Here is a 55,706-nt window from a genome sequence, read left to right as displayed (position 1 = left end):
GCGCCTTCGGCCTCGGCATAGCGGCCGGTATGCAGCTCGATCACGGTGGCGCCGGCCTTCGCGGCGGCCGCGATCTGGGCTTCGTCGGCGTCGATGAAGAGCGAGACGCGGATGCCCTCGCCTTTCAGCTGCTTGACGGCGGCTTCGACCTCGTCGAAGTAGCGGATCACGTCCAGCCCGCCTTCGGTCGTCACTTCCTCGCGCCGCTCGGGCACCAGGCAGACGTCCTGGGGTTTCACCAGGCAGGCGAAGTCGATCATCTCCTTCGTGACCGCCGCTTCCAGGTTCATGCGCGTGGCCAGTTGCGGGCGGATCGCCAGCACGTCGGCATCCTTGATGTGGCGGCGGTCCTCGCGCAGGTGCAGCGTGATCAGGTCGGCGCCGGCCTGCTCGGCCAGCAGCGCGGCGCGCAGCGGGTCGGGGTAGACGGTGCCGCGCGCATTGCGCACGGTGGCGACGTGGTCGATGTTCACGCCCAGGTCGATGACGGGGCCGACGGGTTCGAGGAAGCTCATGAGTGCCCTTTTCTTATAACTGCATCAAATCAATCAAAATCTGCCGGGTATTCAGCGGCGCGCCGCCCAAGTGGTGGGCCAGCAGGAAACGCATCAACTGCTTGCTCTGGGCCTGGGTTGCCGGATCGGCATAATCCTCGCGCTCCATGTCGAGCAGGGTCTTGCCGGATACCACCGGCCAGACATCGGATACCCGCGCCTCGCGCGCGCCCCGTTCCGGGTCGACCACGTAGCTGGCATCGGCCGCGACCGGTTCGCGCGTGGTGGTCGAGCGGGCGAGATCGGCTGCGACGCCCGTTTCCTTAAGTAAGGCCCTTTCGAATTTTCGCAAGACGATTTGTGCAGGTTCGTCGTGCGCCAGTTCGTTGAGCGTGGAAACGTAGTGGTCGAACAGGACGCGGTGGGCGTCGTCGCGGGCGAGCAGCTTGACCAATAATTCGTTCAGGTAGAAGCCGCACAGCAGGGCCGTGCGCTCCAGCGGCAGCATGCCGCCGACCCATTCGGCGTCGATCAGGGTGCGCAATTCGGACTTGCCGCTCCACGATACCGACAGCGGCTGGAAGGTCTGCAGCACCCCGCGCAGCTTCGACAGCGGCCGTTTCGCGCCCTTGGCCACGACCGCGATGCGGCCATGGTCGCGCGTGAACAGGTCGACGATGAGGCTGGTTTCCTTGTAGGGATAGCTGTGCAGCACGAAGGCGGGCTGGCCGCTGACGCGGGTTTCGCGTACGGGAGTGCGGCTGCGGCGCGGTGCCGCAGGTGCGGGCGGCACTGGCGCCGGCGCGGGCACCACGGGTGTGGGCGCCACAGCCACCGGGGCAGCATACGGCGCGCCGGCCTCCGCCACCTGCGGCGCCGGCGGATCGGCCGCCAGGATCGGGGCTTCCTGCATGTCGGTCAGCCTGACCTCGGCTTCCGGCAGCGCTGCGGGGTCGGGATGGGGCTGGTCGTGGCGCGTCATGCGTGGTGGGCGAACCGGCGGCGCTTACTCGTAGCCGTAGGCGCGCAGGCCCGCTTCGTTGTCGGCCCAGCCGGACTTGACCTTGACCCAGATCTCCAGGTAGACGGGGCCGCCAAAGAGCTTTTCCATGTCCAGGCGCGACTGGGTCGAGATTTCCTTCAGGCGCGCCCCCTTGTTACCGATGATCATCGATTTGTGGGTGTCGCGCTCGACCAGGATGGCGGCGAAGATGCGGCGCAGGTTGCCTTCCTGCTGGAATTGCTCGATCAGCACGGTACTGGTGTAGGGCAGTTCGTCGCCCAGCAGGCGGAACACTTTCTCGCGCACGATCTCGGCGGCAAGGAATTTCTCGCTGCGGTCGGTGATGTCGTCCGGCCCGAAGACCGGCGGGTTTTCCGGCAAGTGGTTGCGGATCTCGCGCTCGAGGGCGTCGACCTGGAAGCGCAGCTTGGCCGAGACCGGCACGATGGCCGTGAAGTCGCGCAAGGACGCCACCTTCTGCGCGAACGGCATCAGGGTCGCCTTGTCTTTCATGCGGTCCGACTTGTTGATCACCAGGATCACCGGCACGTTCTTCGGCAGCAGGTCGAGCACCTGCTGGTCGGCCGGGCCGAAAGTGCCGGCCTCGACCAGGAAGAGGACGACGTCGGACGCGGTCAGCGTGTTCGAGACCGTCTTGTTCAGGGTCTTGTTCAGCGCGTTCGCATGACGGGTCTGGAAGCCCGGCGTATCGACGTAGATGTACTGGGCGTCGTCGTGGGTCTGGATGCCGGTGATGCGGTGGCGCGTGGTCTGGGCCTTGCGCGAGGTGATCGAGACCTTGGCGCCGATCAGCACGTTCATCAGCGTCGACTTGCCGACGTTCGGGCGGCCGACAATCGCGATGTAGCCGCAGCGGAAGTTCTCGGGAGTGCCGCCGGTGCTGCCGGTGGCGTCGCTATCGTGGTGATCGTCGTGTGGGAGTTCGGTGTTCATGCTGATTGCTTAGGCTTGTTTGGAGGGGGCGCCGTCGTCGGCGCCCTCGCCCTGGATGGTGGCGATGCCGGCCAGTTTCAACTGGGCGGCACGCGGCTTGGGTTTGCGGCCGGCGGCCGGCGTCTTGCGCAGCGCCTGCTCGGCCATGTCGAGCGCGGCGCGCGCGGCGGCCTGCTCGCCGGCGCGGCGGCTGCCGCCGCGGCCGAACACCTGGATGCCGAGTTTCGGCACCAGGCACTCGATCTCGAACTCCTGGCTGTGGGCGGCGCCATGGGTGGCGATCACGTTATAGGTCGGCAGGGAGATCTTGCGGCTTTGCAGGAATTCCTGCAGCAGGGTCTTGGCGTCCTTGCCCAGCGTGCGCGGGTCGACCGTGTCCAGCAGCGGAATGTAGAAGGCGCGGATCACGTCGCGCGCGGCGTCGAAGCCGGTGTCGAGGAAGATCGCGCCCAGCAGGGCCTCGAGGGTGTCGGCCAGGATCGATGGGCGGCGGAAACCGCCCGACTTCAGTTCGCCCTCCCCCAGGCGCAGGAATTGCGACAGCTCCAGCTTCTGGGCGATCTCGTACAGCGATTGCTGTTTCACCAGGTTGGCGCGCAGGCGCGACAGGTCGCCCTCGTCGAGGTTGTTGAAACGCTCGTAGAGGATGGAGGCGACCACGCAGTTGAGGATCGAATCGCCCAGGAATTCGAGGCGCTCGTTATGCAAGCTGCTGTGGCTACGATGGGTCAGGGCCTGCTGCAACAGGCCACTGTCCCGAAACGTGTAACCTAGGCGAGTTTGCAATAACTGAAGATTCATTGTCGTTGTTTTCGTAGTACGGGTCGGCGGATGTGTCAAAAAAAAGCCTGAAGCCGGAACGACGCCACGGCGGCATTCCGGCTTCCATCCCTGCGCATTCCCGAGGTTGTCCGCCCGGGGCTGTCCAGCCCCGTTCGGCATCGTGCTCAGTCGGCGCTGGCGGCCACCACGCCGCTCGGGTCGGTGGTGCCGTCGTAGTCGATCACAATGCTGGCATTGTCGGTCAGCGCTATGCGTTTCTGGTAGGCGAAGCTGATTTCAGGCTCGCCGCCGTCCTTGCTGATGATGAGGTCGCGTCCACGCAGGGACGTGACGTTGTTGATGTCGGCAAACCGGTCGAACGCTTTCTGCATCTCGGCCACGCTGCCGCCCTCTTCCTTCACTCGGCCGATGCCGTCCTTGATCGAGCGGTATTCCAGCCACGACGGAATCACCTTGATGGCGAGCACCGCGGCCAGTCCGACGACGACCAGTCCCAGGATCAGGCCGGTGAGCGACATGCCCGCTTGCCTGCCAAACGTAAGGTATTTCCGGTGCTGCATCCTGCTTCCTCCGAGCTTGCGGTCCAGGCAGGCCTTACTTGATGCCGCCGATCCGCTTCGGATCACCGAAGTTCATCCACACCAGGAAAGCCTTGCCGACGATATTCTTGTCCGGCACAAAACCCCAGTAGCGGCTGTCCGCGCTGTTGTCGCGGTTGTCGCCCATCATGAAGTAGTTGCCTTCTGGTACGATACAGGTAAATTTGTCGTACGAATAGTCGCAGGCCTCGCGCTGCGGGAAGTTCTCCACGTTCTCCAGGTTGAACGAGCGTGCCGGATCGCTGTTCAGGATACGGTGCTCGCTGCCCGGCAGCTTTTCGATGAACTGCTTGTGGTAGACCGGCCGCTCGTCGTCGAGGTAATCGTCGAGCGGGGTGTACTCCACCGGCTTGCCGTTCACCGTCAGGCGCTTGTTCTCGTAGGTGATTTTATCACCGGGCACACCAATGACGCGCTTGATGTAGTCCTGGCTCATGTCCTTCGGGTACTTGAACACCATGACGTCGCCGCGCTGCGGGTCGTTCAGCTCGATGATCTTCTTGTTGATGATCGGCAGCCGGATGCCGTAGGTGTACTTGTTCACTAGGATCAGGTCGCCCACCAGCAGGGTCGGCACCATCGAGCTCGACGGGATCTTGAACGGTTCCCACAGGAAGGAACGCAGGACGAACACCAAGGCGATCACCGGGAAGAAGCTGCCCGAGTACTCGACCCAGGTCGGCTGGCGCAAATGGGCCTGCTCGATCGCGGCGCGGTTGCCGTTGCTGTCGACCTTGATGCCTTCCGCCTGCAGCTTGGCGTTGCGGGCGTCGTACTCGGCCAGGGCGGCGTCGGCCGCGGCGCGGCGCTTCTTGGCGAGGACGAAGGTGTCCAGGCACCAGATGATGCCCGTGACCACCATGAGCACGAACAGGATGAGCGCGAAATTCCCCAGGATCGGTTGCAGGTTCATTTATCTTCCACTTGAAGGATGGCGAGGAAGGCTTCCTGTGGAATCTCCACCGAGCCGACCTGTTTCATGCGTTTCTTACCAGCTTTTTGTTTCTCAAGCAGTTTCTTCTTCCGGCTGATGTCGCCGCCGTAGCACTTCGCCAGCACGTTCTTGCGCATCGCCTTGACGTTCTCGCGCGAGATGATGGTCGCGCCGATCGCGGCCTGGATCGCCACGTCGAACATCTGGCGCGGGATCAGTTCGCGCATCTTGGCCGCGACCTGGCGCCCGCGGTAAGGCGCGTTGGCGCGGTGCACGATGATCGCCAGCGCATCGACCTTCTCGCTGTTGATCAGCATGTCGACCTTGACCACGTCGGCGGCGCGGTTTTCCTTGAACTCGTAGTCCATCGAGGCGTAGCCGCGCGAGGTCGACTTCAGGCGATCGAAGAAGTCGAGCACGATCTCGGCCATCGGGATCTCGTAGACCAGCTTGACCTGGCGGCCATGGTAGGCCATGTCCATCTGCACGCCGCGCTTGCCGTTACACAGCGTCATCACCGAGCCGACGTATTCCTGCGGCATGTAGAGATTCACGGTGACGATCGGCTCGCGGATCTCGTTGATCTTCGACGGTTCCGGCATCTTCGACGGGTTGTCGACGCGGATCTGGGTGCCGTCGCGCATCTCGACCTCGTACACCACGGTCGGCGCCGTGGTGATCAGGTCCATGTCGAATTCGCGTTCCAGGCGTTCCTGCACGATCTCCATGTGCAGGAGGCCGAGGAAGCCGCAGCGGAAGCCGAAGCCCAGCGCCTGCGACACTTCCGGCTCGTACATCAGGGCGGCGTCGTTCAGCTTCAGCTTTTCCAGCGAGTCGCGCAGGGCGTCGTACTGGTTGGCCTCGACCGGGAACAGGCCGGCGAACACCTGCGGCTGGACTTCCTTGAAGCCCGGCAGCGGCGCGGGGGCCGGCTTGTTGGCCAGGGTCACGGTATCGCCCACCTTGGCGGCGGTCAGCTCCTTGATGCCGGCGATGATGAAGCCCACCTGGCCCGCCGACAGTTCCGGCAGCGAGACCGAACGCGGCGTGAAGATGCCGATGTTCTCGACCAGCTGCTGGGAGCCGGTTGCCATCAGCAGGATCTTGTCCTTCGGGCGCAGGGTGCCGTTCACCACGCGCACCAGCATGACGACGCCGACATACGGGTCGTACCAGGAGTCGACGATCAGCGCCTGCAGCGGCGCTTCCGGGTCGCCCTTGGGCGGCGGCACGCGCTTGATCAGGTCTTCCAGCACGTCCTCCACGCCCAGGCCGGTCTTGGCCGAGCAGGTCGTCGCTTCCGACGCGTCGATGCCGATCACGTCCTCGATTTCCTTCTTGGCGTTGTCCGGGTCGGCGTGCGGCAGGTCGATCTTGTTCAGGATCGGCACCACTTCCACGCCCAGGTCGAGCGCGGTATAGCAGTTGGCGACGGTCTGGGCTTCCACGCCCTGGGAGGCGTCGACCACCAGCAGCGCGCCTTCGCAGGCCGACAGCGAGCGCGAGACTTCATAGCTGAAGTCGACGTGGCCCGGGGTGTCGATCAGGTTCAGGTTGTAGGTCTGGCCGTCGCGCGCCTTGTACTGCAGGGCGGCGGTCTGCGCCTTGATGGTAATGCCGCGCTCGCGCTCCAGGTCCATCGAGTCGAGCACCTGCGCGTCCATTTCGCGGTCCGACAGGCCACCGCACAACTGGATGATGCGGTCGGCCAGGGTCGATTTGCCGTGGTCGATGTGGGCGATGATGGAGAAGTTACGTATGTTGTTCATTAACAATGCTCAAAACCAAAAAAGGCGAGGCAGGCGGCCACGCGGCGACCGGCGCCGCAAGATGCCAGCGCAATACAAAAAAAGCGCCCCATGCGGACTGGTCCGTCCCCAGGCGAGCGCCTTATCGCAAGGTGGGAAGCTGATGTGCGATTGACAGAAGCTTTTCCAAACCAGGCATTTTACCGGATTTCAGGGTAGAAAGCCCGGTTTCTGTAGGGTGGGCACTCCGTGCCCACGCGTGACGCTCGCATTTCCACGGCGCCTTTCAGGGATCGGCCGCCTGGATAGTGCAAATCGTCGGGTGGGCACCCCGTGTCCACGCGGAAGCTGGCGGTTTGTTGGCGCGATAAACGCCTGACCGGAAGCGTGCTTGCGACGGCGTTTCGGGCCTGGCCGCGAGCTCCCGTTCGATTTGCAGCCGCATCCGGCCGCGCTCCAGCGCTGAATCTGCGCCGGCGTTCGCGTGGGCACGGGGCGCCCACCCTACGGTCCCGGCTGCGTGAAATTGTATGCAACCGCCTGGATGGATGCGGACCTTACGCCCCCATGGCGATCGGCTGGTAGCGCTCGACGTAACGCCGCACCGCCGCCTCGTCGAGGAAGTAGTGGCACAACTCCGGCTCGGCCAGGTCGCCGAACAGCACCGGCACCAGCTCGTCGAAGCGGGCGACCAGCGCCGGGTCGGCATCGACGTCGATCACGTCGACCTCGAAGGGCCGCCCCGGCGCCTCCAGCCTGCGCAGCGCCGCCAGCATGTCTTCGCACAAGTGGCACCAGCTGCGCGAGTACAGCGTGAAAGGAATCACTTGGTCGCCGCCGGCTTGATGACGAGGTATTGCGTGATGGTCTCGCGCCGCACCAGCACCGCCACGCTCTTCTTCGGATCGAGCTTGCCGGCCAGGGCGTTGAACTGGGCCGCGTCCTTGATCTCGACGTTGTTCATCTGCAGGATCAGGTCGCCCGCGCGCACGCCGGCCATGGCCGCCCTGCCCTCGCTCGCGTCGACCAGCACGCCGCCCTCGATGCGCAGCTCGCGGCGCTGCTCGGGCGTCAGGTTCGACACGTGCAGGCCGAGCGCGTTCGGCGCCGGGCCCGGGGCGGGCTTGTTCGACTGCGGCTTGTTGGCGGCCGCCTTCTCGTCTTCCAGCTCGACGATGGTGACCGGCACGTCGAGCTGGGCGCCGCGGCGCCAGACGGTGACGGCGGCCTTGGTGCCGACCTTGCTGGCGCCCACCAGGCGCGGCAGGTCGCGCGTGGTTTCGATCGGCTGGCCGTTGTAGCGCAGGATGATGTCGCCGACCTTGATGCCGCCCTTCTCGGCCGGGCCGCCCGGCTCGACCATCGAGACCTCGGCGCCGCGCGCCTTGCCCAGGCCGAGCGACTCGGCCACATCCTTCGTGACTTCGCTGATCTGCACGCCCAGGCGCCCGCGCGTGACGCGGCCGGTCTTCTTGAGCTGGTCGGCGACGCGCATCACTTCGTCGATCGGCACCGCGAACGAGATGCCGTTGTAGGCGCCCGAGAGCGTGGCGATCTGCGAGTTGATGCCGATGACTTCGCCGCGCATGTTGATCAGGGGGCCGCCCGAGTTGCCCGGGTTGACCGCGACGTCGCTCTGGATCAGCGGCAGGAAATCGCCGGTGTCGCGCGACTTGGCCGAGATGATGCCGGCGGTCACGGTATTGTCGAGGTTGAAGGGCGAACCGATCGCGATCACCCATTCGCCGACGCGGATCTTGCTCGAGTCCCCGGTGCGCAGGTAAGGCAGGTTGGTGGCGCCCACCTTCAGCAGGGCGACGTCGGAGCGGCGGTCGGCGCCCAGCACCTTGGCCTTGAATTCGCGGCGGTCGGTCAGGGTGACGGTGACTTCGTCGGCGCCTTCGACCACGTGGGCATTGGTCAGCACGTAACCGTCGTCCGAGATGATGAAGCCGGACCCGACTCCGCGCTCGACCTCTTCTTCCTGGGGCTGCTGCGGCGCGCGCCGGCGCGGGATCGGCTGGCCGAAGAAGCGGCGCAGGAATTCCTGCATCTCTTCCTCGCCCGGACCGCCCTGCCCCAGGCGCACGCGTTCGGTGGTGCGGATGTTGACCACCGCCGGCCCGGCCTTGTCGACCAGGTCGGTAAAATCGGGCAGGCCGGTCACGACCGGGGTCGGGACGGGGGCGGCCGCATGGGCTGCGCCGGGCAGGGACAGACCGGCAGAGGCAACCAGCAGGGCCGACAGGACGACGCTCACAGTTTTGCTTGTCATGGGAATGAAGGGTCAGGTCAGGAATTGACGTTATGGTAAGCCAAAACCCGGCGCCTTGTCGCGCAGCCGCTGCGCGCACCGCGGGACGCGGAAAAGGGCGTCGCGCTCGTGGGCAAGCGAAGCCCGCGCTGACGCATCGGTCCGGCAAGAAGGCCGGAACGGGAGGGGAACAGCCTGGGTCAGGTGGACGGCGAGGACGCGGCCAGCGCCATCGGCTTGGCCAGCTCGCCCTCGTTCGCCGTGCCGCGGCGCGGGTGCATCGGCTCGGCCGCGAGGCGGGCGGCGAGCCTGGCCGAAAAACCGCCCGACAGCGGCGGCGTTCCAGCCGTGCGCAGCATATCGCCGATGAGGTGATACACTTCCCACGCGTAGCTACCGTCCGCCGTGCGCAGGGCCGCGCCGGCCAGCTCCAGGTCATCCTTCGGCAAGGCGTCGTCGCATAAAGCGGAGATGTGTTCGCGGTTTTTTTTGTGGGTATCCATCGGTAGTTCCATCACGGTAGCCGTGTGATCAAAAAATTGTGCAAGGTGTTGGTGCGATCATCGCTACCTACCGACGTTTATCACCCGGAAAATCAAGCAGCGGCTTCAATTTTTCGGCGATGACTTCGCGCGCCCGGAATATCCGACTGCGCACCGTGCCGATCGGGCAGGCCATCACTTCGGAGATTTCCTCGTAGCTCAAACCCTCAATTTCGCGCAGGACAATCGCCGTCCGCAATTCCAGCGGTAGCGCCTCCATCGCGGCATTGACCGTATAAGCGATCTGTTTGCTCGCCAACACCGATTCCGGGGTATTAATGTCGCGCAAACTGTCCGCATCGTCAAACGCTTCAGCACGTTCCGTGTCCGCTTCCGTCGAAGTCGGCGCGCGCCTGCCCTGTGTGACGAGAAAATTCTTTGCCGTGTTGATGCCGATTCGGTACAGCCAGGTATAAAACGCCGACTCGCCCCGAAAATGGCGCAATGCGCGAAACGCCTTGATAAACGTTTCCTGCACCACGTCTTCGGCTTCGGCGGGGTCGTGCACAAGGCGCGACACCAGCCGCATCAGCCGGCGCTGATACTTCGCCACCAACAAGTCGAACGCCTGCCGGTCACCGGCCTGGACGCGTTCGACCAGCAGTTGATCACCCTCGCGTTCTGTCGTCACTGACCGTGCCCCATAAACCGCGGCAACCCGAGGAATCGCAATAGACCTACTGCGCGTCGAATTGCCGATCTGCGGTGCTCGCTGTACGTGCGTACAACTGCGCTCCTCGATCAGCACTTCTTCCGCTCGCTACGGTTTCTTGCGATTCCTCCCATCTTAAGAGTTGGCCGCTTGCAATAAGTTCAAAGTATTTCGGAGACGCTTTCCGGTGTAACAGTTCGCCCGTATAAGGTGCCGAACGCTACCCGCAAAGCGCGGAATTCGTCGGGGGCCAGGCTGTCGCGCAATACCGGCACGACCCAGCATCGGCCGCGCGCGTCACCCAGCCGTAACAGCATCAGTTGCGGCCATAACAGGCTCCCGGGCAGCAGCGTGACGGCGGTGGCGGCGTCGATCGCAGTGCCGGCTCCCACCTTCTGTTGTACCGTCAGGCGCACCGCACCGGTTCCAGATACATCAATCCGGTGCGTCTTTGTCAGGGTGGCGCATCCGTACAGCAAGGACATCGCTGCGAGCAGGAAAAACAGTGCGCAAGGGAAGGCAAAAACCAGGTCTTCCGACAACACGCCGGCGAGGCGGAGCGCGGCGCCGAGATGGACGAGCGCGGTCACGCCGAGGCCTAGCCGCAGGCGGCGCGAAGGTGCAACGAACGCACTGATGGCGATCGCGGTCATGAGGGGAAGTGAAATACGGAACGCCTGCCGCGCGCGGGGTGCGGCAGGGTCAGGCGCCCGGCCCTGTTAGACAGGACCGGGCGGAGCAGGTTCAGACTTTACCGAAGACCAGGGTACCGTTGGTACCGCCGAATCCGAAGTTGTTCTTCACGGCATAGTTGATCGTCATATCGCGCGCGGTGTTGGCGACGAAGTCGAGATCGCAGGCCGGATCCTGGTTGAAGAGGTTGATGGTCGGCGGCGAGACCTGGTTGTGGATCGCCAGCACCGTGAACACCGACTCGAGGCCGCCGGCGCCGCCCAGCAGGTGGCCGGTCATCGACTTGGTCGAGTTGACCACCAGCTTCTTCGCGTGGTCGCCGAAGGTGCGCTTGATGCCCTGCACTTCGGCCAGGTCGCCCAGCGGCGTCGAGGTGCCGTGCGCGTTGATGTAATCCACCTGGTCGGCGTTCAGGCCGGCGTTGGCCAGCGCCGAGACCATGCAGCGGCTGGCGCCGCTGCCGTCTTCGACCGGCGCGGTGATGTGGTTCGCATCCGCGCTCATGCCGAAGCCCAGCAGCTCGGCGTAGATCTTCGCGCCGCGCGCCTTGGCGTGCTCGTATTCTTCCAGCACCAGGACGCCTGCGCCCTCGCCCAGCACGAAGCCGTCGCGGTCGCGGTCCCAGGGACGCGAAGCCGTGGCCGGATCGTCGTTGCGCGACGACAGCGCGCGTGCCGAGGCGAAACCGCCCAGGCCCAGCGGCGAGATGGTCGACTCGGCGCCGCCGGCGATCATCACGTCGGCGTCGCCATACTCGATCAGGCGGCCCGCCGCGCCGATGCAGTGCAGGCCGGTGGTGCAGGCGGTCACGATGGCCAGGTTCGGCCCGCGCAACCCGAATTTGATCGAGAGGTCGCCCGAGATCATGTTGATGATCGATGCCGGCACGAAGAACGGCGAGATGCGGCGCGGACCGCGGCCGTCATACTCTTCCTTGGTCGCTTCGATCATCGGCAGGCCGCCGATGCCCGAGCCGACGATGGCGCCGATGCGGTCGGCGTTCTCGTCGGTGACCTGGAGGCCCGAATCCTGCAAGGCCTGGATGCCGGCGGCCATGCCGTAATGGATAAAGGTATCCATGTGACGGCCTTCCTTGCCCGGCAGGTAGTCTTCGACGTTGAAGTTCTTCACCTCACCCGCAAAACGGGTCGAAAACGGCTCGGCATTGAACTTGGTAATGTTGGCAATGCCCGACTTGCCAGCCAGCGCCGCGCTCCACGCTTCGGCAACGGTGTTGCCGATAGGTGAAACGCAGCCCAGGCCGGTAATGACGACGCGGCGGTTGCGTGAACGACTCAAGCGATTCTCCCGAAAAACTTAAAACAGCTTAGGCCTTGACGTGCGCGGTTGCGTAGTCGATAGCTTGCTTGACGGTGGTGATCTTCTCAGCCTGCTCGTCAGGGATTTCCATTTCGAACTCGTCTTCCAGGGCCATCACCAGTTCAACGGTGTCCAGGGAATCAGCGCCGAGGTCGTCAACGAACGAGGACTCGATTTTGATGTCGGCTTCTGCAACACCCAGTTGCTCAGCGACGATTTTTTTAACGCGTTGTTCGATATCCGACATGTTATGGCTCCATTAGGTATGTGTTGCGGAAAGTGCGCGCATTTTATCAGGTTTGCGCGCCGAAAAACTATTTTCGGCGTCTGACGTTATTTCAGCCGAAACTTCTGCTAAAAGATGAGAATTCGCCGGGATTCGAACAGGCCCAACCGCGATGAAAGCCCTGCCTGGCGCATTTCCGCATCAATTCATGTACATGCCGCCGTTCACGTGCAGTTCGGTGCCGGTGATGTAGGCGGCGGTCGGGCCCGCGAGGAAGGCCACCGCGTGGGCGATGTCTTCCGGCTGGCCGAGGCGGCCCAGCGGGATCTGGGTCAGCAGCGCTTCGTGCTGGCCTTCGCCCAGCGCCTTGGTCATGTCGGTGTCGATGAAGCCCGGCGCCACGCAGTTGACGGTGATGTTGCGGCTGCCGATCTCGCGCGCCAGGGCGCGGGTCATGCCGGCCACGCCGGCCTTGGCGGCGGCGTAGTTCATCTGGCCCGGGTTGCCCGAGGCGCCCACCACCGAAGTGATGTTGATGATGCGGCCGTGCCTGGCCTTCATCATGCCGCGCAGGACCAGGCGCGACAGGCGGCCGACCGCGGTCAGGTTGGTCGTGATGACGCTGTCCCACTCCTCGTCCTTCATGCGCATGGCCAGGTTGTCCTGGGTGATGCCGGCATTGTTCACGAGAATCGACAGGCTGCCGAAGGTCTTTTGCACTTCGTCGACGACGGCGGCGCAGCGCTCGGCGTCGGTGACGTTCAGCACCACGCCCTTGCCGCCGAATTCGGCCAGGTAGGCGCCGATCGCTTCGGCGCCGGCTTCGCTGGTGGCGGTGCCGACGACTTTCGCGCCCTGGCGGGCCAGCTCGAGGGCGATGGCCTTGCCGATGCCGCGCGACGCGCCGGTAACGAGGGCAACTTGGTTCTGCAGATTCATCTGATTCTTGTCCTTATCTAGTGCAAATGTGTTTCAGGCTGCCTTGATGGAAGCGAGCACGCGCTCGAGCGCGGCCTGGTCGACCAGGGCTTCGCCGGCCAGCACCGGGTCGATGCGCTTGGCCATGCCGATCAGGGTCTTGCTCGGGGCGCATTCGACGACCTGGGTGATGCCGTCGGCGGCCATCTTCTGCATGGTCTCGACCCAGCGCACGGGACCGGCGGCCTGGCGCACCAGGGCGTCCTTGATCGCTTCCGGATCGTTCAGGATAGCGACATCGACGTTGTTGATCAAATCGATACGCGGCGCATTGAAAGTCAGCTTGGCCATGTAGTCGCGCAGGCGGTCCGACGCCGGCTTGAGCAGCGAGGAATGGAACGGCGCCGACACCGCCAGCTTCATGGCGCGCTTGGCGCCCTTGGCCTTGGCGATCTCGCAGGCGCGGTCGATCGCGGCCGTGTGGCCGGCGATCACGATCTGGGTCGGCTCGTTGAAGTTGACGGCTTCGACGACCTCGCCCTGGGCTGCTTCCGCGCAGACAGCGCGCACGTCGTCGGCATTCAGGCCCAGCACGACGGCCATGCCGCCCTGCCCGACCGGCACCGCTTCCTGCATCGATTGGGCGCGGAAGCGCACCAGCGGCACCGCGTCCTTGAAGTCGATCACGCCGGCGGCGACCAGGGCCGAGTATTCACCCAGGCTGTGGCCGGCCACGACGGCGGGCGCCGGACCGCCGGCGGCGATCCAGGCGCGGTAGACGGCGACCGCGGCGGTCAGCATCACCGGCTGGGTATTCGTGGTGAGGTCGAGTTCTTCCTTCGGGCCTTCGGCGATCAGCTTGCCGATGTCCATGCCCAGGGCATCGGAGGCTTCGGCGACGGTTTGCTCGACGACCGGGTTGCCGGTGAAGCCGTTCAGCATGCCGACCGCTTGCGCGCCCTGGCCGGTAAACAGGAATGCGAATTTGCTCATCTTCTTCTAGTCCTTACTTGATTACTTGAGGAATCGGCACGGCGTTACATACGGGCCAGGATTGCGCCCCAGGTAAAGCCGCCGCCCACGCCTTCCATCAGGATGTTGTCGCCCGGCTTTATGCGGCCGTCGCGCACGGCGATGTCGAGCGCCAGCGGGATCGAGGCGGCCGAGGTGTTGCCGTGCTCGTCGACGGTGACGACCATGCGCTCGATCGGCAGGCCGAGTTTCTTGGCGGTGCTCTTCATGATGCGGATGTTGGCCTGGTGCGGGATCAGCCAGTCGACGTCCGAAGGCTGCATGCGCGCCGCGTCCAGCACTTCGGTGGCGACTTCTTCCAGCACGGTGACGGCCAGCTTGAACACGGCCTGGCCGTCCATGTGCAGGAAACCGCCGTTGGCCGCCGTCGGGCCGCCCTCGGGGACGCCCTTGACCGCCAGGATGTCGGAATGGGTGCCGTCGGCGTGCAGGCGGGCGGCCAGGATGCCCGGTTCGCTCGACGCCTCGACCACCACCGCGCCGGCGCCGTCGCCGAACAGCACGCAGGTGGTGCGGTCCTCGAAATTCAGGATGCGCGAGAACACTTCGGCGCCGACCACCAGCACGGTCTTGTGCATGCCGGACTTGATGAAGGCGTCGGCGGTCGAGAGCGCATAGACGAAGCCGCTGCAGACGGCCTGCACGTCGAAGGCCGCGCTGTGGTTGCCCATGCCGAGCTTGCGCTGGACGATGCAGGCGGTGCTCGGGAAGCTGCCCGGGAAATCCGGGGTGGAGCTGGCCACGATCACCATGTCGATGTCCGTCGGGGTCTTGCCGGCCATTTCGAGCGCGCGCAGGGCCGCCTCGACCGCCAGGTCGGAGGCTTTCTGCTCGGGCTCGGCGTAGTGGCGCGCGGAGATGCCGCTGCGCGAACTGATCCACTCGTCCGAGGTCTCGATGCCCTTGGCGGCCAGTTGCGCCGCCAGCTCGTCGTTGCTGACCCTGCGCGCCGGCAGGTAGCTGCCGGTACCGATGATTTTGCTGTAGACAGTCATTACGTCTCCACCCTTGTTCCGTGAAATCAGACCTGGCGCGAGGCGTCAGGCGTATCTGGCATCAGTTCGGCTATCATCGCCGACAATTGCTCTTGTACATTATATTTCGCCGCATCGAAGGCGCGTTTGATCGCCCACTCGAAGGCGTAGGCATTCGCGCCGCCGTGGCTTTTGAACACCAGGCCCTTCAGGCCGAGCAGGCTGGCGCCGTTATAGCGCTCAGGGTTGAGCTTCTTCAATGCGCCGCGGGCGAGTACCGCGCCCATCATCGACAGCACGTTCTGCTTGAAGACCGATTTCACGAAGCGCGACAGGCCTTCGACCGCCTTCAGGGTGACGTTGCCGACGAAACCGTCGCAGACCACGACGTTGGTCGTGCCCTTGAAGATGTCGTTGCCTTCGACGTTGCCGTAGAAGTTGAGCGAACCGCGCTCGTGGTCGGCGCGCAGCAGGGTGGCGGTGTTCTTGACGACCTCGTTGCCCTTGATCTCTTCGGTGCCCACGTTGAGCAGGCCGATGGTCGGGCGCTGGACGCCTTCCATGGCCGAGAACAGGACCGAGCCCATGATAGCGAACTGGTGCAGGTGGTGCGGCTCGCAGTCGACGTTGGCGCCGAGGTCGAGCATGTAGGTCGGGCCGTTCTTCTGGTTCGGCAGGATCGAGCAGATCGCCGGACGGTCGACGCCGGCCATGGTCTTCAGGATATAGCGCGAGACGGCCATCAGGGCGCCGGTGTTGCCGGCCGAGACGCAGGCGTTCGCCGTGCCGTCCTTCACCAGCTCGACCGCGACGCGCATCGAGGAATCCTTCTTGCGGCGCAGGGCCACCTCGACCGGATCGTCCATCGCCACCACTTCGGAGGCGTGCTTCACGGTCAGGCGCGGGTTCGCGTCGGCGTTGTGTTTCTTCAGTTCCGCGCGCAGCACGTCTTCGAGGCCAACCAAGATCAGTTCGGCTTCGGGCTGCTGTTTCAGGAACGACAGGGCTGCAGGGATCGTAACGGAGGGACCGTGGTCTCCGCCCATACAGTCGATGGAAATTTTAATTGTCATTTTGGAGGTACGAACCGCGGCTCACAGGGGGCGGGCGGCTGGATGCATGCGCTCGCCGGCAGGACGCCAGCCCGAGACGGCAACCGTGGAAATGACGGTGCGGATGGTGCGGCCGGGGATAAAGAAAAAGCGGCGCCACGCACTTGAGATACGTTGCACCGCTTTCATGGTACAGAAAAGCAAGACGGCGATTACTCGTCGTTCTTGGTCTTCAGGACTTTGCGACCACGGTAGAAGCCGTTCGGGCTGATGTGGTGACGCAGGTGGGTTTCACCGGTGGTCGGCTCGACTGCCAGGTTAGGGGCAACCAGGAAATCGTGCGAACGGTGCATACCGCGCTTCGATGGGGACTTCTTATTCTGCTGAACTGCCATGATGACTCCTAATACTAAAGTTCTAAAATTCTAACACATTCGATTTGCAAAAAACATGCGCATCGAGTATCCCACCGGCAATCCTTCGATTGCCGACTCTGTATGAAACGCTGCCCTGACATACTCGACTGTGCACGCGTTTGACACGTTCTGTACAACAACTACAACTACTTGATTCTTTATTCGGATTTCAGGTTCTTCAAGCCGGCGAAGGGCGAGACCTTTTCGGACTTCAGCGACTCCAACAGGCTGGTGTCGGGGCACTGCTCGTGCTTCGGCGCCTGCGGCAGGGCCAGCAGGGCTTCGTCTTCCAGCAGCTGGCGAATGTCGCATTCGCGGCTGCCGACGATCACGTCGATACTTTCGTCGTCGAGGATTTCCTCGATCTGGTCGGCTTCCTCGTCGTCGCGGCCCAGCACCAGCTGGGTGGACGAATCGATGCGGTAGCCGAACGGGGTCAGGCAACGCTGGCACACCAGCTGGACGGGACCCGAGACCGACAGGGTCATCGTCGGGTAGCCCTGCGGGGTGCTGCCGCCCTGGATGGACCAGGCGATCTCGCCACTGTTGTCGGCGCAATCGGCGACCAGGCGCGTCATTTCCGCAACCGGCGTCACTCCTTCGCGATAGCCATTGTTGCGGCAAAATTCAAAGGCGTCGATGACAAATGCGCTCATTGCAGAAAACGTCCCCGGAAAACCTGCGATAATAACAGGCTTGTCCCCGCACAGTCAAAGACTTACGCGATTTTTTGGCGCGCCGCGCCCTCGCCTGTTGCCGATGCGCCCGCCCGCCCGAGCGGGCGCGCCATGATTTATAAGCTTGGCTTGCCGGGACGCGTTATCTATCTGTTTTACTTATGAATCCTCGACCCAGGCCGCCATGATACCAAGTTCCGTCCCGCCGCGCCTCATCCTCGCGTCCAGCTCCGCCTACCGCCGCGACCTGCTCTCGCGCCTGCACCTGCATTTCGAGGCGATCGCGCCCCACGTCGACGAAACACCGCTGCCCGGCGAGGCGCCCGAGGCAACCGCGCTGCGCCTGGCGCGCGCCAAGGCCCAGGCCGTCTCCACCCTGCAGCCGGGCGCCCTCGTCATCGGCTCGGACCAGGTCGCCACGCTCGACGGCGAGCAGATCGGCAAGCCCGGCAATCATGCGAACGCCCTGGCCCAGCTGCAAAAGATGCGCGGGCGCGAGGTCGTGTTCCATACGGCGCTGTGCCTGTGGGACGGCCGCGTCGCCGACCCGGCCGCTGCGGCGCAAGTCGAGAACGTGCAAGTCTTCGTACGGTTCCGCGATTTGCCCGACGCCGAGCTCGACGCCTACCTGCGCATCGAGCAGCCCTATGACTGCGCCGGCAGCGCCAAGAACGAGGGCCTGGGCATCGCCTTGCTCGAACGGATCGGCTCGACCGACCCGACCGCCCTCACCGGCCTGCCCCTGATCGCCCTGACCGGCATGCTGCGCCGCGCCGGCATGCCCTTCTTCGGCGTTTGATCCATCCACGTTTCCTTCCTATGCCCGGTACCCTCTTCCTGATCCCGAACACCCTCGGCCCCACCGACGCCCAGCCCGGCGCCCTGAACCACGTCCTGCCCGGCCAGGTCCAGGCGATCACCGCGCAACTCGGCTATTTCGTGGCCGAGAACGCCAAGACCGCGCGCGCCTTCCTGAAACTGGTCGCGATCGACCATCCGCTGGCGCGCCCGCTGCAGGAAATCCGCATTGCCGAGCTGAACGTGAACACGCCGCCCGCCGCCCTCTCCGCCCTGCTCGAACCCTTGCTGGCGGGCGAGGATGCCGGCCTGGTCTCGGAAGCCGGCGTGCCGGCCGTGGCCGATCCGGGCGCCGACCTCGTGCGCCTGGCGCACCAGCACGGCATCGCAGTGCGTCCGCTGGTCGGGCCGTCCTCCCTGCTGCTGGCCGTGATGGCGAGCGGCCTGAACGGCCAGAGCTTCGCCTTCAACGGCTACCTGCCGACCGACGCCGCCGCGCGCGCCAAGCGCATCCGCGAACTCGAAGCGCGCTCGCGCGCGGAAAAGCAGACGCAACTGCTGATCGAGACGCCCTACCGCAACGGCCAGATGCTGGAAGCGCTGGCCGCCACCCTGCAGCCGGGCACCCTGGTCTGCGTGGCGACCGACCTGTCGCTGGCCAGCGAGTCGGTGCGCACCCTGACGGCGGCGAAATGGAAGGCGCAACTGGCGGCCGGCAAGGCCCCGGACTTCCACAAGAAGCCGACGGTGTTCCTGTTCCTGGGGCAATAACAAACCGGGTCTCGTAGGGTGGGCACCTGTGCCCACGCAGTGATCGTTAGCGACGTCGATATCGCGACGGAAGCCCCAGCCGCGGGTTTGCAGGGTGGGTTCTCGAACCCACGCGGGGTCGCGGCCAGCGCAGTTTGTAGGGTGGGTTCTCGAACCCACGCGGGGTCACCGCCAGCCCAAAGGCGGCGTCCACGAAGTCGTCGACGGAAGCAATTCATTGATGCGTTCGCGGCGTACAAACGCCGTACTGCGTGGGTACAAGTACCCACCCTACGAAAAGCGGCAACGCGGTCGCAGTCGCGGTCGCGAACGCGATGCCGCGCGGCCGCAGGCCCGCCGGCGCTCAGGCCGCTTCGTAGGCCAGCTCGCGCACCCAGTCGAAGGCCTCCAGCTCGATATCCCTGACCTGCTTCGACGTCAAGCCCAGCCTGCGCAGCGCGGCCGTGAACTGGCGGCCGGTGTCGGCCTTCTCGAGCCGCTCGACCACGACCAGCATCGTCCCGAAGGTGCCCTCGCGGTGCAGCAAGGCGGCGCGCACGTCGTCGGCCAGTTCGACGTTGTCGAGGATGTCGGCCATCGGCATCGAGAACAGCGCGTCGGCCAGCGACATGATGCCGACCGTGAAGGCGCGCTCGGCGCAGACCACATTGTCCGGATGCACGTACAGCGACATCAGTTCGAGCAGCTTGCCGCGCGTGGTGGCCAGTTGCAGCAGCGGCGCATTCAGTTCCACCGGCGCACCGGGCGTGTTGTAGAGCAGTATCTGCAGCCAGCGCCGCAATTGCTTGCGGCCCAGCCTGGCGATCGCCTCGGACACGGATTCGATGCGCCGGCCGCTGCCGGCCGCGCGGCCGTTCACCAGGCGCAGCAGGTTCAGGCTGGTGAGCGCGTCGCGCTTGACCGCGCTCTCGATGGCGGCGTCCTCGGCGTCGGCATTGAGCAGCTCCAGCAGGCGCAGGATGGTCAGCTTGGAGGGCGCGATCTTGCGGCCGCTCAGGATCACCGGACGGGCAAAATAATAGCCCTGGAAGAATTCGAAGCCCAGTTCCAGGCAGAGCTGGAATTCCTCGACCGTTTCGACCTTTTCCGCCAGCAGTTTCTTGTCGACGGCGCGCAGCGAGGCCGCCAGCGGACGCAGCGCCTTGCGGTGCACGCCCTTGAGGTCGATCTTGACCACGTCGACCAGGCCGAGCAGCTTGTCGACTTCCGCGGTATGGTCGACCACGTCGTCGAGCGCGAACTTGAAGCCGAGCGCTTTCAGTTCTGCCACGCGGGCCAGCAACTGCTCGGTCGGCTTGACGGTTTCGAGGATTTCGAGGATAACTTTACGCGGTGGCAGGAATCGGACGAAGTCGCTCATCAGGACCACCTCGTCGACATTGACGAACGCTAATTGTTCGCCAACCACCTGCTCCAGGCCCAGTTGGGACGCGTGCGAAATCACGGCCGCGGTAGCGGCGGCGCCGTCGGTCAGGCGAGCATCCTCGTGCTCGCCCGCGGCGCGAAACAGCAGCTCGAAGGCAACCAGATGCTGGTCGCGCCCAAGGATGGGCTGGCGCGCCAGGAAGAATTCGTCGGACGGCATGGATGATACTGCCGTTGCTTCGGCATGCATGTAACACTCCTGGAAACTTTTGCGGCGCGGCAGGCGCGGCAAAGGTGCGCACATGCGCATACCCTTGGCGAATATACACCATTCCGCTAGTCTTTACATTTTTACATCGAAACGCGCGCGACGCCGCGCCGCGCGGCTCCAGCTGTCGTGGACGACGCGAACCTCAGCCCCGGTTTCCGCCCCGGGTGCGCCCCGGCGCCGGCTTGCCCGGACGCTGTCCCTGGCCCTGGCCGCCCGCGCCAGCCTCGCGGCGCGGACCGGACGGACGGCGCTGGTCTGCATACCGCGGCTGGTTCTCGCCGCGCGCCGGATCGAAGCGCTCGTCGGGACGCTCGCCGCCACGCGGCGCGGTGTCGCGCGAACGCGACACCGGACGCCCCGGCTCGCCTTCGCCCTGCGGACGCGAGAAGCGCTTGGCGCGGTTCTGCGCGCCCGCCTTGCTGCCCGGCGCAGCGTCGGCGCCGCCCTGGGCGGTCTCGGTGCGCTGCGGCATGGCTTGCCCCGGCAGGCGCAGGCTGCCGCTGCCCGACAGCGGGCTGGCGCGGCGCGCGTTACCGACCGGCATGCGTGCGCCGCCGGCGTTGCTGGTGCGCGCCGCCGCCGCACCAGTCACCTGGGTGCCGCGCTCGATCAGGAAACTGGCGCCGGCGTCCTTGCCCAGCACCTGCACCAGCCAGGGCATGGTTTCGCGCAGCAGGGGTTCCAGCGTGTACGGCGGATTCAGGATGAACATGCCGCTGCTGTGCAGGCCGAAGCCGTCCGGGCCGGGGGTCGACACGGTCAGGGTCACGTGCAGCCACTCCTTGGCCGGCAGGCGCTTGAGCCTGTCGGCGAACTGGCGCGACTCCATGCGCTGCAGCACCGGGTACCAGACCGCGTAGATGCCGCTAGGGAAGCGGCCGAGGGCCTCGTCCAGCGCGTCGCGCACCTTGCGGTAGTCGTCCTTGACCTCGTAGGGCGGGTCGATCAGCACCAGCGCGCGGCGCGACGGCGGCGGCAGGAGGGCTTTCAGGCTGCCGAAGCCGTCGCCGCGCTCGATGATGACGCGGCGGCCGCGCGCGCGTTCGCCCTGCTCGGCACGGTGCGCCTCGGCCTTGCGGAAGTTGTCCGCCAAAATCTTGCTGTCGGCCGGGTGCAGTTCGAACAGGCGCAGGCGGTCTTCCAGCCGCGTCATCTGGTCGGCGACGTAGGGCGAGCCCGGGTAGTAGCGCATCTTGCCGCTCGGGTTCATGGCCTTCACCAAATCCAGGTAGGGAGCCAGGGGCGCCGGCACGTCCGTGCGGTTCCACAGCGGGCCGATGCCGGTGTCGAATTCGGCGTTCTTGGTGGCCTGGGTACTGTCGAGCGCATACACGCCGGCTCCCGAGTGGGTGTCGATATAGGTATAGGCCGTGTCCTTCTGGTTCATGTACAGGTGCAGTTGCACCTGGACGAAATGCTTGAGGACATCGGCATGGTTACCCGCGTGGAAGGCGTGGCGGTAGCTCAACATAAGCTGGAATTCCTGAGAAGAGAGTGGTGAGGCGTGCGCATGCCGGTCGGCAATGGGCGGCGCTGCAATAGCCGCCATTATCCACTACAACGCCGTCCGGCAGTGAGGGAAGCTGCCGCAAGCCGCGCCAGGCGATGAACGGCGGGCGGCGTCAGGCGCCCGCGGCGGTCCGCGCCTGCGTGGCCATGGCCAGCTGGGCGGCGCCGCGCGCCACCAGGTCCTCGACCTCGTGCAGGGCGTGCACTGCGCAGGCGGCCAGCATGGGGCCGATCGCCTGCGCGCGCAGCACGGCCTGCGCCTGCGCCCAGTAGCCGGGCAGGCGCAGCGCACCGCCGCCGACCGCCAGGCGGCGCGGATTGAGCAGGTTGACGACGCCCGCCAGGGCGCCGCCGAGCGCCTGTCCGCCGGCAGCGATGACCTCGAGCACCGTTGGATCTCCGGCGCCGGCGCGCATCGCCAGTGTCGGCCCGTCGATGCCGAGGCGCGCCGCCATGTAGCCGCCGCCGGCCAGTTCGTCCAGCCGCGTCCATGCTCCGGCGCCGTCGCGCACCGGCCAGTAGCCGAGCTCGCCGGCCCAGCCGGACGCGCCGCGCAGCACGCCCTCCCCGGCGACGATGCCGCAGCCGATCGCGGTGCCGGCCATGACCGTGACGGCAACGGCGCCGGCCGCCAGGTCCGCGTTCGCCGCCTGCAGCGCCGCCTTGGCGTCGTTCGCGAGCGCCCAGGCGCGGACGCGCCCGCCGAGGGCTTCCCGGACGTCCCAGCCCGCCAGGCGCGGCAGCACGTCGCAGGCCGCGACGACCGCGCCGTCGACCAGGCCCGGCACGGCGATCCCGAGCGCGGCCGGCGGGCAAGCGCACTCGTCGAGGAAGCGGCGCAATACCGCGGTCAGTTCGGGAGCGCCGAAGCCGGGCCCGGTCGCGTGCCGCAGCCAGCGGCCGCGATAGCGCAGCAGCAACTTGCTGCCGCCGAGATCGACGCCGGCCGCCGTATCGAACACGCCATCGTCCAGGTTCATGTCGCCTTCCTCCTTCGCGCCGCCAGGCCGCCCGCAGGGTGCGCGGCGGCCGGGACGCCATCCCGGCACGGTACGGCAGCGCACCCCTGTCCGTCAAATCCGTGCGCGCCACGAAAAAAAGCCGCAGGCCCGGCTGGGCGCTGCGGCAACTCTGGAGGCGGGTCGAAGACGGGGCTTACGCGACTTTCTTTTCGTCGAAGAACTGTTCGTCTTCGGTCGAGCCGTGCAGCGCCGTGGTCGAGCTCTGGTTCTGCTGGATGGTCTGGGTCACGGCGTCAAAGTAGCCGGTGCCGACTTCGCGCTGGTGCTTGACCGCGGTGAAGCCCTTCTCGGCGGCGGCGAATTCGGCTTCCTGCAGTTCCACGAAGGCCGACATCTGGCGGCGCGCATAGCCGTGGGCCAGGTTGAACATGCCGTAGTTCAGGGCGTGGAAGCCGGCCAGGGTGATGAACTGGAACTTGTAGCCCATCGCGCCCAGCTCTTCCTGGAACTTGGCGATGGTCGCGTCGTCCAGGTTCTTCTTCCAGTTGAACGACGGCGAGCAGTTATAGGCCAGCAGCTTGCCCGGGAACTTGGCGTGGATGGCTTCGGCGAACTTGCGCGCGAATTCCAGGTCCGGCTTGCCGGTTTCGCACCAGACCAGGTCGGCGAACGGCGCATAGGCCAGGCCGCGCGAGATCGCCTGCTCGATGCCCGGACGGGTCTTGTAGAAGCCTTCGACGGTGCGCTCGCCGGTGCAGAACGCCTTGTCGTTGTCGTCGACGTCCGAGGTCAGGAGGTCGGCCGCCTCGGCGTCGGTGCGGGCCACGACCAGGGTCGAGGTGCCCATCACGTCGGCCGCCAGGCGCGCGGCGGTCAGCTTCTCGACCGCTTCGCGGGTCGGCACCAGCACCTTGCCGCCCATGTGGCCGCACTTCTTCACGGAAGCGAGCTGGTCTTCGAAGTGGACGCCGGCGGCGCCCGCCTCGATCATCGACTTCATCAGCTCGAAGGCGTTCAGCACGCCGCCGAAGCCGGCTTCGGCGTCGGCCACGATCGGGGCGAAGTAATCGATGTCGTCCTTGCCTTCGGACCACTGGATCTGGTCGGCGCGCATGAAGGTGTTGTTGATGCGGCGCACGACCATCGGCACCGAGTTGGCCGGGTACAGCGACTGGTCCGGATACATTTCGCCGGCCAGGTTGGCGTCGCCTGCGACCTGCCAGCCCGACAGGTAAATGGCTTTCAGGCCGGCCTTCACCTGCTGCATCGCCTGGTTGCCGGTCAGGGCGCCCAGGGCGTTGACGAAGGGTTCGTTGTTGACGAGACCCCACAGCTTCTCGGCGCCACGCTTGGCGAGCGTATGCTCGACCTGGATCGAACCGCGCAGGCGCACCACGTCGGCGGCGGTGTAATTGCGCACCACACCTTTCCAACGCGGGTTGCTGTCCCAGTCATTTTGCAGGGCGGTGATCTGCTGTTCACGAGTAGCCATGTTGTTTCTCCTGATTAGATAAAAGCTGCGTTGCGAAGTGAAATCCGTTAGAGAAATGATAGACCCATTGGTGCACAGCACAACAACTCTTATATAAGACAGCAAAAGATTTTTTTATCCCATTAATTCAATCACTTGAGACACTGTTTTCATGATGCGGAAAGGAATTTCTTAAAATGGAAGGGAAAGGCCGTGCGCGCGCAGCAGAAGATTTCACCTTATGAAGCCATCTTTTCGCATGGTGAAATTTGAGGCGGTCCAGGCGAACTGATCACCATACTTGCTGATCGGCTGGAAATGCTTGCGCGAGCGCATATATTGTTGCAAAAAGGAATATTGTATTGACACTAAGAACACTTATCGTCAGCATGGCGGCCTGTTCATTCGACAAGCCCGGACTGGCGAGCGCCAGCCCTCTCACCAGGAAGCCATCTTGACAACCTTGCTTCGCCAGTCCAGCCTTGCGCTGGCCCTCGCCATCGGCGCCCTTCCCGTGCAGGCGGGCGTGCTCACGTTCCAGGACGTCGTCTTCACCACCAGCTGGACCGACAACGTCCTGACCCTGGAAATCGACGCCGCCAAGCACTCGGGCGACTGGACGCGGGCGGTCAGCCTGTCGGCCCTGAGCCTGAAGGACATCGGCACCTATAAAAACGTGAGCGTGAGCGCGGCGCCGAATGGCGCGAGCGACTGGACCCTGAACGCGCGCGAGCTCAACGCCAACGGTTGCGGCGGCGGCGGGACCGCGAAGCGCAACAACCGCGCCCTGTGCCTCAGCGGCGACGCCATCGCCCTGGGCGACAACATGGTGTTCACCTTCACCTTCAGCGGCGGGACTCCCTCGCTGGATGCGCCTCACCTGAAGGTCAACTTCCTAGATGCGGCCGGCAACAAGGCCGGCGACCTGCTGTCGCAGACCATCACGCTGGCTGCCGCGGTGACGCCGCAGCCGCAGCCAGACCCCGCGCCCGCGCCCGCACCGGCGCCGGCGCCGACGCCCGCGCAGCCCTCCGCCCCCGAGGTCGTCGCCACGCCGCCCGACCCGGCGCTGGTGCCCGGCAGCGGCAGCGCGCCGGTGCTGGTCGACGTCTCGGCGCCCACCCTACCGGCCACCGACACCCGCTCCGAGGTGCCCGAGCCGATGAGCATCGCCCTGGTGCTCGGCGGCCTGGCGCTGATGTCGCTGACGCGCAGGAAGCGCAAATAAAGCAAGACAGACCAGACGCGCGCACCGAGGTGCGCGTTTTTTATCCTTCGAATCGAATTGCCGCTGGTCGCCTCAGGCCTTTTGCGGCACGCTGGCGCGCGCGTTGCCGGCGCCGATCGCGGTGGCGATCGCCAGGGTCTGGAACAGGGCCACGCCGATGAACACCGCGGCCGGGTGGCCGCCGTCCATCAGCGCGCCGAACAGCAGCGGGCCGACCGACATGCCGGTGTCCAGGCCGGAATAGACCACGCCGAATACGCGGCCGGTGGCGTTCGGCGGCGCGGCGGCGCGGATCAGCAGGTCGCGCGAGGGACCGGCGACGCCGGTGGCCAGGCCGATCGCGCCCATCACGACCACCACCATCGGCCCCGGCACCACGCTGGCTGCCAGCAGCAGCGCCAGCGCCGCCGCGAACAGGAAGGCGACCGCGATGGTGCGGTCGTGGTTGTGGGCGCGCGCGGCCAGGAAGCCGCCCGCCACCATGCCGGCCGCCGAGGACAGCATGAAGGTGGTGTAGGCGGTCGCCGCCGTGCCCAGCGTGATGCCGTACAGCGCCACCAGGCTGGTCGAGGAGAAGGCCTGGATGCCGCCCAGCGCGATCGAGGTCAGGAAGAAGAAGCCGAAGCACATCCACACCGGCGGCAGGCGCAGGAAGGCGAAGGAGCTGCCCTGCTGCTCGCCCGGCTTGGCGACCGTCGCGCGGTTCGGCAGCACGGCGCGGTTCAGGAACAGGACCAGCAGCATCAGGAAGGGAATCGCGCTGGCCGCCAGCAGCGCCGTGCGCCAGCTCGACAGGGTGGCGACGCCGGCCAGGAAGATCGGCGCCGTCGCCCAGCCGATGTTGCCGGAAATACCGTGCACCGAGAACGCATAGGCCAGCCGCTCCTTCGACACGCCGTGATTCAGTAGCGTGTAGCCGGCCGGGTGGAACACCGCGTTGCCGCAGCCGGCAACGAAGGAACCGGCCAGCAGCACCGCGTAGCTCGGCGCCGAGGCCAGCACCAGCGCGCCCAGGCCCAGCAGGGCCTGGCCGGTGAACAACACCCGGCGCGCGCCGACCCTGTCGACGATGAAGCCGGACAGCGCCTGGCCAACGCCCGAGACGACGAAGAACACCGTCATCAGGAGGCCCAGCTCGGAATAGGACAGCGTGAAGGCTTCCTTGAGCCAGGGAAACAACCCGGCCAGGATCAGGTGATAGAAGTGCGACACCCCGTGCGAGGTGCCGACCAGGGCGATGACGCGGGCGTCCTGGCGCAGGCTGCTTGTCATTTTATGTTTCCCGGAAATCAAGACAGCAGCCAGTGTAGTCAAAAGCGCGCGACTTTGCTGGCGGCGGCCTGGTCTTCCCGTTTCCGGGCGTCCTGCTGGCCTCCTCCGGCCTACTGCTTGCGCGCGAACGCGGCGATGCGCTGCAGCGCGGCCGGCGCGATGGTCTCGTCGATCACCGCATATTCCTTTTCGCTGCCGGTCTTCGCGGTCTGGAACATGTGGTTCAGGGAGGGCATCAGCGCCGCTTCAAGCTTCGCGTTGCCACCCTCCTTCAAGGCCGCGACGATCCCGTCGAGGCTCTCGGGTGGAACTTGCAGGTCGAGGCTGCCGTTCAAGGCCAGGACCGGGCAAGCGACCTTGCGCCAGTCGGGCCGCGGATCGGCCAGCAGCAGCCCGCGTACGAAAGGCTGCGCCGCCACGTCCACCGACAGGGTCCCGGTCCCGATCCGGTATTTCTCGATCAGGGCCTTGTCGCGCTCGGGCAAGGCTTTCTGGTAAGCCTTCAGGGCGGCAACCCGCGGCGCGCTGTCGGCATGGGCCAGCACGATGTCGTAGAAACCGCGTATGTAGGTCATCAATTGCGCAGTCTCCTCGGGCGAGGCGCCGCGGTCCCGGACCAGCAGGCGGTCCTGCAGCAGGATCAGGTCCAGGCCCGGCAGGCCGACCCCGGCCATGGACACGAGGAAGTCGACGTCCGCCGGCTGGCGCGCGGCCACCTTGGCGGCGATCATCGGTCCCTCGCTGTGCCCGACCAGGCCCAGGCGGGCGAACTGCCCGCGCGCCTTGAGGGCGGCGACGGCGGCGCCCAGGTCATCGGCCAGCTGGGCCTGGGTATGGCCCTCGAAGTCGCCGGTCGAGCGCGCGATGCCGCGCTTGTCGTAGCGCAGCACGGCAACGCCCTGGCGCAGCAGGTGATCGGCCAGGACGGCAAAGACGCGGTGTCCGGCGATTTCCTCGTCGCGTGTCAGGGGCCCCGAGCCGTGCACGAGGACCACCACGTTCGGCCTGGCGACGCCCTTGGGAACGGAGAGCGTGGCGCCGAGGGTCACGCCGTCGCCGCTGCGGATGGCAAGGGTTTCCTCGGTATAGGGGAAGGGCGCGGCCGGGTCCTGGGGACGCGCCTTCCTGGGAAACGCGGCGACGCGCTGCAATTGGAGCGGGAAGCTTGCTCCCCCCTGCTTCCATTCGGCCTGGAAGCGGTCGCCGCGCCAGGCCAGGTTCATCTTGCCGAAACCCAGGTCGAGCTCCGCCGTCTCGCCCTGTTCCGCGATGCGCTTGACCGGAATATCGTAGGCGCCCTGGTCGGGGCTGGAAAAACTGGCCCCGCTCGAACCGTCGGCACGCGTGAAGAGCTCGACCCCGCTCTTGAGCACCCGGCCGTCGGGCAGCGTCAGCTCGCCCATCCAGTGTCCCGGATGGTCGGCGACGACGCCGGCCTGGGCACCGGCGTGCACAGCGAACAGGAGGGCCAGGGGGAGCAGCTTGCGCAGTGGAGTCTTCATCGGTGTGCCTCGTCAAAAGTTGGGGATGGAAATGTCGTGGTCCTGGACGAGCAGCACTATAAAGTTGGTGACGAGGCAATCTGGCCAGGATGAGACAGGCGGCCGAAAAATGGTGCTGAAATGCATCTAGCGCGTCACAGGCCAATGTTTGACGCAACAAAAAAGGGCGCATCGCTGCGCCCTTTGTTCCAAGAAATTACCGGCTTACTTCGCCAGCTCGACCTGCGGCTCTTCGCCGAACACCAGCTGCCCGCCCCGCACCCGCACCGGGATGGTGTCCTTCGGCCCGAAGCGGCCCGCCAGGATGGCCTTCGACAGCGGATTCTCGATCTGCTGCTGGATCGCCCGCTTGAGCGGGCGCGCGCCATACACCGGGTCGAAGCCGGCCTCGGCGATCTTCTGCAGGGCCTCGTCGTCGATGTCGAGCACCATTTCCATCTTTTCCAGGCGCGCTTCGAGGTTGCGCAGCTGGATCCGGGCGATGTCGCCGATGTTGCGCTCGTCCAGGGCGTGGAAGACCACGATCTCGTCGATGCGGTTGATGAACTCGGGGCGGAAATGTCCGCGCACCTCGGCCATCACGGCCAGCTTGACCACCGCCGGCTCGTCGGTGTCCATCGACTGGATCTTGTGCGAACCCAGGTTCGAGGTCATCACGATCACCGTGTTCTTGAAGTCCACGGTGCGGCCCTGGCCATCGGTCATGCGGCCGTCGTCCAGCGCCTGGAGCAGCACGTTGAACACGTCCGGGTGCGCCTTCTCGATTTCATCCAGCAGGATCACGCTGTAGGGCTTGCGCCGCACCGCCTCGGTCAGGTAACCGCCCTCCTCGTAGCCGACATAGCCCGGCGGCGCGCCGATCAGCCTGGCGACCGAATGCTTCTCCATGAATTCGCTCATGTCGATGCGGATCAGGGCTTCCTCGGTGTCGAACAGGAAGCTTGCCAGTGCTTTGCACAGCTCGGTCTTGCCGACGCCGGTCGGGCCCAGGAACATGAAGGAGCCGTAGGGACGGTTCGGGTCCGACAGGCCGGCGCGCGAGCGGCGGATCGCGTCGGACACGGCGGTGATCGCCTCGTCCTGGCCGACCACGCGCTCATGGAGCTTCTCCTCGATGTGCAGCAGCTTGTCGCGCTCGCCCTGCATCATGCGCGAGACCGGGATGCCGGTCGCGCGCGAAACCACCTCGGCGATCTCCTCGGCGCCGACTTGCGTGCGCAGCAGCTTCGGCTTTTCCACTTCGCCGTCCTTGCCCGCGGCCGCTTCCTCGGCGTGCTTGAGTTGCGCTTCGAGTTCCGGCAGGCGGCCGTACTGCAGCTCCGAGACCTTCTGCCAGTTCGACTGGCGCTTGGCTTCCTCCATCTGGTGGCGGATGCGCTCGATCTCTTCCTTGATGTGGGTGGTGCCCTGCACCGCCGCCTTTTCCGACTTGAGGATTTCCTCGTAATCGTTGTACTCGCGTTCGAGGCGCGCGATCTCCTCGCCGATCAGGTCCAGGCGGCGCAGCGAGCCCTCGTCGGTTTCCTTCTTCACCGCTTCGCGCTCGATCTTCAACTGGATCAGGCGGCGCTCCAGCTTGTCCATGACTTCCGGCTTGGAGTCGATCTCGATCTTGATCTTCGAGGCCGCCTCGTCGATCAGGTCGATCGCCTTGTCGGGCAGGAAGCGGTCGCTGATGTAGCGGTGCGAGAGCTCGGCCGCGGCGATGATCGCGGGGTCGGTGATCTCGACCTTGTGGTGCAGCTCGTACTTTTCCTGCAGGCCGCGCAGGATGGCGATGGTCGCCTCCACGCTCGGCTCGTCGACCATGATCTTCTGGAAGCGGCGCTCGAGCGCGGCGTCCTTCTCGACGTACTTGCGGTATTCGTCGAGCGTGGTGGCGCCGACGCAGTGCAGTTCGCCCCTCGCCAGCGCGGGTTTGAGCATGTTGCCGGCGTCCATGGCGCCTTCGGCCTTGCCGGCGCCGACCATGGTGTGGATCTCGTCGATGAAGACGATGGTCTGGCCCTCGTCCTGGGCCAGTTCCTTCAGCACCGACTTCAGGCGCTCCTCGAACTCCCCGCGATACTTGGCGCCGGCCAGCAGCGCCGCCATGTCGAGCGACAGCACGCGCTTGCCCTTGAGCGAATCGGGCACTTCGCCGTTCACGATGCGCTGCGCCAGGCCCTCGACGATGGCGGTCTTGCCCACGCCCGGCTCGCCGATCAGCACCGGGTTGTTCTTGGTGCGGCGCTGCAGGACCTGGATCGCGCGGCGGATCTCGTCGTCGCGGCCGATCACGGGGTCGAGCTTGCCCATGCGGGCGCGCTCGGTCAGGTCGAGGGTGTATTTCTTCAGCGCCTCGCGCTGGCCTTCGGCGTCCTGCGAATTCACGTTTTCGCCGCCGCGCACGGCGGAGATCGCCGACTCCAGCGACTTGCGCGCCAGGCCGTTCTCGCGCGCCAGGCGGCCGGCCTCGGATTTGTCCTCGGTCAGCGCCAGCAGCACCATCTCGCTGGACAGGAACTGGTCGCCGCGCTTCTGCGACTCGCGGTCGGCCAGGTTCAGCAAGGCCACCAGGTCGCGCCCCGGCAGCACCTCGCCGCCGGTGCCCGAGACCTTGGCCGAGCGCTCCAGCGCGCTGCGCAGGCCATTCGTCAGGCCGCCGACGTTCACGCCGGCGCGCTGCAGCAGCGAGCGCGCGCCGCCGTCGTCCTGGTTCAGCAGCGCCGTCAGCAGGTGAACGGATTCGATGTACTGGTTGTCGTTGCCGACCGCCAGGCTCTGGGCATCCGCCAGGGCTTCCTGGAGCTTGGTCGTCAATTTATCTTGCCGCATGTTGTTGCTCCCTAGTGAGTGTTATTTAACTGGGAAGAACATGTGGGGGAGGCCGCGAATTTTCAAGATGGTCAAGGCAGCGGCAAGGCACAAGTGTTCAATCCTTCGAAAAAACCTGAGGATTCCTCAAGGTTTTATCGGTTTCTCATTGTCCCGCGCTCGCCTAAGCTGGAATCCATCAACCACAACCCAAGCGAGGACACCATGCGACTGTATGCCACCGATAGCCCCGACGCCGTTTGCCGCCTGCTGGCGCTGTCGATGATCGTCGACGGCCACCAGGCGCCGTCGGAAATGAAGGCGCTGGAACACAGCGCGATCCTGGAACGGCTCGGCGTCGATGCCGAGCGCTTCGACGATGCCGTTGTCGCCCTGTGCGACGACCTGCTCGACGCCGCCCGCCGCCGCGGCGACGCCGAGATCGAGATCGACAACGCGACGCTCGACCGCCTGCTCGACGACGTCGCCGACCCGCTGCTGCGCATGCACGTGCTCAAGGCGATGCTCGACATCGTCCACGCCGACCGCCTGATCGACAGCCGCGAAGGCCTGCTGGTGCGGCGCGCCCAGCGACGCTGGTCGGTGCCTGCCGACGCGGTTCCAATGGAGGAATGACGCCATGGACTTCTTCAGTGTCGTCTGGCTGGGCGCACCGGTGTGGATGTGGCTGGTGTTCCTGGCTGTCGTCGTCCTGCTGCTGGCCTTCGACCTGGGGGTCCTGCACCGCGATGACCACGTCATCGGCGTCAAGGAAAGCCTGAAACTCTCGGCACTCTACCTGACGGCCGGCTTGGCCTTCGGCCTCTGGGTCTGGCACGGCTTCGGCAGCGAAAAGGCGATGGAGTTCTACACCGGCTTCCTGATCGAGAAGAGTCTGTCGCTCGACAACATCTTCGTCATCTCGCTGATCTTCGCGACGCTGGCGATCCCCCCGCTCTACCAGCACCGCGTGCTGTTCTGGGGCATCCTGGGCGTGATCGTCACCCGCGGCATCATGATCGGCGCCGGCTCGGCCCTGGTGGCCAGCTATTACTGGGTGCTCTACATCTTCGGCGCGATCCTGGTCGTCACCGGCATCAAGATGCTGTTCGTGTCCGAGAACCCGGACAGCGTGCGCGACAGCGCCCTGCTGGCCTGGCTGCGGCGCCACCTGCGGGTGAGCGACACCACGCACGGCCACGACTTCCTGGTGCGCCTGCCCCACCCGTCGCAGCCGGGACGCAAGCTCTGGTACGCGACGCCGCTGCTGCTGGCGCTCCTGATGGTCGAGTTCACCGACGTCATCTTCGCGGTCGACAGCGTGCCGGCGATCTTCGCCATCACCAGCGACCCGTTCATCGTCTACACCTCGAACATCTTCGCGGTGCTGGGCCTGCGCGCCCTGTACTTCGCGCTGGCCGACGTGGTGCAGCGCTTCCGCTACCTGAAGTACTCGCTGGCGGCGGTGCTGGTGTTCATCGGCTCGAAGATCTTCCTGGGCGACTTCGTGTTCGGCGGCAAGGTGCCGGCCGGGCTGTCGCTGGCGGTGACGGCGGCGCTGATCGGGGCGGGTATCGCGTACTCGCTGTGGCGCAGCAAGGCGGACGCGGCGCCTGGGTGAGCAAGACCGTGAAAGGCGGGTAAAACCAGGCAAGACCGGGCCAAGGCTCGGTCTTGCCTGTTCTTCGTTCGTACCTCGTTCAGGCCCGGCGGAGCGCAAACAGTCGCGGCGGCAAAGAGAGTCAGCCGCGCAGCGCGCGCCAGGTCGCAAACCCGGCGATGCACAGCAGGATCGAGCCGCCCAAGTGCAGCAGCGTGTGCGCCAGCGCCCAGCCATACTGGCCGCGCTGCATGAGCGCCACGGATTCGCCCGAGAAGCTGGAGAATGTCGTCAGCCCGCCGAGGAAGCCGGTGACGACGAACAGGCGCCATTCGGGGCTGAGACCCGGGTGGTGCGAGAAGAAGCCGAGCGCGATGCCGATCAGGTAGCCGCCGACCAGGTTGGCCGCCAGCGTGCCGGCCTGGAGGTGGGCGTGGACGTTGGTCAGCCAGATGCCCAGTCCCCAGCGTAGCCAGGCGCCGAGCGCCGCGCCCGCCCCGACCGCGAGCCAGCTCAAGGGCGGGTCCTCATGCGCTCTTCCATTTGGCCTTGGCGCTGTCGTCCGACAGGCGCGCGTCGACCCAGCGCGCGCCGTCCGGCGTCTGTTCCTTCTTCCAGAACGGCGCGTCGGTCTTCAGGTAGTCGATGATGAACTCGCAGGCAGCAAACGCTTCGCCGCGGTGGGCGGCGCTGACGGCGACCAGCACGATCTGCTCCAGCGGCGCGAGCGGCCCGACGCGGTGGATCACCAGCGCGTTGTAGAGCGGCCAGCGCGCCTTCGCCTGCTCGACGATGTCCTCCAGCGCCTTTTCCGTCATGCCCGGGTAGTGTTCCAGCTCCATCTCGGAGACCGATGCGCCGTCGTTCATGTCGCGCACCGTGCCGACGAAACTGACCACGGCGCCGACGCGGGCGTCGCCCGCGCGCAGGCGCGCCAGCTCCTGGCCGAGGTCGAAGTCCCCGGCCTGTACCCTCACCTGGCTCATTTACCCTCCCCTGCCGTGCGCATGACGAGCTGTTCGAGACGCAGCGCGGTGCGCTCGTCGGCCATGGCCGGCAGGGCGATCAGCTGGCGCAGCCCGCCGCTCCTGTCGCCCTTGTGACCGTGCCGGTCGCCGGCCTTCAGGCTCGACTGCAGGGCCTCGACCTGGAGCTTCAGGCGCTCGCGCGCGAACTCGGCGCCGCTGTCGATGCCGTTTGCGACTTCCTGGCGCAGCAGTTCCTGCAGCAGCGTCGCGCGGTTCGCTTCCAGCAGGCGCGCATAGCCGGCGCGGTCGCCGCCCAGGGCGCCAAGCGCCGCCTCGAAGCGCGCGTCGAGCACGGCGTCGACCTCGGCGCCGGCCGGCAGCAGGGCCGCCCAGCGCTGGCGCCAGTCGTCGCTTGACACGTGCTGCTCTGGCTGGGCCAGCGAATCCTCAAGCTCCTGGCAGGCGCGCAGCTTGTCGCGCAGGGCGCCGGCCAGCGCCAGGCCGGCGGCGCGGCGCGCCACGTCGGCATGGTGCTGGACCTTGGCGACGGCTTCGTGGTAGCGCTTCTCGACCCGCGCCTCGTGGGCGCGCGGCACCGGGCCGATGGCGTGCCACTCGGCCGCGGCGTCGCGCAGCAGCTTGCCGGCGGTGGCGGGCGTGGCCTCGGGCGCGGCCGCTTCGAGGCGGGCGCTGATCGCTTCCTTGGCCGCCTCGTGGGCGCGGCGCTCGGCATCGAGCGCGTGCGCGCTTTCCTTGCGCCGTGCGAACAGCTCGTCGCAGGCGGCGCGGAAGCGCTGCCACAGCGCCTGCTCGGCCTTGCGTTCGAGCGGCAGCGCGCGCGCATGCTCCTGCCAGCGCGCCTGGATGTCGCGCAGGCGGTCGACCGCGTGGCGGTCGTGCGGGTCGATGGCGGCGACCTCGTCGATCAGTTCCTCACGCCCGGCCATTTCGCTCTTGCGCTGCTCTTCCAGCGGCCCCTGCAGCGTGGTGAGCGCGGCGGCGAACTGCTGGTCGAGGCGTTTCTTGTCCTTGCGGTCGATCGCGCCCAGGTGGCTCCAGGCCAGGCGCAGGCGCTGCACGGTGCCGGCCACGTGCTTCCAGTCGGCTTCGCCCGATTCCAGGCGCGCGATCTCGGCATTGGCCTCCAGCACGATCGCCTCGCCGCGCGCGGCGTTCGCGTGGCGCTCGTCGGCCAGGTGCTTGAAGTGGGCCGCCGCCGGCGCATAGGCCGTGCTGCAGGCGTTGTCGAAGCGCTCCCACAGGCTCTTCGGGGCGGCGCCGGAGAGGCTGTCGAGCGCCTTCCAGCGCTCGCGCATGCTGCCGACCTTCTTGGCCAGTTCGGCCATCGGCAGGTTCTGGGTGGACAGCGCCTCGACGGTCTTGATCAGTTCCTCGCGCGAGACGTTGCCGCCCCAGCGCGCCCAGTCCGACAGGCGCTTCAGTTCGGCGCGCAGGTGGTTCAGGCGCTCGGCCTGGGCGGCGGACAGGCGCATGCCCTTGCCCTTGCTGTCCTTCAGCGTCTTGTCGAGTTCGGCGGCGGTGCCGAGCGAGCCCTGCTGCAGGGCCGCTTCCAGCGCGTCCATGGTGTCGATGAAGGCCTGGTCGGCGCCCTTCGGCGGAGGTTTCGGAGCACGCGTGGGCGCCGCGGCGGCCGGGGCCGCCGCCGCTTCGCGCGGCTTGCGCTCGGGCTGCGGCAGGGTCGCCAGCCAGGCCTCGAAGCGTTCCTGCAGCGCGCCGGCGGCGGCGCCCTGCGGCAGGGCCGGCAACTTCAGCCAGGACTGGCGCAGCTTGTCGGCCTGCAGTTCGGCCACCGGCTGGGCCTGCCACTCGGCGAGCGCGGCTTCGCGCGCGGCGAAGGCCGCCTGGGCCTGTTCCAGCGTCGCCAGGCTGGCGCGCAGGCGTCCCAGCTCGGTGCCGAACTCGGCCACCAGGGTGCGCGGCAGCGAGGCCTGCTCGGGCGCGGCCAGGGCGGCCTCCTGTTGCTGGGCCATGTTTTCCAGCTGCGCGGCCAGCTCGGGGGCGGCGAGGCCGGCCGTCTCGAGCGCGCGCAGCGCGGCCAGGCGGTCGATCATGGCGCGCTGCAGCTGCACCTGGGCTTCCAGGCGCGCGCCGAGCCGGGTGCGCAGGGCGGCGAATTCCTCGGCCAGTTCGGGGGCGGCGATGACCGACCACTTGCGGTCGAGCTCGGCCACGTGGTTGGGCGTGAGCAAGGCGTCCTGCAGCAGGCTGCGCGCCTGGGCCAGGGTGGCCTGGCCGCGCGCCAGTTCGGCGTCGTGGTGGCGGATCGCGTCGAGGCGCGCCTGCATCAGCTTGGCGACGCGGCGGTCGAGGTTGCGCATCGCCCCGTGCACGCGCTCCAGGGCCGCACGGCTGTGGACGTGCTCGGCGGCGGCCAGGCGCAGTTCGGAAAAATCGGAGCGGAGGATGAATTCCACGGCGCGCGTTTCATCGCCGTCGAGCTGGCGCAATTGTTCGGCCTGCTGCTCGCGCTCCTGCTGGGACGGCTTCGGCTGGGCCGGACTCTGCTGGGCGGCGCCCTGCCCGGCCTGCGCGTCGGCCACGCCCTTCGCGCCCTTGCCGGCAGGCTTGGCTGCCGCCGCGGCCGGCGACTTGCCGGGCTTCTCGCCCTGGCGCTTGAATAGGAATTCGAACATGATGAAATCGCACTTCCAAAACCGCCATCATAACAAAGAACGATGGCGGCCTTTTCGAGCGCACCCGGCAGGCGCGCGCCCGGTCAGCGCGCCCCAGGTGCCGGGCCTGCCGGCGGGCGCCTGGTCCGCCGTGCCGGCCGGGTCGCGCGGACGGGAATCGGCGGCGCTGCGGGCGGGCGTCGGGGCCGCGATCGGTTTGCGATCGGCCTGCAGATTGCAGACCATTCGGTGGCGATTCTCTGGCAACCGTCCGATGACTGGTCAAATAAAGAATCCGGTAAAGGCCGCGTCGTGTTGGCGTCCATGAGGCGCCGCGTCTGCGCATCGTTCACGCGTGGGCACGGGGTGCCCACCCTACGGTTCTGCGTCTGCTCATCGTTCACGCGTGGGCACGGGGTGCCCACCCTACGGTTCCCGCGTGGGCACATCATCGATGCCACCACCCTATGACTTGAATCAAGCCATGCACAAAAACCGGCCTCGCTAGTGCATGTAGGACACCGGCGCACCTTGCCGATGAGCATGCTCGACACGTGCGGGACGGCTGGCAGGCGGCGCGGCCAAGCGGCCGCGGTGTTCCTGGCGGTAGGCATCGTAGACCAGCATCTGGTGTGCCATGGCAAACCAGGTTTCGCCCGCGATGGCGGCGCGCGCCACCGGGAACAGCTCCAGCTCCTCGCGCTCGAAGCGCTGCATCAGCGCGGCGCAAAAGCGCTCGACGGCCGTGCAGAACGCCTCGACGCGCTCCTCGTTGTCGATGCCGCCCTGCGCCAGGCGCCGGGCGCTGCCCAGGGCTTCGGCCGCGTCGCGGCTGAGCTGGTCGAGCCCGGCCACCAGCGCTTCGGCGCCGCTGCTGGCGCGGCGCAAGGCCGGCAGCAGGAAGTTGTCGAGCTTGCGGCGCTGGCATTGTTCGTAGAGGCCGCGCAGGGTATCGCAGACGTACTCGGCCTGGCCATCCGTGAGCGCGGTCTGGCGCGCATAGCTTTTCTGGACGAGTTGCTGCACGGCGTGCAGGCTGACGCGCATATTCGTTTGCTCGACGGACAGCGCTACGAGCGTATAGGTCGCGGTTAGCATTCGGTCTCCTCTCGGCGTCCATACGCACGCCCATGCTCCACGCGGAAGCATGCGGCCTGGCAGGACATACTGGTTTTGAACAGGCTGGGTGGTGATTGTTTGCTTTGTTTTGCTTCTCTTCAGCCTGAAGGAACTAGTAGTGTAAGGAGCCACCCCCGCATGGCGTTTGATCTGCCGCAAACATGCAGGGGTCGGGCCGGAGAATCCGGTCAACCGCCGCGCGGGCCGTGCGTTCGGGCTTCGTTGGCTTTTACCAACGCGCGCTGTAGTCTTCGGCTAGTCCTGTCAGCCCGGAAACCTTGCAGGCCGGCGCATCGGGCCCGGCCTTGACCCAGCCGTCGAAGCGGCCCAGGTGCTGGGTCAGGCGGCTCTCCGCCAGCAGCAGGTTCTTGTCGTCGCGGCGCGTGCCTTCCGGCGTGAAACGCAGGTCGAGCAGGCCGTCGTTCGTGGCCATGGTCCAGGCGCCGCCGGGCTCGATGTCCGTGCGCACCGCCCCGAGCGGAACCAGTTCGCCGTCGATCCAGAGCGCGTTCTCGGCGTCGCCGAAGTAGCCGCTCTGCAGGTTCAGGCCCAGCCGGCGGTCGTGCGCCGAGATCCAGCGCCAGGCGGTGCGCCGCCCGAGCAGCCCGTTCGAATAATCGAAGCTGGCCACGCCGCCGTCCAGGCTGAAACGCCGCCCGCCGGCCTCGGCGCGGCCGGCCAGCAGCAGGCCGGGCGACTTCTGGGTCGTGTGCACGCTGCCGCCGTCGCAAACCTGCCCCACCGCCAGCAGGCGCGGCCCGGCGCCGCCGGATTTGGCGTCGTATCCGGCGCCATACTCGGCGTCGATCCGGAAACGTCCGGCGCGCAGCCGCAGCCGGTGGCCGCCGGCGCCGTCGGGCGCGATGGCGATGCGCCGTCCCGGCAGCGCGAACCAGGCCCCCTCGTCGGCCGTCGCGCCGACAAAGGCGGTGACGCCGGGCAGGCCGATCGGCGAAAAGGCATCCACGGTCTCGCCGCGGCCGCGGTCGAAGGCATAGGCGAAGGCGCTGTTGCTCCAGCCGATGTCGATGATCGCCAGCCCGACGAACAGCTCGTCGGTGACGAGCGAGACGAAATGCCAGCGCTTGTGGTGCAGGCGGCGCCAGAAGCGGCCGCGCGCATGGGGCGGCGCCAGTTGCGCCCAGGCCGGCGCGCCCGGGGCGCCCTGGTAGCGCCCGAACAAGGGCTGGCCGCCGGCGTCGACGAGCTGGCGCGGGGCGCTGGGCAGCCTCATGCCGCCACCGGCCGCGCTGGCCCCGCCCGCATGTCCAGCGCCTGCGCCAACGCCTGCGCCAGGCGCCCACCGAGCGCTTCCGGCTCGGCGCGCCCGACGTGGACCTGCTCGCAGCCGTGCCAGCGCGCGCAGCGCAGCAGCGCGGCGGCGACCTCGCGCACCAGGGCCTCGCTGGCGCGCACGCCCGGCTCGAACAGCGCGGCCTTGACCTCGAACGTGCCGGTGCGGCGGTGCGCCTTGGCGTCGATGCGCCCCACCAGCGCGCCGCGGCGCAGGACCGGCAACGTGAAGTAGCCGTAGCGCCGCTTCGGGGCCGGCGTGTAGCACTCGAGCCGGTAGTCGAAGCCGAACAGTTCCAGGGCGCGGCGCCGGTCCCAGACCACCGGGTCGAAGGGCGACAGGATGGTGGTGAGCGTGGGCGCCAGCAGGCCCTCGGCCGCCAGGCGCGCTTCCTCGGCATGGTCGGGATGGATGTAGACCGGCTCGCGCCAATCCTCGACCCGGGCGCGCAGCAGCAGGCCGGCGTCGACCAGCGCCTCAAGGTCGACGTGGGGCCGCCGGGTGCGGTGGTAGTCGGGAATCCAGGCGGCGCGGGCCAGCCCGAGCGCGCGCACCGCACGCAGGGCGAAGGTGCGCCTGACTTCGGGCAGCGGCGGCATGCGCGCATCGTCCCAGCCGGGCAGCACGCGCTCGGCCAGGTCGTAGACGCGCTGGAAGTTGTGGCGGCGCGCGATCATCAGCGCGCCCGCGGTGAACAGCACTTCGAGCGAGCGCTTCTCGGGCTTCCACTCCCACCAGCCGCCGCTCTTGCCGTCGGTGCGCTCGAAGTCGGACGAGCGCACCGGCCCGTGCCCGCGGATATGGGCCAGCAGCGCCGCCACCTCGCCGGCGCGCTCGCGCATCCAGGTGGCCGAGTATTTCCAGCCCATCGCCGCCGGATCGAGCATGCGGTGCCGGTACAGGCCGTAGTCCTCGATCGGCAGGAAACAGGCCTCATGCGCCCAGTACTCGAACAGCTGCCCTTCGGCCAGCAGTTCGTCCAGCCACGCGGGCCGGTAATCGCCCAGCCGGCTCCACAGGACCAGGTAGGGACTGCGAGCGACGACGTTGATGGTGTCGATTTGCAACATGCCCATGCGGCGGATCGTGTCCAGCACGTCGGCCTTGACGGCCTTGCGCCGGCGCGGCTGCAGCAGCCCCTGGGCCGCCAGGTGCAGGGCGCGCGCCGCGTTGATGGATAGGTGCATTTCAGACATGTAAATATTCTAATGAAGTTCAGCAAGCCTTGCCGCCCTCCGCAGGGAAAATTTTTGCAGCCTGCTTTGAAGCTTGTCTCCAGCTGCGCTATAGTTCAGCCGATTCCCGACCTCCCCATCTCCCTCCCCATGCGGCTGTTGCACACCTCCGACTGGCATCTCGGCCAGACCCTGCACAATTACGACCGGACCTACGAACACCAGTGCTTCCTCGACTGGCTGCTCGACACCATCGTGGCCGAAGACGTCGACGCGCTCCTGATCGCGGGCGACATCTTCGACAACACGAACCCGTCGTCCGCCGCCCAGCGCCAGCTCTACGGCTTCCTGCAGCGGGCCAAGGCGCGCACGCCGCACCTGCAGATCGTCGTCATCGCCGGCAACCACGATTCGCCGGGACGGCTGGAAGCGCCGGGACCGCTGCTGGAAGCCCACGGCACGGTCGTGATCGGCAACGTGGTGCGCGCCAGCGACGGCGCCGTCGACCTCGAACGCCTGCTGGTGCCGCTGCGCGACCGCAGCGGGGAAATCAAGGCCTGGTGCCTCGGCATTCCCTTCCTGCGCCCGGGCGACGTGCCGCGCGTGGAGGTCGAGGGCGACGCCTACCTGAACGGCATCGCCGAACTCTACCGCCAGGCCTTCGAGCTGGCGCGCAGCCGCCGCGCCGAGGGGCAGGCGATCCTGGCGATGGGCCACTGCCACATGGTCGACGGCCAGTCCTCGAACGACTCCGAGCGCCGCATCGTCATCGGCGGCACCGAGGCCCTGCCGGCCTCGATGTTCGCGCCCGAGATCGCCTACGCCGCGCTGGGCCACCTGCACCTGGCCCAGCGCGTCGGCAAGAAGGAACACCTGCGCTATTGCGGCAGTCCGCTGCCGATGTCGTTCGCCGAAGTCGCCTACCACCACCAGGTACTGCGCATCGACCTCGAGGGCGCCGTCGCGAAGGAAGTCACCCCGATCCACGTTCCGCGCGCGGTCGAGCTGCTGCGCGTGCCGGCCAAACCCGCGCCCCTGCCCGAGGTGCTGGCCGCGCTCGAAGCCCTGGAACTGGACCCCGAATTGCCGCCGGCCTGCCATCCCTACCTGGAGGTACGCGTGCTGCTCGACGGTCCGGAGCCGGGCCTGCGCGCCCAGGTCGAGGCGGCGATCGCCGGCAAGCCGGTGCGCCTGGCGAAGATCGAGCCGACCCGCAAGAGCGTCGGGCCGGCGCAAGCCGCCGACGCGCTCACCCTCGACCAATTGGCCGAGCTGAAGCCCGACGACATCTTCCGCCGCCTGTGGCAGCAGCGCTTCGGCGAGGATGCGCCGGACGAACAATTGTCTGCTTTCGCCGAACTTATGTTGAGCGACGACAAGGAGGGCGCATGAGGATCCTGCGCATCGCCGGCCGCAACCTGGCCTCGCTGGCCGGCGACTTTAACGTCGACTTCGAAGCCGAACCGCTGGCCTCGAGCGGTCTGTTCGCCATCAGCGGCCCGACCGGCGCCGGTAAAAGCACCCTGCTCGACGCCCTTTGCCTGGCGCTCTATGGCAACACGCCGCGCCTGCCGAAGAGCGGCGGCCGCGGCGCCGGCACCCTGCCGGACGCCGGCGGCGAAAGCGTCTCCACCTTCGACCCGCGCAACCTGCTGCGGCGCGGCACCGCCGAGGGCCATGCCGAAGTCGACTTCGTCGGCAACGACGGCCTGCGCTACCGCGCGCGCTGGAGCGTGCGCCGCTCGCGCAACAAGGTCGGCGGCCTGCTGCAGCCGCCGACCATGAGCCTGCACCGCCTGCCCGAGATGGCGCCGCTAGGCGCGACCAAGACCGAGGCGGCGCAGGAGATCGCGCAGCGCGTCGGCCTCTCGTTCGAGCAGTTCACGCGTTCGGTGCTGCTGGCCCAGAACGAGTTTTCGGCCTTCCTGAAGACCGACGAGAACGAGCGCGGCGAGCTGCTCGAAACCCTGACCGGCAGCGCCGTCTACAGCGAGATCTCGAAGCGCGCCTACGAGCGCTACAAGCTCGAACAGGAAGCCGTGCGCCGCCTCACCGCGCGCCTGGCCGACCAGGCCCCGCTGGCGGCCGAAGCGCGCGCCGAACTCGATGGCGCGCATGCGGCCGCGGAAGAATCCTTGCAGGCGGTCGAAGTACGCCGCACCCTGCTCGAAACCCAACTGCGCTGGCACCAGGAGCGCGACCGGCTGCGCCGCGGCGAAGCCGAGGCCGAAGGCACGCTGGCCGAAGCGAAGGCCCGGCTGGAGACGGCCGGTGCACGCCGCATCCACTTGGCCACCCTGGACGAGGTGCAGGCCGCGCGCCCCATGATGGCGGAACTGGCGCGCCTGGAAAAGGAAAGGGTCGACACCGAGACGGCGCTTGCCAATGGCCAGCGCGAACTGCAGCGCGTGCAGGACGCGGCGCGCCAGGCGGTGCTCGAGGTGCAGGCGGCCCAGGATGCCCTGCAGGCGCAGGAAGCGGCGCAGGGCGAAGCCGCGCCCCGACTGGACGCGGCCAAGGCGCTCGACGCCACCATCGCCACCCTGGCCGACGCGCACCGGAAAACCAGCCAGCAGCGCGACGAGGCCGCGGCGCAGTCGCAGGGCGCCCAGGCCGCGCTGGCGCAAGCGAAGGGCCAGCTCGACACCACGCGCGCGGCCGAGGCGCGCAGCGCCGCCTGGATCGACAGCCACCGCCGCCTGGAAACGCTGGCGGCGCAATGGCCGCACTGGGACAAGCTGTTCGCCAGGGCCGAGGCAGCCGCGCACGAGGAACGCACCAGTGCCGCGCGGCTGGCCCAGGCCGAACGCACCCTGGTCGATGCCGCCGCCCGCGCCGCGGCCGCCCAGGAAGGCGTCGAGGCAGCCGCGGCGCGCATCGGGCAGCTCGACACCGCACGCCAGGCGGCGCAACAGGCCTTGGCCGAATTCGACCTCGGCGCCCTGCTCGACGAGCGCGACGCCCTGGAAGGGCGGCGCGACGCCCTGTCCAGCGCCGAGAAGATCTGGCACGGGCTGGCGGCCGCGCGCCAGCACCTGCAGCGCATCGATGCCGAGCGCGAACGCAGCAGCGCCGCGCGCGACACGGCCCGGGCGGCGCTGGCGGCGGCCAGCGCGGCGGCGCCCGCCCTGGCCGCGGCCAGCGACCAGGCCGAAGCTGCCCTGAGCGCCGCCGAGCTGGCCTGCGCGGCCAAGGTCGAGGACCTGCGCGCCACCCTGCAGGACGATGAACCCTGCCCCGTCTGCGGCAGCGCGGAACATCCCTACGCCCATCCGGACGTGCGCCTGCACGCCGTGCTCGACGCCCTGCGCCGGCAGGTGGAACGCCAGCGCGCCGAGGTGCGCGCCAACCTGTCGGCCCAGGCCGCGCGCCGCGCCGAACTGGCGGCAAGCGAGGAACGCCTGGAAGCGCTGCTGGAGGAACGCCCCGGCCTGGCCGAAGACGCCGCCATGCTCGAACAGGCCTGGAACGATCACCCGCTGGCGCCTGAAGCGCCGGTCGAAGCGCGGCGCGCCGACTGGTTCGGCGCCGAGCTGAACGCGGTGCGCGAAGCCCTGCGCGCGATCGACCTGCGCCAGCAGGCGGCGCGCAAGGCGGCCCAGGCGCGCGACGCGGCGCAGGCGGCCTTCGATGCCGGCCAGGCCGAGCACAAGCGCCAGCAGGACCATGCCCAGGCGGCGCGCAGCGCCCACCAGGACGCCGTGCACGCACGCCAGTCGCTGGCCGAAGCGGCCGCGCGCGATGGCGCCCTGCTCGCGGGACTGCTGGCCGAACTCGATCCGGTGCTGAGCGCGGCCTGCGGCGACGGCTGGCAGGACGGCTGGCGCGCCGACCCGGCCGCCTGCCACCGCGAGCGCGGCGCCGAGGTGGCGGCCTGGCAGGCGCAATCCGAACAACTGGCCCGCCACCGCGCCGCCCTGGCCGAGCTCGACGCCGCCGCGCGCGATGCCGGCCTGCGCGCGGAACACGCCGCCAATGCCGCCGCCGCCGCGCAGGATGCCTGGACGCGCAGCGAGGCGGCGCTGGCCGGACGCCGCCGCGAACGCGCGGCGCTGTTCGAGGGCCGCGCGGTGCAGGAAGTCGAAGAAGCCCTGCGCCGTCGGCTCGCCGCCGCGCGCGACGCCCTGGCCGCGCGCCAGGGCGCCGCCAACGAGGCGGCCCAGCTGGAAACGCGCATCCGCACCGGCATCGTCCAGACCGGCGAGCGCATCGCCGTCCTGCAGGACGAAGCGCGGGATGCGGCAACCAGGCTGGCCGACTGGCTCGAGGACTACGCCGCCCACCACGACGACCTGGAGCCAATCGAGAACCAGGCCGCGCTGGCCAGCCTGCTCGCGGTCGGCGCGCACTGGATCAGCGCCGAGCGGACCGAACTGGCCGAGCTCGACGGCGCGGTGGCGAAGATGGCGACCGTGCTGGCCGAACGCGGCAAGGAACGCCTCCGGCACGAGGAAAGCGCCGACCCGCAGGCGGCGGCGCGCGAGATCGACGCGGTGGCGGCCGAACTCGAGACCGTCTCGGCGGAGCGCAAGGCGGCGCACGAGCAGGCCGCCGCACTGCGCCTGCAGGTGGCCCAGGACGAGGAACGCCGGGTCAAGGCCGAGGCCATGCTGGCCGAGATCGAGCGGCAGCAGGCGATCGAGGCGCGCTGGGGCAAGCTGGCCGAATTGATCGGATCGGCCGACGGCAAGAAGTTCCGCAACTACGCCCAGCAGTTCACCCTGGAGGTGCTGCTCGGCTACGCCAACAGCCACCTGGCCCAGCTGGCGAAGCGCTATCGCCTCGAGCGCGTCGACAATCTTGGGGCCCCATCGCTGGCCCTGCTGGTGCGCGACCACGACATGGGCGGCGAGATCCGTTCGGTCAATTCGCTCTCCGGCGGCGAATCCTTCCTGGTGTCGCTGGCCCTGGCCCTGGGCCTGGCCTCGCTGTCCTCGAACCGGGTCCGGGTCGAATCGCTGTTCATCGACGAGGGCTTCGGCTCGCTCGACAGCGCGACCCTGGGCGTGGCCATGGACGCGCTCGACGCCCTGCAGTCGATGGGCCGCAAGGTCGGCGTGATCTCGCACGTGCACGAGATGACGGAGCGGATCGCGGCCAAGATCCAGGTGCGGCCGAACGGCGGCGGCAGCAGCGCGATCAGCGTCGGGGTGTGAAGGCGCGCGCCCGGAGCGATCGTTACTGCGGCGGCTGCCCGTTCGACGCCATCAAGCCGGCGTCCACCGGCAGGTTGACGCCCGTGACAAGGCGCGCGTCCTCGCTGGCCAGGAAGGCGATCGCCGCCGCGACGCCGTCCGCGTCCTCGGGCGCGCCGAGCGGCATGCGTTCCCTGAACTTGGCGATCAGTTCCGGATCGCTCATCATGTCCTGGGTCATGCCGGTGTCCGTGAAGCTCGGATTGACCGCGTTCACGCGCACGCCATCCTTGCCCGCATCCATCGCCATCGCGCGCACCATGTTACTGACCGCGCCCTTCGAGGTGTTGTAGGCGAACAGGTTCCAGTCGCCGCCCAGCCCCGAGACCGAGGAGGTCATGACGATCGATCCGCGGGTCTTGACCAGTTCCGGCATCGCCGCCTTGGCCATGTGGAAGTAGCCGGCCACATTGACCGCCATGACGCGCGCGAAGTCTTCCTCGCTCGTCTGCATGATGTCGCCCTCGGTGGCCACGCCGGCGTTGTTGATCAGGATATGCAGGCCGCCGAAATGCTCGACGGCCGCCTTGACGGCCGCGGCCGCCGTGTCCTGGTCGGCGGTATCGCCGACCTGCGCCAGCACGCGCTCTTGCGGCAGGCTGGCCGCCGCTTGCTTCAGCTTGTCTTCGTCGATGTCGAGCATCAGCACGCGGGCGCCTTCGTCCAGGAAGCGCCGGGCGGCGGCCAGGCCGATGCCGGAAGCGGCGCCGGTGACGAGGACGGTCTTGTCTTTGAAGCGGTACATATTTTCTCCTCACGTGGTCCGAATCGTTGACGAAAGCCTTGCAACGACGATAACACAGCGTTGCAAACACGGTTTTTCGGTTCCGGAGCAAGGACAGGCTCCCGTACCGCGCCAGGCGCATGCATTCGATACCGGAAGAGGTGTTTCGAATTTAATATGCCGCTTTCGGTTCGACTTTTCAGGATAGCTGGCGATGGCAAACGACGCGGATTACCCTGGCGCGGCCGCGCGCCGCTTGTTCCGGAACGGTGTATTGGCCGTGTTGCTGCTGGCAAGCGTGCCGCCGGCACTGGCCACCCCGGCGCCGCCGCTGGCGCCCCTGCTGCGCCAGGCCGACATGACGGTGACGGTACAGCTGATCGAAGCAAAAAACGGCGTGGTCAGCAAGATCACCACGCTGTGCAAGGTCAGCGGCAAGATTCCCGTCTATGCCAATAGCGACTCACCGGCTTCCTGGCCGAAGGTCTGGCTCGAGGCCGAGATCGAGATCGTCGATTGATGCGGCCTGCCGGACGCGCGCCATCCTTGTACAATGCGCGCTTTGCATTCAATACGCCCGGACACCCATGAAACCCGCCCGCACCCTCACCTTCAAATGCGCCAAGTGCGCCAAGCCCGTCACCGTGTACCTGCAGAAGGTCTCGGCCTGCTCGCACATCCAGCCTTACCAGGGCATCTGCGGCTGCGGCGAAGTCAAGCTGCACGCGACCGGCAACGCGGACGCCGTGAAGTCCTTCCTCGCATCGAACGGCACCGACTGGCACCATCATCACTAAGCACATGATGCGCATCGAATGGACAGAAGGCGGGGTCGAAGGCGGCGAACAGCGCTCGGCGCTGTGGCGCTCCGAGAGCGGCTGGCCGGCGCCGAAGAAAATCGTGATCGCCGACGACACCATGGCCGCCGACACGGCCTACCGCCTGGCGCTGGACGGCACCGCCCTGCTCTGGCGCGGCGACTTCCAGAACGCGCGCCAGCTGGTGCAGGCGCTGGCGCGCCGCATCGACCATAAAGGTTCGCGATCCAGGCGCGCCAAGGCAAGCAAGGCGCCGGCCACGCCGACCGAGCAGTTCCACCGCCATCGCCTGGCCCAGCTGCAGCGCGCCCGCACGCTGGCCATGCTGCTGATTCCTTTCGATGCCGATTACACGATTCCGCTGCGCCGCGCGCCGGACGTGCAGGAAGCCTGTCTCGAGGCCTGGGGACCGTCGACCGAGCCCTGCGTGGCCTCGCTGCGCGAATTGCTGGGCCTGATCGGCGCCCATGAGTGGCGCCGCAAGGGCGTGCCCATCCCGGCGCTGGACGAGCGCATCCACCCCTGGTACGGCGTGTTCTCGCCGGTGCGCGGCGAATACGTCGAGCTGGTGGCGCAGGCGCCGCTGCCGCCGCAGGCGAAGCTGGCCTTCGACATCGGCGCCGGCACCGGCGTGCTGTCGAGCGTGCTGGCGCGGCGCGGCCTGCCGCGCGTGGTCGCGACCGACATGGACGAGCGCGCGCTCGGCTGCGCCCGCGAGAACGTCGAACGCCTGGGCCTGTCGAAACAGGTGGAGATCGTCAAGGCCGACCTGTTCCCGGAAGGCCAGGCCGATGTCGTGGTCTGCAATCCGCCCTGGCTGCCGGGCAAACCGAGTTCCGCCATCGAGTATGCGATCTACGATCCGGACAGCCGCATGCTGCGCGGCTTCCTGGGCGGCTTGAAGAATCATTTGGCGCCGGGCGGCGAAGGCTGGCTGATCCTGTCGGATCTCGCCGAGCACCTGGGCCTGCGCACGCGCGAGCAGCTGCTGGGCTGGATCGCGGCGGCGGGCCTGGCAGTTGCCGGGCGCCATGACGTGCGTCCGACCCATGCGAAAGCCTTCGATGCCGAGGATCCGCTGCACGCGGCGCGCTCGGCCGAGGTGACGTCGCTGTGGCGCCTGCGCGTCGCCTGACACCTGCTTGCGCGGCGTCCTAAAGCTTCGATTTGCGTCAGGCCGCCAGACGCGGTACAATGCTTACCTCAGACGCGGGGTGGAGCAGTCTGGCAGCTCGTCGGGCTCATAACCCGAAGGTCACAGGTTCAAATCCTGTCCCCGCAACCAAACACTTAGCACCAATCAGTAAAAAACGAGCCCGACTCTTGTAGCCGGGCTTTTGTTTTCTGGGGCAGCCGCACTGACATCAGTTGAGCCAGATGAGAGACAAGAAAGACAACGCGACGATCGACTTGCCGGGTTTCGAACCGGCCGCACCGCTGGTCGCTGCCGCTGTCGTTCACGCCGTCGCTCCGAATACTGAGCCCAAGCGCACTCCCCGTCCCCGTCGCGCCGCGATGAAGCAAGAGCAGCTCACCCTGCTTGAAGAAACCGACACCACCGGCCTGCCTGTCTGGCGCCGCGACGACAACCTCGATTTGACCGGCTTGCCGGTCTGGGCGCCGGCGACTCCGGCATAACGCCGGAAACCATGCACACTCCCTTCTCTTCGCTCGCGCTCGCGCCGCAATTCCTGTCCAACCTCGACATCCTCGGCTATCGCGAGATGACGCCGATCCAGGCCGAGAGCCTGCCCGCCGTACTGGAAGGCCGCGACCTGATTGCCCAGGCCGCCACCGGCAGCGGCAAGACCGCCGCCTTCGGCATCGGCATCCTGCACAAGCTCAATCCGGCCTGGTTCGCGGTCCAGGGCCTGGTCATGTGCCCGACGCGCGAACTGGCCGACCAGGTCGCGGGCGAACTGCGGCGCCTGGCGCGCGGCGTCGGCAACGTCAAGATCCTGACGCTCACCGGCGGCATCGCGATGCGCCCGCAGATCGCCTCGCTCGAGCATGGCGCCCACATCGTGGTCGGCACCCCGGGCCGCATCCGCGACCACCTGGGCCGCGGCACGCTCGACCTGTCGCGCGTGCAGACCCTGGTGCTGGACGAAGCCGACCGCATGACCGACATGGGTTTCTACGACGAGATCGCGAACATCGTGCGCGCCTGCCCCGAGCGGCGCCAGACCCTGCTGTTCTCGGCGACCTACCCGGACGACATCCGCCATGCCACCGCCGGCTTCCTGCGCGACCCGCTGGAGGTGGTGGTCGAGAGCCGGCACGACAACTCCACCATCGAGCAGCGCTTCTACGAAGTCGACTTCGGCGAGCGCGACGCGGCGGTGGCGCGCCTGCTGCGCCACTTCCGCCCGGTCTCGACCCTGGCCTTCTGCAACACCAAGGCGCACTGCCGCGAGCTGGCCGACTCCCTGCGCGAACAGGGCTTCTCGGCCCTCGCCCTGTACGGCGAACTCGAGCAGCGCGAGCGCGACGAGATCCTGGTGCTGTTCGCCAACCGCAGCTGCTCGGTGCTGGTGGCGACCGACGTCGCCGCGCGCGGCCTCGACATCGCCAACCTGGAAGCCGTGATCAACGTCGACGTCTCGAAGGACGCCGAAGTGCACGTGCACCGCATCGGCCGCACCGGCCGCGGCGGCGAGACCGGCCTGGCGCTGTCGCTGTGCGCGCCGAACGAGAAGAAGTGGGTGCGCTTGATCGAGGAGTACCAGGATGCCCCGGTGGCCTGGCACCAGCTCGACGAACTGGACGACGACGCGGCCGAGGCGACGGCACTGGCGGCGCCGATGGTCACGCTCGTCATCTCCGGCGGCAAGAAGGACAAGCTGCGCCCGGGCGACGTACTCGGCGCCCTGACCGGCGACGCCGGCCTCGTCAAGGACCAGGTCGGCAAGATCAACGTGACGGAGTTCCAGACCTATGTCGCGCTCGAACGCGGCGTGGCCGAGCAGGCGTTCCGCCGCCTGAACGCCGGCAACCGCCTGGGCCCGGAATTCGGCAGCTTCAAGGGCCGCAGTTTCAAGATGCGCTTCCTCGCGCTGTAAGCACAATGGCCACGAGGGCCGCGCACGGTTGAGCCGAAAGCGGCACGCTCGCCCCAAATCTGGCATAGTTTTGCTAAAAATAAACGATTAGCAAAATGACCAGTCACAGCACAGCCATCTACACCCCGTTCGCGGACGGACGCACGGTCCGCGATATCGTCGAGCACAGCCCCGCGCTCGTCACCGACGCGTGGTGCCGCCAGCTCCTGCGCCAGGTCCTGCAATCGCTCGAGCAGCAGTACGCCAGCGGCGCTCCGCAGCGTCCGATCACGCCGGACAGCGTCGTCATGCTCGACAGCGGCGAGGCCTTGCTGCTGCCCGCCCCCGACGTGCCGGAAACCTCGGCCGAAGCGAACCCCGGCGCCGACCTGCATGCGCTGGCGCTGGTGGTCCACTATGCGATCAGCGCCGAGCTGCCGCCCGAGGGCCCGCTCGGCCCGCGCCTCTACGACGACTACAGCGACCAGCTGACCCGGGCCATCGACCGCTGCCTCGGACCGAACGTGCGCCTGCGCCCGAAGAGCATCGCCGAGCTGCGCACGATGCTGGGGATCGAGGCCGAAACGGCGCCAGTCGCCATCGAGACCGCTTCCGTCGGCGAAGCCACGCCGGCCCCGGCCGCGACCGGCGCCGCTCCGGTCTTCGACCAGCGCGACCCGGAAATCACGGCAACGCCGCAGCCGGTGCCGGAAGAGGCCTTCGCCTTCCACGAACGGGGCCGGGAGCGCGCCGCGGTCCCGCATAACACCCCGGCTCCGGACGACGCCACGATCGCGCTGGACAGCGCCGCGGATGCGCCGACCATGACCGCGCCGGACGCGAGCGCGGCCACGCCAGGGCGGCCGCAGCCGGCTCCCGACGCATTCGCGCGCCCCGTCCTGGCCGCCACGCCGCTGAAACCGTCGTCCCACCCCGCGACGCCGGCCGCGGCCATGCAAGCCAGGCCGCGCCCGCAGGCGCCGGCGCCGGCGCCGCGCGCCAGGAGCGGACTGGAACGCTGGGCCATGGTCGCCGGCGCCGCCGTCGTGCTGATCGCGGCCGGCGGTGCGCTGTACGCGCACCTGAACCAGGACAAGCCGGCGGACATGGTGGCCCTGGCGCTGCCGCCGCAAGAAAAGGCCGCACGCGGCCTGGACGCCGGCGAAGCCCTGGTCGCGCCGGCCGGCGAAGCCGCCAGCCCCGCCCAGGCGGATACCGCCGGCCAGCCTGCCACGGCGGACGCGGCGGCTGCGGCGGCGCCCGACGCGAACCAGGCCGCCCTGCCGCTCAGCGCGGCCGCGCCCGGCGCCGTGCGCCACGCCGACGCCGTCGTCAACGGCACCACCTACAAATTGCTGATCAAGCCCTGGGGCATTGTCTACGTCAACGGCGTCGACCGCGGCGTCAGCCCGCCGGTCAAGCGCCTCACGCTCGGCCAGGGCGAGCACACGATCCGGATCGTCAACCCGAACTTTGCCGAGCATGTGATGACGGTCACGGCCGGCGGCGCGGAGAGCGCCGTCATCGAACACGATTTCACGGCTCCGGCCGAAGGAGGCAAATAAGGATGCAGCGTTTCCTGCAGCACCGTTTGTTATGGGCCGTGCTCGGCGCCAGCCTGCTTGGCGGCTGCGCCGAGCTGGCGCCCCTGTTCGAACGCCAGCCCGAGCGCAATCACCCGAAGACCGATGCCCGTCCGGAGGCACGCAACGACAGCCGTCCGCGCGCCGAGTCGCGCAGCGAGGCGGCCCCCGGGCGCGACCAGGTCGCGCTGCGCGAAGGTATCCGGCTCTACAACGAAGGCGACTTCAACGGCGCCATCAAGCGACTGACGTCAAGCGACATCCGCGGCGGCGCACCGCTGCGCACCCGCACCACCGCCCTCAAGTACACGGCGTTCAGCTATTGCGTCACCTCGCGCCCGAAGCAGTGCCAGCAAGCCTTCGAGAAGGCGCTCAAGATCGATCCCGACTTCAACCTGGAACCGGGCGAACAGGGCCACCCGCTGTGGGGGCCCGCCTTCGAGCGCGCCAGGAAGGGCTGACAGGGCTCCTCTGTCACGCCTTGACGTTGACCGAGGCCGGGAAGGTCGGCGCGCGGCGGCGGCGCGAGGCCTGCTCGTAGGCGTAGGCCATGCCGATCAGGCTGGCTTCCGTGTAGGCGCCGCCGACGAACGACAGGCCGACCGGCAAGCCGTGGGCCTGGCCGGCCGGCACCGTGATGTGCGGATAGCCCGCCACCGCGGCCGGCGACGAGAAGCTCATGCCGTAGTGGTCGCCCTTGATGTAGTCGGTGAGCCAGGCCAGGTCGTCGGTCGGGGCGACCAGCGCATCGAGGCGCTCCTCGCGCAGGATGCGGTCGATCCCCTCTTCGCGCGCGTAACGCAGGTTGTTGGCCAGCGCCTCGCGGTAGCCGCGGCTGTTCGGTCCCGGCTTGGCCTGGGCGGCGATCAGGTGCTCCTGGCCGAAATGCGGCATCTCGCGCGCGGCGTTCTTCTCGTTGAAGACGATCACGTCGGCCATGGTCTTCACCGGCGCGTGCGGCGCGTAGGCCGCGAGCCAGGCCTCCAGGTCGGGCCCGAACTCGTTCAGCAGCACCTCGAGCTCGGTCGCGCCGTACTTGTCGGTGTTCGGCAGCGTGACGTCGACCAGGACCGCGCCCTGGGCTTTCAGCACCGCCAGCTCCTTCTCGATGACCGCGTCCACGTCCGGATTGCCGCCGAAGAAATTGCGGGCGACACCGAGTCGCTTGCCTTGCAGGCCGTCCAGGCGCAGCGCCGCCGCATAGTCGCCGGCCTTGCCGGCGCTTTCCTTCGTCACCGCGTCCTCGCCGTCGACGCCGGTCATGGCGGCCAGCATCAGGGCGGCGTCGGCCACGCTGCGCGTCATCGGCCCCGCCGTGTCCTGCGAGTGCGCGATCGGGATGATGCCGCTGCGGCTGACCAGTCCCAGCGTGGGCTTGAGGCCGACCACGCCGCAGATCGCGGCGGGCGAGACGATCGAGCCGTCGGTCTCGGTGCCGACCGCCAGGGTCGCCAGGCTGGCGGCGATGGCCGCACCCGAGCCGGAACTCGAGCCGCTCGGATTGCGGTCGAGCGCATGGGGATTGCGGGTCTGACCGCCACGCCCGCTCCAACCCGACACCGAATGGGTCGAGCGCATGTTGGCCCATTCCGACAGGTTGGTCTTGCCGATGATGACGGCGCCGGCCGCGCGCAGGCGCTCGGCCACGAAGGCGTCGCGGCGGGCGCGCACGCCGTCCAGCGCCAGCGAGCCGGCGCTGGTGCACATCCGGTCGCCGGTCGCGATGTTGTCCTTCAACAGCACGGGAATGCCGTGCAGCGGTCCGCGCAGCTTGCCGGCGGCACGTTCGCGGTCGCGTTCGGCGGCGATTTTCAATGCGTCGGGATTGGTTTCGATGACGGCGTTCAGGCGCGGACCGGCCTTGTCGATTGCGGCGATGCGCGCCAGGTAGCGCCCCACCAGCGCCTGCGCGCTCAGCTTGCCGGCCGCCATGGCCGCCCCCTGCTCGCTGACGCCGGCCTCCAGGATGTCGGCCTCGGCGCGCGGGCGCGCTTTCGGCGCCACCGCCAGCGCCGGCGCGGAGCCCGTCAATGCGCCGGCGGCCATGCCGAGTCGAACGAAGTCCCTGCGATCCATGCCGTCTCCCTTATGTCGAATAAAACACCAGCATAGCAGCGCTTGCCTGTCGACACGCTTCGCCCCTTCCTGTCGTAGGGACGAAAAAAAACGCTGCCGTATGCGGGCAGCGTTTTTCTCTACAGGCAGCTCGATCAGTTACGAACGATCTTCTTGTATTCATTGGTGCGGGTGTCGATTTCGATGACGTCGTCGTTGCTGACGAACAGCGGCACTTGCACGGTGTGCTGGTGTGCTTCGATCGCGTTCTCGATCTTGGCTTCCTTCAGGACGTTGCCCGAAGTGTTGCCCTTGACTGCCGGCTCGGTGTAGACGACCTGGCGGGCGATGATGGTCGGCAGTTCGACCGAGATGGCCTTGCCGTCGTAGAACACGGCTTCGCATTCCATGCCGTCTTTCAGGTAGGCCAGCGCGTCGCCCAGGTTTTCTTCTTCGATTTCGTACTGGTTGTACTCTTCATCCATGAAGACGTACAGCGGGTCGGCGAAGTACGAGTAGGTCACCGGCTTCTTGTCCAGGATGACGACGTCGAACTTGTCGTCGCCGCGGAACACGTTTTCCAGCGGAGCATTGGTCAGAAGATTCTTCATCTTCCACTTGTAGGTGAAGCCCGTGCGGCTCGAGCCGTTGACGTCGGAACGCAGCACGATAAAAGGCTTCTCATCAACCATGATGATGTTGCCAACACGGATTTCTTTTGCGGGTTTCATATGGATTTATGATCGATAAAAGGGGTTGCAGTAACAGGGCATCATACCATGTAATGGGCGCCGCGCCTAACGAAGTGATCGGGCGAATTCCAGCAGGTTGCCCGCCAGGTCGCCGTTTTCCAACATTTGCGCTTCCCACGCGCGCGCGCGTTCCGCGATGCCCGGCAGTTCGTTTTTCAGGTCCGACCACAAGGCCGCCCAGTCCTCTGCGCCGGCCGCGCCGGGGCCGGCGCCGTTCCACTGCAGCGAGAAGGTCTTCAGGCTATCGAGGCCGGAGGCATAACGGTCCAGGAAGGCACGCAGTTTCTTGTGGTGCAGATTCTCTTCCTGGAAATAGATATGCCAGACGAAAGGCCGGCCGGCCCATTGCGCGCGCACCCAGGAATCCTCGCCGCGCACGAAGTTCAGGTCGCAGGCCCAGAGCAGGCGGTCGTAGTCGGGCTGGGCCACGAACGGCAGCACGCGCAGCGTCAGCGCGCCCCGCGTCGCGCTCGCGCCGGCCCGCGCGGGCGCGCCCAGGAAGGCTTGCACCGCCTCGGCCGCGACGCCCTCGGGCACCAGGCAGGCGATCGGCTGCGCGCTGTCCTGCCAGGCCTCGAACAATTCCGCCACCGGTGCGAACGGATAACAGAACAGCGATACCTTGAAGGCCGCGATTTCGGATTCGGCCAGGCCGAGGCCGCGCAGGAAGGCGTCGCGCCGCCCGGCGCCAGACTGGAAGGCGGCGCGCTCGCGGCCGAGCTCGCGCTCGCGCAGCAGGCCGCCGGTCTTGCTCGTGAAGCCGGGGAAGAAGAAATGCTTGGTCAGTTTCAGGCGCGGGTGCATCGACGGCAGGCGGTGGCAGCCCTCCACCCACTCCTCGGCGCTCAAGCCCTCGTAGTTCAGCCAGGCCGGACGCGGCTCGCGCCGGGCCATTGCCTCGACGTAGCCGGGAGGAAGATCGCAAGCGAAGAACTCGATGACGATGTCGTCCACCTGGTCCGGCGTGTAGGCGCCGTCCTGGCCGCGCCAGTGGCGCACGGCCACGCCCTGCACCTGCTGTAAATCGGCCTCCAGCGCCACCTCGGGACAGATGCGGCGAAAACTCGCCAGGTCGTCGACCCAGAGCGTGACGGCCACGCCGTGCTCGCGCTGCAACTGGCGCGCCATGCGCCAGCAGATGCCGATGTCGCCGTAGTTGTCGACGACCTTGCAGAAAATGGTGAGCGTCGGTGTGCGATCTGGATGGGAAGACATGTTCGATAGGGAGGCGCGGCAGGAGAAGCGCGCCATTCTATCCGATTTCATCGGCGCTACCAGGCGGAGGACTGCCGATTGCAACGCGAAAAAGCAAAAAGCCGCTCAAGGCGGCTTTTGCTTTGTACTGCCAATTACCATATTCTGGCGTCCCCACGGGGATTCGAACCCCGGTACTCACCGTGAAAGGGTGATGTCCTAGGCCTCTAGACGATGGGGACCTAAAACTGTTCCGATTACTACTTTACTGCACTTACCAAATTCTTGGCGTCCCCACGGGGATTCGAACCCCGGTACTCACCGTGAAAGGGTGATGTC

51 protein-coding genes and 3 tRNA genes (2 of these 54 only partly in view) are annotated in these 55,706 nt (G+C 67.4%); 15 read left to right on the top strand and 39 right to left on the bottom strand.

All coding sequences use genetic code 11. The features are described from left to right. The 20 genes from RT688_RS05950 to RT688_RS05855 form a co-directional block, all read right to left on the bottom strand. Nucleotides 1-515 carry the 5' portion of a pyridoxine 5'-phosphate synthase gene (locus tag RT688_RS05950; protein ID WP_313703924.1) on the bottom strand. It extends 256 nt beyond the left edge of the window, so only the first 515 of its 771 coding nucleotides appear in the window; the start codon lies at nt 513-515; its stop codon lies beyond the left edge, outside the window. A 13-nt stretch (nt 516-528) separates the two neighbouring features. Continuing rightward, a complete protein-coding gene (gene recO / locus RT688_RS05945) occupies nt 529-1,407 on the bottom strand; it encodes a DNA repair protein RecO (RefSeq protein ID WP_313703981.1) in 879 nt (292 codons plus the stop codon). A gap of 93 nt (nt 1,408-1,500) precedes the next feature. Next, nucleotides 1,501-2,451, bottom strand: coding sequence for a GTPase Era (gene era, locus RT688_RS05940; RefSeq protein WP_313703923.1), 951 nt, complete (start codon nt 2,449-2,451; stop codon nt 1,501-1,503). A gap of 9 nt (nt 2,452-2,460) precedes the next feature. Beyond that, nucleotides 2,461-3,252 carry a ribonuclease III gene (rnc, locus tag RT688_RS05935; protein ID WP_313703922.1) on the bottom strand — a complete coding sequence of 264 codons (792 nt, stop codon included), beginning with the start codon at nt 3,250-3,252 and terminating at the stop codon, nt 2,461-2,463. A gap of 146 nt (nt 3,253-3,398) precedes the next feature. Next, nucleotides 3,399-3,752: a DUF4845 domain-containing protein gene (locus RT688_RS05930; protein ID WP_313703921.1), complete on the bottom strand. Its 354-nt coding sequence runs from the start codon at nt 3,750-3,752 to the stop codon at nt 3,399-3,401. A 76-nt stretch (nt 3,753-3,828) separates the two neighbouring features. Beyond that, nucleotides 3,829-4,746, bottom strand: a complete 918-nt coding sequence (gene lepB, locus RT688_RS05925) for a signal peptidase I (protein WP_313703920.1) — start codon at nt 4,744-4,746, stop codon at nt 3,829-3,831. Then, nucleotides 4,743-6,536 carry a translation elongation factor 4 gene (gene lepA, locus RT688_RS05920; protein ID WP_313703919.1) on the bottom strand — a complete coding sequence of 598 codons (1,794 nt, stop codon included), beginning with the start codon at nt 6,534-6,536 and terminating at the stop codon, nt 4,743-4,745. Before lepA ends, lepB begins: the two co-directional genes overlap by 4 nt. Nucleotides 6,537-7,072: 536 nt before the next feature. Further along, nucleotides 7,073-7,339 carry a glutaredoxin family protein gene (locus tag RT688_RS05915; protein WP_313703980.1) on the bottom strand — a complete coding sequence of 89 codons (267 nt, stop codon included), beginning with the start codon at nt 7,337-7,339 and terminating at the stop codon, nt 7,073-7,075. Further along, on the bottom strand, nt 7,339-8,790 hold the full coding sequence (locus tag RT688_RS05910; protein ID WP_313703918.1) for a DegQ family serine endoprotease: 1,452 nt from the start codon (nt 8,788-8,790) through the stop codon (nt 7,339-7,341). The genes RT688_RS05915 and RT688_RS05910 overlap by 1 nt, the downstream gene beginning before the upstream one ends. Nucleotides 8,791-8,969: 179 nt before the next feature. Continuing rightward, nucleotides 8,970-9,272 (bottom strand): RseA family anti-sigma factor, encoded by a 303-nt coding sequence (locus tag RT688_RS05905; protein WP_313703917.1) that lies wholly within the window; start codon nt 9,270-9,272, stop codon nt 8,970-8,972. Nucleotides 9,273-9,339: 67 nt separating this feature from the next. After that, nucleotides 9,340-9,942: an RNA polymerase sigma factor RpoE gene (gene rpoE / locus RT688_RS05900; protein ID WP_312551608.1), complete on the bottom strand. Its 603-nt coding sequence runs from the start codon at nt 9,940-9,942 to the stop codon at nt 9,340-9,342. Nucleotides 9,943-10,124: 182 nt separating this feature from the next. Further along, on the bottom strand, nt 10,125-10,616 hold the full coding sequence (locus tag RT688_RS05895) for a protein YgfX (protein WP_313703916.1): 492 nt from the start codon (nt 10,614-10,616) through the stop codon (nt 10,125-10,127). A gap of 91 nt (nt 10,617-10,707) precedes the next feature. Beyond that, nucleotides 10,708-11,955, bottom strand: a complete 1,248-nt coding sequence (gene fabF / locus RT688_RS05890; protein WP_313703915.1) for a beta-ketoacyl-ACP synthase II — start codon at nt 11,953-11,955, stop codon at nt 10,708-10,710. Nucleotides 11,956-11,983: 28 nt separating this feature from the next. Next, nucleotides 11,984-12,223 (bottom strand): acyl carrier protein, encoded by a 240-nt coding sequence (gene acpP, locus RT688_RS05885; RefSeq protein ID WP_020653257.1) that lies wholly within the window; start codon nt 12,221-12,223, stop codon nt 11,984-11,986. Nucleotides 12,224-12,403: 180 nt separating this feature from the next. Next, nucleotides 12,404-13,141: a 3-oxoacyl-ACP reductase FabG gene (gene fabG / locus RT688_RS05880; RefSeq protein ID WP_313703914.1), complete on the bottom strand. Its 738-nt coding sequence runs from the start codon at nt 13,139-13,141 to the stop codon at nt 12,404-12,406. A gap of 33 nt (nt 13,142-13,174) precedes the next feature. Then, nucleotides 13,175-14,113 carry an ACP S-malonyltransferase gene (gene fabD, locus RT688_RS05875; protein ID WP_313703913.1) on the bottom strand — a complete coding sequence of 313 codons (939 nt, stop codon included), beginning with the start codon at nt 14,111-14,113 and terminating at the stop codon, nt 13,175-13,177. Nucleotides 14,114-14,157: 44 nt separating this feature from the next. Next, nucleotides 14,158-15,147: a beta-ketoacyl-ACP synthase III gene (locus tag RT688_RS05870; protein ID WP_313703912.1), complete on the bottom strand. Its 990-nt coding sequence runs from the start codon at nt 15,145-15,147 to the stop codon at nt 14,158-14,160. Nucleotides 15,148-15,173: 26 nt separating this feature from the next. Continuing rightward, a complete protein-coding gene (gene plsX / locus RT688_RS05865) occupies nt 15,174-16,199 on the bottom strand; it encodes a phosphate acyltransferase PlsX (protein WP_313703911.1) in 1,026 nt (341 codons plus the stop codon). 191 nt (nt 16,200-16,390) lie between these two features. Continuing rightward, nucleotides 16,391-16,573, bottom strand: coding sequence for a 50S ribosomal protein L32 (gene rpmF, locus RT688_RS05860; RefSeq protein ID WP_028104096.1), 183 nt, complete (start codon nt 16,571-16,573; stop codon nt 16,391-16,393). Between the two features lie 179 nt (nt 16,574-16,752). Then, the gene (locus RT688_RS05855) at nt 16,753-17,250 is read right to left on the bottom strand and encodes a YceD family protein (RefSeq protein ID WP_313703910.1); all 498 of its coding nucleotides are present in this window, start codon (nt 17,248-17,250) and stop codon (nt 16,753-16,755) included. Between the two features lie 205 nt (nt 17,251-17,455). On the opposite strand from RT688_RS05855, the gene RT688_RS05850 reads away from it, so the two are divergent. After that, nucleotides 17,456-18,070: a Maf-like protein gene (locus RT688_RS05850; RefSeq protein WP_313703909.1), complete on the top strand. Its 615-nt coding sequence runs from the start codon at nt 17,456-17,458 to the stop codon at nt 18,068-18,070. A 20-nt stretch (nt 18,071-18,090) separates the two neighbouring features. Then, nucleotides 18,091-18,840 carry an SAM-dependent methyltransferase gene (locus RT688_RS05845; protein WP_313703908.1) on the top strand — a complete coding sequence of 250 codons (750 nt, stop codon included), beginning with the start codon at nt 18,091-18,093 and terminating at the stop codon, nt 18,838-18,840. A 343-nt stretch (nt 18,841-19,183) separates the two neighbouring features. Here RT688_RS05845 and RT688_RS05840 read toward each other — a convergent pair whose 3' ends face one another. The 4 genes from RT688_RS05840 to aceA all read right to left on the bottom strand — a co-directional run bounded on the left by RT688_RS05840 (nt 19,184) and on the right by aceA (nt 24,439). Then, the gene (locus RT688_RS05840) at nt 19,184-20,455 is read right to left on the bottom strand and encodes an EAL domain-containing protein (protein WP_313703907.1); all 1,272 of its coding nucleotides are present in this window, start codon (nt 20,453-20,455) and stop codon (nt 19,184-19,186) included. A gap of 163 nt (nt 20,456-20,618) precedes the next feature. Then, entirely contained in the window at nt 20,619-21,947 is a 1,329-nt protein-coding gene (rlmJ, locus tag RT688_RS05835; RefSeq protein WP_313703906.1) for a 23S rRNA (adenine(2030)-N(6))-methyltransferase RlmJ, read from the bottom strand. A gap of 151 nt (nt 21,948-22,098) precedes the next feature. Further along, nucleotides 22,099-22,965, bottom strand: a complete 867-nt coding sequence (locus tag RT688_RS05830; protein ID WP_313703905.1) for an ROK family protein — start codon at nt 22,963-22,965, stop codon at nt 22,099-22,101. A 175-nt stretch (nt 22,966-23,140) separates the two neighbouring features. Next, entirely contained in the window at nt 23,141-24,439 is a 1,299-nt protein-coding gene (gene aceA / locus RT688_RS05825; RefSeq protein ID WP_313703904.1) for an isocitrate lyase, read from the bottom strand. Nucleotides 24,440-24,872: 433 nt separating this feature from the next. Here aceA and RT688_RS05820 point away from each other — a divergent pair, with 433 nt between their 5' ends. Beyond that, entirely contained in the window at nt 24,873-25,646 is a 774-nt protein-coding gene (locus tag RT688_RS05820) for a PEP-CTERM sorting domain-containing protein (RefSeq protein WP_313703903.1), read from the top strand. Nucleotides 25,647-25,718: 72 nt separating this feature from the next. Here the strand turns inward: RT688_RS05820 and RT688_RS05815 are convergent, their stop codons facing one another. The 3 genes from RT688_RS05815 to clpB form a co-directional block, all read right to left on the bottom strand. Further along, nucleotides 25,719-26,918, bottom strand: a complete 1,200-nt coding sequence (locus RT688_RS05815) for an MFS transporter (protein WP_313703902.1) — start codon at nt 26,916-26,918, stop codon at nt 25,719-25,721. Between the two features lie 110 nt (nt 26,919-27,028). Beyond that, nucleotides 27,029-28,420, bottom strand: a complete 1,392-nt coding sequence (locus RT688_RS05810) for an alpha/beta hydrolase (protein WP_313703901.1) — start codon at nt 28,418-28,420, stop codon at nt 27,029-27,031. A 204-nt stretch (nt 28,421-28,624) separates the two neighbouring features. After that, nucleotides 28,625-31,237 (bottom strand): ATP-dependent chaperone ClpB, encoded by a 2,613-nt coding sequence (gene clpB, locus RT688_RS05805; RefSeq protein ID WP_313703900.1) that lies wholly within the window; start codon nt 31,235-31,237, stop codon nt 28,625-28,627. A gap of 204 nt (nt 31,238-31,441) precedes the next feature. Between clpB and RT688_RS05800 the strand changes: the two genes are divergently transcribed. Then, a complete protein-coding gene (locus RT688_RS05800) occupies nt 31,442-31,852 on the top strand; it encodes a TerB family tellurite resistance protein (RefSeq protein ID WP_313703899.1) in 411 nt (136 codons plus the stop codon). 4 nt (nt 31,853-31,856) lie between these two features. Continuing rightward, on the top strand, nt 31,857-32,837 hold the full coding sequence (locus RT688_RS05795; RefSeq protein WP_313703898.1) for a TerC family protein: 981 nt from the start codon (nt 31,857-31,859) through the stop codon (nt 32,835-32,837). Between the two features lie 121 nt (nt 32,838-32,958). On the opposite strand, the gene crcB is transcribed toward RT688_RS05795, so the two are convergent. The 6 genes from crcB to RT688_RS05765 all read right to left on the bottom strand — a co-directional run bounded on the left by crcB (nt 32,959) and on the right by RT688_RS05765 (nt 40,026). Continuing rightward, the gene (gene crcB, locus RT688_RS05790; protein WP_313703897.1) at nt 32,959-33,333 is read right to left on the bottom strand and encodes a fluoride efflux transporter CrcB; all 375 of its coding nucleotides are present in this window, start codon (nt 33,331-33,333) and stop codon (nt 32,959-32,961) included. A 10-nt stretch (nt 33,334-33,343) separates the two neighbouring features. Beyond that, nucleotides 33,344-33,802: a molybdopterin synthase catalytic subunit MoaE gene (gene moaE / locus RT688_RS05785; protein ID WP_313703895.1), complete on the bottom strand. Its 459-nt coding sequence runs from the start codon at nt 33,800-33,802 to the stop codon at nt 33,344-33,346. Then, entirely contained in the window at nt 33,799-36,438 is a 2,640-nt protein-coding gene (locus RT688_RS05780; RefSeq protein ID WP_313703894.1) for a DUF349 domain-containing protein, read from the bottom strand. Before RT688_RS05780 ends, moaE begins: the two co-directional genes overlap by 4 nt. A gap of 483 nt (nt 36,439-36,921) precedes the next feature. After that, nucleotides 36,922-37,515 carry a hypothetical protein gene (locus RT688_RS05775; RefSeq protein WP_313703893.1) on the bottom strand — a complete coding sequence of 198 codons (594 nt, stop codon included), beginning with the start codon at nt 37,513-37,515 and terminating at the stop codon, nt 36,922-36,924. A 250-nt stretch (nt 37,516-37,765) separates the two neighbouring features. After that, nucleotides 37,766-38,770, bottom strand: a complete 1,005-nt coding sequence (locus RT688_RS05770) for a DUF2804 domain-containing protein (RefSeq protein ID WP_313703892.1) — start codon at nt 38,768-38,770, stop codon at nt 37,766-37,768. After that, entirely contained in the window at nt 38,767-40,026 is a 1,260-nt protein-coding gene (locus tag RT688_RS05765) for a winged helix-turn-helix domain-containing protein (protein WP_313703891.1), read from the bottom strand. The genes RT688_RS05770 and RT688_RS05765 overlap by 4 nt, the downstream gene beginning before the upstream one ends. A 129-nt stretch (nt 40,027-40,155) precedes the next feature. Here RT688_RS05765 and RT688_RS05760 point away from each other — a divergent pair, with 129 nt between their 5' ends. Both RT688_RS05760 and RT688_RS05755 read left to right on the top strand, forming a co-directional pair. Then, nucleotides 40,156-41,397 (top strand): exonuclease SbcCD subunit D C-terminal domain-containing protein, encoded by a 1,242-nt coding sequence (locus RT688_RS05760; RefSeq protein ID WP_313703890.1) that lies wholly within the window; start codon nt 40,156-40,158, stop codon nt 41,395-41,397. Then, complete coding sequence (locus tag RT688_RS05755; RefSeq protein WP_313703889.1) at nt 41,394-45,161, top strand: AAA family ATPase; 3,768 nt, start codon at nt 41,394-41,396, stop codon at nt 45,159-45,161. The genes RT688_RS05760 and RT688_RS05755 overlap by 4 nt, the downstream gene beginning before the upstream one ends. Before the next feature lie 22 nt (nt 45,162-45,183). Here the strand turns inward: RT688_RS05755 and RT688_RS05750 are convergent, their stop codons facing one another. Further along, complete coding sequence (locus RT688_RS05750) at nt 45,184-45,945, bottom strand: glucose 1-dehydrogenase (RefSeq protein ID WP_313703888.1); 762 nt, start codon at nt 45,943-45,945, stop codon at nt 45,184-45,186. A 193-nt stretch (nt 45,946-46,138) separates the two neighbouring features. Here RT688_RS05750 and RT688_RS05745 point away from each other — a divergent pair, with 193 nt between their 5' ends. The 8 genes from RT688_RS05745 (at nt 46,139) to RT688_RS05710 (ending at nt 51,827) form a co-directional block, all read left to right on the top strand. Further along, entirely contained in the window at nt 46,139-46,444 is a 306-nt protein-coding gene (locus tag RT688_RS05745; protein ID WP_313703887.1) for a hypothetical protein, read from the top strand. Between the two features lie 67 nt (nt 46,445-46,511). Then, entirely contained in the window at nt 46,512-46,721 is a 210-nt protein-coding gene (locus tag RT688_RS05740; RefSeq protein WP_312553681.1) for a hypothetical protein, read from the top strand. 4 nt (nt 46,722-46,725) lie between these two features. Next, nucleotides 46,726-47,877: a class I SAM-dependent methyltransferase gene (locus RT688_RS05735; protein WP_313703886.1), complete on the top strand. Its 1,152-nt coding sequence runs from the start codon at nt 46,726-46,728 to the stop codon at nt 47,875-47,877. 73 nt (nt 47,878-47,950) lie between these two features. After that, nucleotides 47,951-48,027 (top strand) — tRNA-Met (locus RT688_RS05730). A gap of 92 nt (nt 48,028-48,119) precedes the next feature. Beyond that, nucleotides 48,120-48,380 (top strand): hypothetical protein, encoded by a 261-nt coding sequence (locus RT688_RS05725; RefSeq protein WP_313703885.1) that lies wholly within the window; start codon nt 48,120-48,122, stop codon nt 48,378-48,380. Nucleotides 48,381-48,391: 11 nt separating this feature from the next. Beyond that, nucleotides 48,392-49,804, top strand: coding sequence for an ATP-dependent RNA helicase DbpA (gene dbpA, locus RT688_RS05720; protein ID WP_313703884.1), 1,413 nt, complete (start codon nt 48,392-48,394; stop codon nt 49,802-49,804). Between the two features lie 95 nt (nt 49,805-49,899). After that, nucleotides 49,900-51,348, top strand: a complete 1,449-nt coding sequence (locus RT688_RS05715) for a hypothetical protein (protein WP_313703883.1) — start codon at nt 49,900-49,902, stop codon at nt 51,346-51,348. Between the two features lie 2 nt (nt 51,349-51,350). Further along, on the top strand, nt 51,351-51,827 hold the full coding sequence (locus tag RT688_RS05710) for a TssQ family T6SS-associated lipoprotein (RefSeq protein WP_313703882.1): 477 nt from the start codon (nt 51,351-51,353) through the stop codon (nt 51,825-51,827). Between the two features lie 13 nt (nt 51,828-51,840). On the opposite strand, the gene RT688_RS05705 is transcribed toward RT688_RS05710, so the two are convergent. The 5 genes from RT688_RS05705 to RT688_RS05685 form a co-directional block, all read right to left on the bottom strand. Continuing rightward, a complete protein-coding gene (locus RT688_RS05705) occupies nt 51,841-53,442 on the bottom strand; it encodes an amidase (protein WP_313703881.1) in 1,602 nt (533 codons plus the stop codon). Between the two features lie 134 nt (nt 53,443-53,576). Continuing rightward, on the bottom strand, nt 53,577-54,152 hold the full coding sequence (locus RT688_RS05700; protein ID WP_313703880.1) for an elongation factor P: 576 nt from the start codon (nt 54,150-54,152) through the stop codon (nt 53,577-53,579). Between the two features lie 66 nt (nt 54,153-54,218). After that, on the bottom strand, nt 54,219-55,388 hold the full coding sequence (gene earP, locus RT688_RS05695; RefSeq protein WP_313703979.1) for an elongation factor P maturation arginine rhamnosyltransferase EarP: 1,170 nt from the start codon (nt 55,386-55,388) through the stop codon (nt 54,219-54,221). 145 nt (nt 55,389-55,533) lie between these two features. After that, nucleotides 55,534-55,609 (bottom strand) — tRNA-Glu (locus RT688_RS05690). 44 nt (nt 55,610-55,653) lie between these two features. Further along, nucleotides 55,654-55,706: transfer RNA gene (locus RT688_RS05685), tRNA-Ala, on the bottom strand (it continues 149 nt past the right edge of the window).

The organism is Massilia sp. (assembly GCF_032106685.1).
In the GTDB taxonomy this organism is placed as follows: Bacteria; Pseudomonadota; Gammaproteobacteria; order Burkholderiales; family Burkholderiaceae_D; genus Telluria.
Note: the sequence above shows the minus strand (reverse complement) of the source record. Positions and strands in the feature narration are given on the sequence as shown.

Excerpts from the sequence above, each read along its gene's own strand:
- recO (WP_313703981.1), bottom strand. The coding sequence starts at position 1,407 with ATGCAGGAAGCCCCGATCCTGGCGGCCGATCCGCCGGCGCCGCAGGTG.
- era (WP_313703923.1), bottom strand. The coding sequence starts at position 2,451 with ATGAACACCGAACTCCCACACGACGATCACCACGATAGCGACGCCACC.
- rnc (WP_313703922.1), bottom strand. The coding sequence starts at position 3,252 with ATGAATCTTCAGTTATTGCAAACTCGCCTAGGTTACACGTTTCGGGAC.
- RT688_RS05930 (WP_313703921.1), bottom strand. The coding sequence starts at position 3,752 with ATGTCGCTCACCGGCCTGATCCTGGGACTGGTCGTCGTCGGACTGGCC.
- lepB (WP_313703920.1), bottom strand. The coding sequence starts at position 4,746 with ATGAACCTGCAACCGATCCTGGGGAATTTCGCGCTCATCCTGTTCGTG.
- lepA (WP_313703919.1), bottom strand. The coding sequence starts at position 6,536 with ATGAACAACATACGTAACTTCTCCATCATCGCCCACATCGACCACGGC.
- RT688_RS05910 (WP_313703918.1), bottom strand. The coding sequence starts at position 8,790 with ATGACAAGCAAAACTGTGAGCGTCGTCCTGTCGGCCCTGCTGGTTGCC.
- RT688_RS05905 (WP_313703917.1), bottom strand. The coding sequence starts at position 9,272 with ATGGATACCCACAAAAAAAACCGCGAACACATCTCCGCTTTATGCGAC.
- RT688_RS05895 (WP_313703916.1), bottom strand. The coding sequence starts at position 10,616 with ATGACCGCGATCGCCATCAGTGCGTTCGTTGCACCTTCGCGCCGCCTG.
- acpP (WP_020653257.1), bottom strand. The coding sequence starts at position 12,223 with ATGTCGGATATCGAACAACGCGTTAAAAAAATCGTCGCTGAGCAACTG.
- fabG (WP_313703914.1), bottom strand. The coding sequence starts at position 13,141 with ATGAATCTGCAGAACCAAGTTGCCCTCGTTACCGGCGCGTCGCGCGGC.
- fabD (WP_313703913.1), bottom strand. The coding sequence starts at position 14,113 with ATGAGCAAATTCGCATTCCTGTTTACCGGCCAGGGCGCGCAAGCGGTC.
- RT688_RS05870 (WP_313703912.1), bottom strand. The coding sequence starts at position 15,147 with ATGACTGTCTACAGCAAAATCATCGGTACCGGCAGCTACCTGCCGGCG.
- plsX (WP_313703911.1), bottom strand. The coding sequence starts at position 16,199 with ATGACAATTAAAATTTCCATCGACTGTATGGGCGGAGACCACGGTCCC.
- rpmF (WP_028104096.1), bottom strand. The coding sequence starts at position 16,573 with ATGGCAGTTCAGCAGAATAAGAAGTCCCCATCGAAGCGCGGTATGCAC.
- RT688_RS05855 (WP_313703910.1), bottom strand. The coding sequence starts at position 17,250 with ATGAGCGCATTTGTCATCGACGCCTTTGAATTTTGCCGCAACAATGGC.
- RT688_RS05850 (WP_313703909.1), top strand. The coding sequence starts at position 17,456 with ATGATACCAAGTTCCGTCCCGCCGCGCCTCATCCTCGCGTCCAGCTCC.
- RT688_RS05845 (WP_313703908.1), top strand. The coding sequence starts at position 18,091 with ATGCCCGGTACCCTCTTCCTGATCCCGAACACCCTCGGCCCCACCGAC.
- RT688_RS05840 (WP_313703907.1), bottom strand. The coding sequence starts at position 20,455 with ATGCATGCCGAAGCAACGGCAGTATCATCCATGCCGTCCGACGAATTC.
- rlmJ (WP_313703906.1), bottom strand. The coding sequence starts at position 21,947 with ATGTTGAGCTACCGCCACGCCTTCCACGCGGGTAACCATGCCGATGTC.
- RT688_RS05830 (WP_313703905.1), bottom strand. The coding sequence starts at position 22,965 with ATGAACCTGGACGATGGCGTGTTCGATACGGCGGCCGGCGTCGATCTC.
- aceA (WP_313703904.1), bottom strand. The coding sequence starts at position 24,439 with ATGGCTACTCGTGAACAGCAGATCACCGCCCTGCAAAATGACTGGGAC.
- RT688_RS05815 (WP_313703902.1), bottom strand. The coding sequence starts at position 26,918 with ATGACAAGCAGCCTGCGCCAGGACGCCCGCGTCATCGCCCTGGTCGGC.
- RT688_RS05810 (WP_313703901.1), bottom strand. The coding sequence starts at position 28,420 with ATGAAGACTCCACTGCGCAAGCTGCTCCCCCTGGCCCTCCTGTTCGCT.
- clpB (WP_313703900.1), bottom strand. The coding sequence starts at position 31,237 with ATGCGGCAAGATAAATTGACGACCAAGCTCCAGGAAGCCCTGGCGGAT.
- RT688_RS05800 (WP_313703899.1), top strand. The coding sequence starts at position 31,442 with ATGCGACTGTATGCCACCGATAGCCCCGACGCCGTTTGCCGCCTGCTG.
- RT688_RS05795 (WP_313703898.1), top strand. The coding sequence starts at position 31,857 with ATGGACTTCTTCAGTGTCGTCTGGCTGGGCGCACCGGTGTGGATGTGG.
- moaE (WP_313703895.1), bottom strand. The coding sequence starts at position 33,802 with ATGAGCCAGGTGAGGGTACAGGCCGGGGACTTCGACCTCGGCCAGGAG.
- RT688_RS05780 (WP_313703894.1), bottom strand. The coding sequence starts at position 36,438 with ATGTTCGAATTCCTATTCAAGCGCCAGGGCGAGAAGCCCGGCAAGTCG.
- RT688_RS05775 (WP_313703893.1), bottom strand. The coding sequence starts at position 37,515 with ATGCTAACCGCGACCTATACGCTCGTAGCGCTGTCCGTCGAGCAAACG.
- RT688_RS05770 (WP_313703892.1), bottom strand. The coding sequence starts at position 38,770 with ATGAGGCTGCCCAGCGCCCCGCGCCAGCTCGTCGACGCCGGCGGCCAG.
- RT688_RS05765 (WP_313703891.1), bottom strand. The coding sequence starts at position 40,026 with ATGTCTGAAATGCACCTATCCATCAACGCGGCGCGCGCCCTGCACCTG.
- RT688_RS05760 (WP_313703890.1), top strand. The coding sequence starts at position 40,156 with ATGCGGCTGTTGCACACCTCCGACTGGCATCTCGGCCAGACCCTGCAC.
- RT688_RS05755 (WP_313703889.1), top strand. The coding sequence starts at position 41,394 with ATGAGGATCCTGCGCATCGCCGGCCGCAACCTGGCCTCGCTGGCCGGC.
- RT688_RS05750 (WP_313703888.1), bottom strand. The coding sequence starts at position 45,945 with ATGTACCGCTTCAAAGACAAGACCGTCCTCGTCACCGGCGCCGCTTCC.
- RT688_RS05745 (WP_313703887.1), top strand. The coding sequence starts at position 46,139 with ATGGCAAACGACGCGGATTACCCTGGCGCGGCCGCGCGCCGCTTGTTC.
- RT688_RS05740 (WP_312553681.1), top strand. The coding sequence starts at position 46,512 with ATGAAACCCGCCCGCACCCTCACCTTCAAATGCGCCAAGTGCGCCAAG.
- RT688_RS05735 (WP_313703886.1), top strand. The coding sequence starts at position 46,726 with ATGATGCGCATCGAATGGACAGAAGGCGGGGTCGAAGGCGGCGAACAG.
- RT688_RS05725 (WP_313703885.1), top strand. The coding sequence starts at position 48,120 with ATGAGAGACAAGAAAGACAACGCGACGATCGACTTGCCGGGTTTCGAA.
- dbpA (WP_313703884.1), top strand. The coding sequence starts at position 48,392 with ATGCACACTCCCTTCTCTTCGCTCGCGCTCGCGCCGCAATTCCTGTCC.
- RT688_RS05715 (WP_313703883.1), top strand. The coding sequence starts at position 49,900 with ATGACCAGTCACAGCACAGCCATCTACACCCCGTTCGCGGACGGACGC.
- RT688_RS05710 (WP_313703882.1), top strand. The coding sequence starts at position 51,351 with ATGCAGCGTTTCCTGCAGCACCGTTTGTTATGGGCCGTGCTCGGCGCC.
- RT688_RS05705 (WP_313703881.1), bottom strand. The coding sequence starts at position 53,442 with ATGGATCGCAGGGACTTCGTTCGACTCGGCATGGCCGCCGGCGCATTG.
- RT688_RS05700 (WP_313703880.1), bottom strand. The coding sequence starts at position 54,152 with ATGAAACCCGCAAAAGAAATCCGTGTTGGCAACATCATCATGGTTGAT.
- earP (WP_313703979.1), bottom strand. The coding sequence starts at position 55,388 with ATGTCTTCCCATCCAGATCGCACACCGACGCTCACCATTTTCTGCAAG.